The organism is Streptomyces sp. R818, from assembly GCF_056172735.1.
Genome location: NZ_JAOCNE010000009.1, coordinates 1 through 55,707, shown reverse-complemented (window position 1 = coordinate 55,707; position 55,707 = coordinate 1). Strand labels below are relative to the sequence as shown.

General features: G+C 71.2%; 52 protein-coding genes and 3 pseudogenes (1 of these 55 only partly in view). 27 read left to right on the top strand and 28 right to left on the bottom strand.

Annotated features, from left to right (window positions below):
* Together N5I75_RS23415 and N5I75_RS23410 are read left to right on the top strand one after the other, a co-directional pair.
* Positions 1 to 528, top strand: partial view of an alanine racemase gene (locus N5I75_RS23415; protein ID WP_476680473.1) — the 3' end only. 729 nt of this gene lie to the left of the window's left edge; the window shows 528 of its 1,257 coding nt (coding positions 730–1,257); its start codon lies off the left edge, out of view; it ends in the stop codon at positions 526 to 528.
* Positions 529 to 750: 222 nt separating this feature from the next.
* Positions 751 to 2,358, top strand: a complete 1,608-nt coding sequence (locus N5I75_RS23410; protein WP_476680226.1) for an N-acyl-D-amino-acid deacylase family protein — start codon at positions 751 to 753, stop codon at positions 2,356 to 2,358.
* 149 nt (positions 2,359 to 2,507) lie between these two features.
* Here N5I75_RS23410 and N5I75_RS23405 read toward each other — a convergent pair whose 3' ends face one another.
* Positions 2,508 to 3,128, bottom strand: a complete 621-nt coding sequence (locus N5I75_RS23405) for an alpha-ketoglutarate-dependent dioxygenase AlkB (RefSeq protein WP_476680224.1) — start codon at positions 3,126 to 3,128, stop codon at positions 2,508 to 2,510.
* Between the two features lie 124 nt (positions 3,129 to 3,252).
* On the opposite strand from N5I75_RS23405, the gene N5I75_RS23400 reads away from it, so the two are divergent.
* Positions 3,253 to 4,464, top strand: a complete 1,212-nt coding sequence (locus N5I75_RS23400; protein ID WP_476680223.1) for a pyridoxal phosphate-dependent aminotransferase — start codon at positions 3,253 to 3,255, stop codon at positions 4,462 to 4,464.
* A 109-nt stretch (positions 4,465 to 4,573) separates the two neighbouring features.
* Entirely contained in the window at positions 4,574 to 4,981 is a 408-nt protein-coding gene (locus N5I75_RS23395; protein ID WP_476680221.1) for an SCO4983 family protein, read from the top strand.
* Positions 4,982 to 5,154: 173 nt separating this feature from the next.
* Here N5I75_RS23395 and N5I75_RS23390 read toward each other — a convergent pair whose 3' ends face one another.
* Positions 5,155 to 7,017 carry a phosphoenolpyruvate carboxykinase (GTP) gene (locus N5I75_RS23390; RefSeq protein WP_476680219.1) on the bottom strand — a complete coding sequence of 621 codons (1,863 nt, stop codon included), beginning with the start codon at positions 7,015 to 7,017 and terminating at the stop codon, positions 5,155 to 5,157.
* A 310-nt stretch (positions 7,018 to 7,327) separates the two neighbouring features.
* On the opposite strand from N5I75_RS23390, the gene trhA reads away from it, so the two are divergent.
* From trhA to N5I75_RS23375, 3 genes are all read left to right on the top strand, one after another.
* Positions 7,328 to 8,011 (top strand): PAQR family membrane homeostasis protein TrhA, encoded by a 684-nt coding sequence (gene trhA / locus N5I75_RS23385; RefSeq protein ID WP_476680217.1) that lies wholly within the window; start codon positions 7,328 to 7,330, stop codon positions 8,009 to 8,011.
* Between the two features lie 126 nt (positions 8,012 to 8,137).
* Positions 8,138 to 9,703: an MFS transporter gene (locus tag N5I75_RS23380; protein WP_476680215.1), complete on the top strand. Its 1,566-nt coding sequence runs from the start codon at positions 8,138 to 8,140 to the stop codon at positions 9,701 to 9,703.
* A 5-nt stretch (positions 9,704 to 9,708) separates the two neighbouring features.
* Positions 9,709 to 10,320, top strand: coding sequence for a TetR/AcrR family transcriptional regulator (locus tag N5I75_RS23375; protein WP_476680213.1), 612 nt, complete (start codon positions 9,709 to 9,711; stop codon positions 10,318 to 10,320).
* Between the two features lie 37 nt (positions 10,321 to 10,357).
* On the opposite strand, the gene N5I75_RS23370 is transcribed toward N5I75_RS23375, so the two are convergent.
* Positions 10,358 to 12,403 (bottom strand): thioredoxin domain-containing protein, encoded by a 2,046-nt coding sequence (locus N5I75_RS23370; protein WP_476680211.1) that lies wholly within the window; start codon positions 12,401 to 12,403, stop codon positions 10,358 to 10,360.
* Between the two features lie 119 nt (positions 12,404 to 12,522).
* On the opposite strand from N5I75_RS23370, the gene N5I75_RS23365 reads away from it, so the two are divergent.
* Positions 12,523 to 15,732 (top strand): tetratricopeptide repeat protein, encoded by a 3,210-nt coding sequence (locus N5I75_RS23365; RefSeq protein ID WP_476680209.1) that lies wholly within the window; start codon positions 12,523 to 12,525, stop codon positions 15,730 to 15,732.
* Positions 15,733 to 15,988: 256 nt separating this feature from the next.
* Here N5I75_RS23365 and N5I75_RS23360 read toward each other — a convergent pair.
* The 3 genes and pseudogenes from N5I75_RS23360 to mca form a co-directional block, all read right to left on the bottom strand.
* Positions 15,989 to 16,587 (bottom strand): annotated as a pseudogene (locus tag N5I75_RS23360) (dihydrofolate reductase family protein).
* Positions 16,588 to 16,644: 57 nt separating this feature from the next.
* Positions 16,645 to 16,896 carry a hypothetical protein gene (locus N5I75_RS23355; RefSeq protein WP_476680207.1) on the bottom strand — a complete coding sequence of 84 codons (252 nt, stop codon included), beginning with the start codon at positions 16,894 to 16,896 and terminating at the stop codon, positions 16,645 to 16,647.
* Positions 16,889 to 17,770, bottom strand: a complete 882-nt coding sequence (gene mca / locus N5I75_RS23350) for a mycothiol conjugate amidase Mca (protein WP_476680205.1) — start codon at positions 17,768 to 17,770, stop codon at positions 16,889 to 16,891. The genes N5I75_RS23355 and mca overlap by 8 nt, the downstream gene beginning before the upstream one ends.
* Before the next feature lie 130 nt (positions 17,771 to 17,900).
* Here mca and N5I75_RS23345 point away from each other — a divergent pair, with 130 nt between their 5' ends.
* A complete protein-coding gene (locus N5I75_RS23345) occupies positions 17,901 to 18,305 on the top strand; it encodes a DUF4307 domain-containing protein (RefSeq protein WP_476680203.1) in 405 nt (134 codons plus the stop codon).
* Positions 18,306 to 18,474: 169 nt separating this feature from the next.
* Complete coding sequence (greA, locus tag N5I75_RS23340; protein ID WP_476680201.1) at positions 18,475 to 18,972, top strand: transcription elongation factor GreA; 498 nt, start codon at positions 18,475 to 18,477, stop codon at positions 18,970 to 18,972.
* 62 nt (positions 18,973 to 19,034) lie between these two features.
* Here the strand turns inward: greA and N5I75_RS23335 are convergent, their stop codons facing one another.
* The 3 genes from N5I75_RS23335 to ilvA all read right to left on the bottom strand — a co-directional run bounded on the left by N5I75_RS23335 (position 19,035) and on the right by ilvA (position 22,332).
* Positions 19,035 to 19,898 (bottom strand): ABC transporter permease, encoded by an 864-nt coding sequence (locus tag N5I75_RS23335; RefSeq protein ID WP_476680199.1) that lies wholly within the window; start codon positions 19,896 to 19,898, stop codon positions 19,035 to 19,037.
* A complete protein-coding gene (locus N5I75_RS23330) occupies positions 19,895 to 20,902 on the bottom strand; it encodes an ATP-binding cassette domain-containing protein (RefSeq protein WP_476680197.1) in 1,008 nt (335 codons plus the stop codon). The genes N5I75_RS23335 and N5I75_RS23330 overlap by 4 nt, the downstream gene beginning before the upstream one ends.
* Positions 20,903 to 21,090: 188 nt before the next feature.
* Positions 21,091 to 22,332, bottom strand: coding sequence for a threonine ammonia-lyase (gene ilvA / locus N5I75_RS23325; protein ID WP_476680195.1), 1,242 nt, complete (start codon positions 22,330 to 22,332; stop codon positions 21,091 to 21,093).
* A gap of 175 nt (positions 22,333 to 22,507) precedes the next feature.
* Between ilvA and N5I75_RS23320 the strand changes: the two genes are divergently transcribed.
* The 3 genes from N5I75_RS23320 (at position 22,508) to N5I75_RS23310 (ending at position 23,880) form a co-directional block, all read left to right on the top strand.
* Positions 22,508 to 22,996, top strand: coding sequence for a MarR family winged helix-turn-helix transcriptional regulator (locus N5I75_RS23320; protein WP_476680471.1), 489 nt, complete (start codon positions 22,508 to 22,510; stop codon positions 22,994 to 22,996).
* Between the two features lie 86 nt (positions 22,997 to 23,082).
* On the top strand, positions 23,083 to 23,565 hold the full coding sequence (locus N5I75_RS23315; RefSeq protein WP_476680193.1) for a sigma factor-like helix-turn-helix DNA-binding protein: 483 nt from the start codon (positions 23,083 to 23,085) through the stop codon (positions 23,563 to 23,565).
* 60 nt (positions 23,566 to 23,625) lie between these two features.
* A complete protein-coding gene (locus N5I75_RS23310; protein ID WP_476680192.1) occupies positions 23,626 to 23,880 on the top strand; it encodes a hypothetical protein in 255 nt (84 codons plus the stop codon).
* Positions 23,881 to 23,902: 22 nt separating this feature from the next.
* Here the strand turns inward: N5I75_RS23310 and N5I75_RS23305 are convergent, their stop codons facing one another.
* Positions 23,903 to 25,078 carry a cystathionine gamma-synthase gene (locus N5I75_RS23305; RefSeq protein WP_476680190.1) on the bottom strand — a complete coding sequence of 392 codons (1,176 nt, stop codon included), beginning with the start codon at positions 25,076 to 25,078 and terminating at the stop codon, positions 23,903 to 23,905.
* A 68-nt stretch (positions 25,079 to 25,146) separates the two neighbouring features.
* Between N5I75_RS23305 and N5I75_RS23300 the strand changes: the two genes are divergently transcribed.
* Together N5I75_RS23300 and N5I75_RS23295 are read left to right on the top strand one after the other, a co-directional pair.
* Positions 25,147 to 26,247, top strand: a complete 1,101-nt coding sequence (locus N5I75_RS23300; protein ID WP_476680188.1) for a hypothetical protein — start codon at positions 25,147 to 25,149, stop codon at positions 26,245 to 26,247.
* 48 nt (positions 26,248 to 26,295) lie between these two features.
* Positions 26,296 to 26,925, top strand: a complete 630-nt coding sequence (locus N5I75_RS23295; RefSeq protein WP_476680186.1) for a DUF4291 domain-containing protein — start codon at positions 26,296 to 26,298, stop codon at positions 26,923 to 26,925.
* Here N5I75_RS23295 and N5I75_RS23290 read toward each other — a convergent pair.
* From N5I75_RS23290 to N5I75_RS23280, 3 genes and pseudogenes are all read right to left on the bottom strand, one after another.
* Positions 26,900 to 27,184: a DUF397 domain-containing protein gene (locus tag N5I75_RS23290; RefSeq protein ID WP_476680469.1), complete on the bottom strand. Its 285-nt coding sequence runs from the start codon at positions 27,182 to 27,184 to the stop codon at positions 26,900 to 26,902. The two genes, N5I75_RS23295 and N5I75_RS23290, sit on opposite strands and share 26 nt — an antisense overlap.
* Positions 27,185 to 27,256: 72 nt before the next feature.
* A pseudogene (locus tag N5I75_RS23285) lies at positions 27,257 to 27,406 on the bottom strand (DUF397 domain-containing protein); the annotation flags it as partial.
* Positions 27,387 to 28,238: a helix-turn-helix domain-containing protein gene (locus tag N5I75_RS23280; RefSeq protein ID WP_476680185.1), complete on the bottom strand. Its 852-nt coding sequence runs from the start codon at positions 28,236 to 28,238 to the stop codon at positions 27,387 to 27,389. The pseudogene N5I75_RS23285 and the gene N5I75_RS23280, both read right to left, overlap by 20 nt.
* A gap of 130 nt (positions 28,239 to 28,368) precedes the next feature.
* Between N5I75_RS23280 and N5I75_RS23275 the strand changes: the two genes are divergently transcribed.
* A complete protein-coding gene (locus tag N5I75_RS23275; RefSeq protein ID WP_476680183.1) occupies positions 28,369 to 28,716 on the top strand; it encodes an ATP-binding protein in 348 nt (115 codons plus the stop codon).
* Between the two features lie 184 nt (positions 28,717 to 28,900).
* Here N5I75_RS23275 and N5I75_RS23270 read toward each other — a convergent pair whose 3' ends face one another.
* Positions 28,901 to 29,248 carry a DUF1330 domain-containing protein gene (locus tag N5I75_RS23270; RefSeq protein WP_476680181.1) on the bottom strand — a complete coding sequence of 116 codons (348 nt, stop codon included), beginning with the start codon at positions 29,246 to 29,248 and terminating at the stop codon, positions 28,901 to 28,903.
* Between the two features lie 96 nt (positions 29,249 to 29,344).
* Positions 29,345 to 30,388 carry an NAD(P)-dependent alcohol dehydrogenase gene (locus N5I75_RS23265; RefSeq protein WP_476680179.1) on the bottom strand — a complete coding sequence of 348 codons (1,044 nt, stop codon included), beginning with the start codon at positions 30,386 to 30,388 and terminating at the stop codon, positions 29,345 to 29,347.
* Positions 30,389 to 30,506: 118 nt separating this feature from the next.
* On the opposite strand from N5I75_RS23265, the gene N5I75_RS23260 reads away from it, so the two are divergent.
* Positions 30,507 to 31,436, top strand: a complete 930-nt coding sequence (locus N5I75_RS23260; protein WP_476680177.1) for an MmyB family transcriptional regulator — start codon at positions 30,507 to 30,509, stop codon at positions 31,434 to 31,436.
* Between the two features lie 137 nt (positions 31,437 to 31,573).
* Here the strand turns inward: N5I75_RS23260 and N5I75_RS23255 are convergent, their stop codons facing one another.
* The 5 genes from N5I75_RS23255 to N5I75_RS23235 all read right to left on the bottom strand — a co-directional run bounded on the left by N5I75_RS23255 (position 31,574) and on the right by N5I75_RS23235 (position 39,487).
* Positions 31,574 to 34,873: a S8 family peptidase gene (locus N5I75_RS23255; RefSeq protein ID WP_476680175.1), complete on the bottom strand. Its 3,300-nt coding sequence runs from the start codon at positions 34,871 to 34,873 to the stop codon at positions 31,574 to 31,576.
* Between the two features lie 158 nt (positions 34,874 to 35,031).
* Positions 35,032 to 35,718, bottom strand: coding sequence for an ABC transporter ATP-binding protein (locus N5I75_RS23250; RefSeq protein ID WP_476680173.1), 687 nt, complete (start codon positions 35,716 to 35,718; stop codon positions 35,032 to 35,034).
* A gap of 92 nt (positions 35,719 to 35,810) precedes the next feature.
* A complete protein-coding gene (locus N5I75_RS23245) occupies positions 35,811 to 37,304 on the bottom strand; it encodes an ABC transporter permease (RefSeq protein WP_476680171.1) in 1,494 nt (497 codons plus the stop codon).
* A gap of 163 nt (positions 37,305 to 37,467) precedes the next feature.
* Positions 37,468 to 38,721, bottom strand: coding sequence for a L,D-transpeptidase (locus N5I75_RS23240; protein WP_476680169.1), 1,254 nt, complete (start codon positions 38,719 to 38,721; stop codon positions 37,468 to 37,470).
* Between the two features lie 418 nt (positions 38,722 to 39,139).
* On the bottom strand, positions 39,140 to 39,487 hold the full coding sequence (locus tag N5I75_RS23235) for a hypothetical protein (protein WP_476680167.1): 348 nt from the start codon (positions 39,485 to 39,487) through the stop codon (positions 39,140 to 39,142).
* Between the two features lie 109 nt (positions 39,488 to 39,596).
* Between N5I75_RS23235 and N5I75_RS23230 the strand changes: the two genes are divergently transcribed.
* Complete coding sequence (locus N5I75_RS23230) at positions 39,597 to 39,917, top strand: hypothetical protein (RefSeq protein ID WP_476680165.1); 321 nt, start codon at positions 39,597 to 39,599, stop codon at positions 39,915 to 39,917.
* Positions 39,918 to 39,980: 63 nt separating this feature from the next.
* Here N5I75_RS23230 and hutH read toward each other — a convergent pair whose 3' ends face one another.
* The 5 genes from hutH to N5I75_RS23205 all read right to left on the bottom strand — a co-directional run bounded on the left by hutH (position 39,981) and on the right by N5I75_RS23205 (position 46,012).
* A complete protein-coding gene (hutH, locus tag N5I75_RS23225; protein WP_476680467.1) occupies positions 39,981 to 41,531 on the bottom strand; it encodes a histidine ammonia-lyase in 1,551 nt (516 codons plus the stop codon).
* Positions 41,532 to 41,595: 64 nt separating this feature from the next.
* Positions 41,596 to 42,750: a GGDEF domain-containing protein gene (locus N5I75_RS23220; RefSeq protein ID WP_476680164.1), complete on the bottom strand. Its 1,155-nt coding sequence runs from the start codon at positions 42,748 to 42,750 to the stop codon at positions 41,596 to 41,598.
* Between the two features lie 90 nt (positions 42,751 to 42,840).
* Entirely contained in the window at positions 42,841 to 43,647 is an 807-nt protein-coding gene (locus tag N5I75_RS23215; protein WP_476680162.1) for an enoyl-CoA hydratase/isomerase family protein, read from the bottom strand.
* Between the two features lie 45 nt (positions 43,648 to 43,692).
* Positions 43,693 to 44,814 (bottom strand): adenylate/guanylate cyclase domain-containing protein, encoded by a 1,122-nt coding sequence (locus N5I75_RS23210; protein WP_476680160.1) that lies wholly within the window; start codon positions 44,812 to 44,814, stop codon positions 43,693 to 43,695.
* 319 nt (positions 44,815 to 45,133) lie between these two features.
* Positions 45,134 to 46,012: a biotin--[acetyl-CoA-carboxylase] ligase gene (locus N5I75_RS23205; protein WP_476680158.1), complete on the bottom strand. Its 879-nt coding sequence runs from the start codon at positions 46,010 to 46,012 to the stop codon at positions 45,134 to 45,136.
* Positions 46,013 to 46,188: 176 nt separating this feature from the next.
* Here N5I75_RS23205 and N5I75_RS23200 point away from each other — a divergent pair, with 176 nt between their 5' ends.
* The 4 genes from N5I75_RS23200 (at position 46,189) to N5I75_RS23185 (ending at position 48,886) form a co-directional block, all read left to right on the top strand.
* Positions 46,189 to 47,781 (top strand): acyl-CoA carboxylase subunit beta, encoded by a 1,593-nt coding sequence (locus N5I75_RS23200; RefSeq protein WP_476680156.1) that lies wholly within the window; start codon positions 46,189 to 46,191, stop codon positions 47,779 to 47,781.
* 25 nt (positions 47,782 to 47,806) lie between these two features.
* On the top strand, positions 47,807 to 48,013 hold the full coding sequence (locus tag N5I75_RS23195) for an acyl-CoA carboxylase epsilon subunit (protein WP_476680154.1): 207 nt from the start codon (positions 47,807 to 47,809) through the stop codon (positions 48,011 to 48,013).
* A 74-nt stretch (positions 48,014 to 48,087) separates the two neighbouring features.
* Positions 48,088 to 48,222: a morphogenic membrane protein MmpB gene (gene mmpB / locus N5I75_RS23190; RefSeq protein ID WP_476680152.1), complete on the top strand. Its 135-nt coding sequence runs from the start codon at positions 48,088 to 48,090 to the stop codon at positions 48,220 to 48,222.
* 52 nt (positions 48,223 to 48,274) lie between these two features.
* Entirely contained in the window at positions 48,275 to 48,886 is a 612-nt protein-coding gene (locus tag N5I75_RS23185) for a nucleoside triphosphate pyrophosphatase (protein ID WP_476680150.1), read from the top strand.
* On the opposite strand, the gene N5I75_RS23180 is transcribed toward N5I75_RS23185, so the two are convergent.
* Entirely contained in the window at positions 48,858 to 49,334 is a 477-nt protein-coding gene (locus tag N5I75_RS23180; RefSeq protein ID WP_476680148.1) for a hypothetical protein, read from the bottom strand. The genes N5I75_RS23185 and N5I75_RS23180 overlap by 29 nt on opposite strands.
* Positions 49,335 to 49,694: 360 nt before the next feature.
* Between N5I75_RS23180 and N5I75_RS23175 the strand changes: the two genes are divergently transcribed.
* From N5I75_RS23175 to N5I75_RS23165, 3 genes are read left to right on the top strand one after another with little or no spacing between them, the layout of a single operon-like run.
* Positions 49,695 to 51,470: an acetyl/propionyl/methylcrotonyl-CoA carboxylase subunit alpha gene (locus N5I75_RS23175; protein WP_476680146.1), complete on the top strand. Its 1,776-nt coding sequence runs from the start codon at positions 49,695 to 49,697 to the stop codon at positions 51,468 to 51,470.
* Between the two features lie 36 nt (positions 51,471 to 51,506).
* Positions 51,507 to 51,671 carry a hypothetical protein gene (locus N5I75_RS23170; RefSeq protein ID WP_476680144.1) on the top strand — a complete coding sequence of 55 codons (165 nt, stop codon included), beginning with the start codon at positions 51,507 to 51,509 and terminating at the stop codon, positions 51,669 to 51,671.
* Between the two features lie 29 nt (positions 51,672 to 51,700).
* Positions 51,701 to 52,312 carry a TetR/AcrR family transcriptional regulator gene (locus tag N5I75_RS23165; RefSeq protein WP_476680142.1) on the top strand — a complete coding sequence of 204 codons (612 nt, stop codon included), beginning with the start codon at positions 51,701 to 51,703 and terminating at the stop codon, positions 52,310 to 52,312.
* 99 nt (positions 52,313 to 52,411) lie between these two features.
* Here N5I75_RS23165 and N5I75_RS23160 read toward each other — a convergent pair whose 3' ends face one another.
* Together N5I75_RS23160 and N5I75_RS23155 are read right to left on the bottom strand one after the other, a co-directional pair.
* Complete coding sequence (locus N5I75_RS23160; protein WP_476680141.1) at positions 52,412 to 53,365, bottom strand: DeoR/GlpR family DNA-binding transcription regulator; 954 nt, start codon at positions 53,363 to 53,365, stop codon at positions 52,412 to 52,414.
* 100 nt (positions 53,366 to 53,465) lie between these two features.
* Positions 53,466 to 54,914, bottom strand: a complete 1,449-nt coding sequence (locus N5I75_RS23155; protein WP_476680139.1) for an NAD(P)H-quinone dehydrogenase — start codon at positions 54,912 to 54,914, stop codon at positions 53,466 to 53,468.
* A gap of 102 nt (positions 54,915 to 55,016) precedes the next feature.
* Here N5I75_RS23155 and N5I75_RS23150 point away from each other — a divergent pair, with 102 nt between their 5' ends.
* A complete protein-coding gene (locus tag N5I75_RS23150) occupies positions 55,017 to 55,454 on the top strand; it encodes a gamma-glutamylcyclotransferase family protein (RefSeq protein ID WP_476680137.1) in 438 nt (145 codons plus the stop codon).
* A gap of 125 nt (positions 55,455 to 55,579) precedes the next feature.
* A pseudogene (locus N5I75_RS23145) lies at positions 55,580 to 55,707 on the top strand (purine-nucleoside phosphorylase); the annotation flags it as partial.

Below are 55,707 nucleotides of genomic sequence, written 5' to 3'. Positions count from 1 at the left end.
ATCGTGGTCAGTGCGGGGGGCTCCGCCTGGTTCGATGCGGTGGCCGATGTGTTCGCGGAGATTCCGGGGCTGGGCGCGCCTGTGCTGAAGCTGCTCCGCTCCGGTGCGTACGTCTCCCATGACGACGGTCACTACCGGCACATGACCCCGTTCAACCGGGTCCCCGAGGAGGGGGCGCTGCATCCCGCCTTCCGGCTGTGGGCGCAGGTCGTGTCGCGGCCCGCGCCCGAGCAGGCGTTCACCAACGCGGGCAAGCGGGACGCCGCCTACGACATCGACCTGCCCGAGGTGCAGGTCGTGCGGGACGCGCGTACGGGGGCTGTGCGCGAGGCCGCCGGGGTCGTGGTGACGGGGCTTTCGGATCAGCACGGGTGGGTTCGTACGGAGCCGGGCGCGACCGGGGTCGAGGTCGGGGACTGGCTCGGCATGGGCCTCTCGCACCCCTGCACCTCGTTCGACAAGTGGCAGTTGATCCCTGTGGTGGAGGGGGACGGGACGGTCGTGGACTACGTCCGCACGTTCTTCTAGGCAGCTTGCGCGAGCGACTCCCGTCGTCGGCCGCGGGCCGTGGGCGGTTGCTCGCGCAGTTCCCCGCGCCCCTGGCGGGGCGCGTCTCACCGGCGACAGAGCGGTGGCCGCCGACGGTGGGGCAGCACCGCGGGGCCACCCGCACTCGGCGACGAAATGTGCACGGGTGGTGCGGGTGGGTATCCGTAGTCAGCTCAGCCATGACGAAAGAGGCAGTCGAAGATGGACCTGGTCATCAAGGACGTGCGTGTGATCGACGGCACCGGAGGTGCCTCGTACCGCGCCGACGTCGCGATCGACAGCACCGGCAGGATCGCGGAGATCGTCAAGGAGGGCGAGGGCCCGCGCCCCACAGCGCCCCGCACACTCGACGGCGCCGGCCTCGCCCTCTCCCCCGGCTTCATCGACATGCACGCGCACAGCGACCTCGCCCTCCTCCGCGACCCGGACCACAGCGCGAAGGCCGCCCAGGGCGTCACCCTGGAGGTCCTCGGCCAGGACGGCCTCTCCTACGCCCCGGTCGACGACCGCACCCTCGCCGAGGTCCGCCGCGCGATCACCGGCTGGAACGGCGGTGCGCCCGGGGACACGTCCGTCGACTTCGACTGGCGCACGGTCGGCGAGTACCTGGACCGCCTGGACCGGGGCATCGCGGTGAACGCCGCCTACCTCATCCCCCAGGGCACGGTGCGGATGTACGCGGTCGGCTGGGAGGACCGCGATGCCACCCCCGCCGAGCTGGACCGCATGAAGCAGCTCGTCGCCGAGGGCATGGCGCAGGGCGCCGTCGGCATGTCGTCCGGGCTGACCTACACCCCCGGCATGTACGCCAAGGACGCCGAGCTGACCGAGCTGTGCCGGGTCGTCGCCGAGTACGACGGCTACTACTGCCCCCACCACCGCAGCTACGGGGCCGGCGCCCTGGACGCGTACCGGGAGATGGTCGAGCTGACGCGCACCGCGGACTGCTCGCTGCACCTGGCGCACGCCACCATGAACTTCGGCCTGAACAAGGGCAAGGGCGTCGACCTGCTCGCCCTCCTTGACGACGCGATCGCGGGCGGCGCCGACATCAGCCTGGACACCTACCCGTACACCCCGGGCGCGACGACGCTCGTCGCCATGCTGCCGAGCTGGGCCAACGAGGGCGGCCCCGACGCCACCCTCGCCCGCCTCCTGGACGACGCCACCGCCGAACGCATCCGCCACCACGTCGAGGAGATCGGCTCCGACGGCTGTCACGGCGTGCCGATGGAGTGGGAGACCATCGAGATCTCGGGCGTCTCCGACCCGGCGCTCACCGCGTACGTCGGCAAGACCGTCGCCGCCGCTGCCGCCGAGAGCGGCGAGGCCCCCTGGACCACCGCCCGCCGCCTCCTCGTCGAGGACAAGCTGGGTTCCACGATCCTTCAGCACGTCGGGCACGAGGACAACGTCCGGGCGATCATGCAGCACCCCGTCCACACGGGCGGCAGCGACGGCATCCTCCAGGGCGCGAAGCCGCACCCGCGCGCGTACGGCACGTTCCCGCACTACCTCGGCCACTACGCCCGCGACCTGGGCGTCATGTCACTGGAGGAGACGGTCGCGCACCTCACGTCCCGCCCTGCCGCGCGCCTGCGCCTGCCCGACCGGGGCCTGGTCCGCGAGGGCTACCGCGCCGACCTGGTCCTGTTCGACCCGGAGACGGTGGCGGCGGGCTCGACGTTCGAGGCGCCGCGCACGCTGCCGGTGGGCATCCCGCACGTCCTGATCGACGGCCAGTTCGTGATCGAGGACGGCCGCCGCACAAACGTCCTGGCGGGCCGCTCGATCCGCCGCAGCGCTTGATCACCGCGCCCCTGAAATGCCGCACGAAGTGCGCACTTCAGGGGCGCGGGGAACTGCGCGCCCAGCCACGACGAGACCCGCACCCGACGCCGCCACCCGTGCCCCCGCCCCGGCCTGCCCCCACCCGCCAATCCAATCAGCGGCCAGCGTCACCGCACGCCGTGCGGCCGGAACTGAATGCTGATCCGGGGCCCGGTCGCCCGCGCCGACTTGGGGATGGCGTGCTCCCAGGTCCGCTGGCAGGAGCCGCCCATCACGATGAGGTCGCCGTGCCCGAGAGGCCTGCGCACGGTCGGCGCGCCCCCGCCGAGCGGACGCAGCACCAGGTCACGCGGCGCCCCGACCGAGACGATGGCGACCATGGTGTCCTCGCGGTCGCCGCGCCCGATCCGGTCCCCGTGCCAGGCGACGCTGTCGCGTCCGTCGCGGTAGAAGCAGAGCCCGGCCGTGGTGAACGGCTCCCCCAGCTCCTCGGCGTAGTGCGCGGAGAGGGCGTCGCGGGCGGTGTCGAGCACCGGGTGCGGGAGCGGCTCGGCCGCCCCGTAGAACTTGAGGAGCCGGGGCACGTCGACGACCCGCTCGTACATCTGGCGGCGTTCGGCCTTCCAGGGGACGCCGGACGCGAGGTGTTCGAACAGGGCGTCGGCGCCGCTGAGCCAGCCCGGCAGGACGTCGATCCAGGCCCCGGCCCCGAGCACGGTGCGCCGCAGGCCGGTGAGGTCACCGAGCGCGGTCTCCTCGGCCTGGTCGAAGAGGGATCCCTGAAGCATGTCCTCCACCGTACCGAATGAATAGAACAAACGCTCGAACACGCCATCCGCCGCGGCCCCAGTGGCCGATCTCACCCGTCAGAACAGAGCGCGCCGCCCCGTTACCCGGCCGTAAAGTCGGAGCATGCAGCTCATCCAGTCGACCAAGCTCGCCAACGTCTGCTACGAGATCCGGGGCCCGGTGCTCGAGGAGGCGATGCGGCTGGAAGCGGCGGGCCACCGGATCCTGAAGCTGAACACGGGCAACCCGGCGGCGTTCGGGTTCGAGTGCCCGCCGGAGATCCTGGAGGACATGCTCCGCAACCTCGGCGACGCCCACGGCTACGGCGACGCGAAGGGGCTGCTCGCCGCCCGCCGCGCGGTGATGATGCACTACCAGACCCTCGGCGTGGAGACGGACGTCGAGCACGTCTACATCGGCAACGGCGTCTCCGAGCTGATCGTCATGGCGATGCAGGGCCTGCTCGACGACGGTGACGAGGTCCTCGTCCCCGCCCCCGACTACCCCCTGTGGACCGCCGCCGTCTCACTCTCCGGCGGCACCGCCGTGCACTACCGCTGCGACGAGCAGTCCGACTGGATGCCGGACCTCGCCGACGTCGAGCGCAAGGTGACCGACCGCACCAAGGCGATCGTCATCATCAACCCGAACAACCCGACGGGCGCCGTCTACAGCGACGAGATGCTGCGCGGCCTCACCGACATCGCCCGCCGCCACAACCTCCTCGTCTGCTCCGACGAGATCTACGACAAGATCCTCTACGACGGCGCCACCCACACCCCGACCGCCGCCATCGCCCCCGACCTGCTCACCCTCACCTTCAACGGCATGTCGAAGGCGTACCGGGTGGCCGGTTACCGGGTCGGCTGGATGGCGATCTCCGGTCCGCGCGCGCACGCGGCCTCGTACATCGAGGGCCTGACGATCCTGGCGAACATGCGGCTGTGCGCCAACATGCCGGGGCAGCACGGTGTCGTCGCGGCGCTCAGCGGACGCCAGACGATCAAGGACCTGGTCCTTCCGGGCGGTCGCCTGAAGGAACAGAGCGACGTCGCCTACGACCTGCTCACCCAGATCCCGGGCGTCACGTGCGTCAGGCCCAAGGGCGCGCTCTATCTCTTCCCGCGCCTCGACCCCAAGGTCTTCAAGATCAAGGACGACCGCCGGATGGTGCTCGACCTGCTGCGCGCCGAGAAGATCATGGTCGTGCAGGGCACGGGGTTCAACTGGCCGGAGCCGGATCACTTCCGCGTGGTGACGCTGCCCTCCACGCGGCAGCTGACGGAGGCGATGACCCGGATCGGGAACTTCCTGGACGGATACGCGCAGCCGTGACGCTCTCCGGGAGAGCCGCTTCTTTGGACCGGTTCTAAGTTAGACAGAATCTAAGGTACGATGGAGGCCAATAAACGACCTGTCCGTTGCCGTTGCCTGGAGGCCTTCCATGTACGAGCCGATCCGCACCAAGTCGGTCCACACGATGGCGGCCGACAGCGATTTCCCGCACCGCTCCCGCGAGGAGGAGCTGGACATCCAGCTCGCCGGGCACCTGTCGGCGCTCCTCGCCCTGACCGACGAGATCCGGCTGGCCGCCGGGGACCCGGAGCTGGATGCCGCCGCGACCGCGCTCGCCGCGCAGGTCGCTCGTCTGCGGGGCGGGCAGCCGCCCGTGCGGTCGTCCGTGGCCGCCGCCGTGCATGAGCCGCATGTCGCGGCTCTGCACCAGCGGGCGCATGCCCTTGCCGGGCGGGCGCTGGTCGTTGCGGCGTCCCGGGCGGACACCAGCGCGGCGATTCTGGCCGCGCAGCGCATGGAGTACCACGCCAACGCCGGCCGCTTGGTAGCCGCCTAAGGGGCGCGGGGAACTGCGCGCGCAACCGTCGAAAAGCCGCGGACGCGTCTGCTCATGTACCGAGCAGACGCGTCCGCGGCTTGTTCGTGGCTGAGCGCGCAGTTCCCCGCGCCCCTGGCGGGGTTGATCGGGCCCCCGCACGCCATTGTGCGGGGGCCCGATCCAGGTGCGGCCTAGCCGAGTCGCTCCACCAGCTTCCGGTATTCGTCCCACAGCTCGGCCGGCGTGTGATCGCCGAACGTGTTGAGGTGCTCCGGAATCAGCGAAGCTTCGTCGCGCCAGACCTCCTTGTCGACGGTGAGCAGGAACTCCAGGTCCTTGTCGGCCAGATCGAGGCCGTCCGTGTCCAGGGAGCCCTTGGCCGGAAGGATGCCGATCGGGGTCTCGACACCTTCCGCCCGGCCGTCGAGGCGGTCGACGATCCACTTCAGGACGCGGCTGTTCTCGCCGAAGCCGGGCCACACGAAGCGGCCCTCCGCGTCCTTGCGGAACCAGTTGACGTAGTAGATCTTCGGGAGTTTGGCGGCGTCCTTGTCCTTGGCCACCTTCACCCAGTGGGCCATGTAGTCGCCCATGTTGTAGCCGCAGAACGGCAGCATCGCGAACGGGTCGCGGCGCAGCTCGCCGACCTTGCCCTCGGCGGCGGCGGTCTTCTCGGAGGCCACGTTGGCGCCGAGGAAGACGCCGTGGTTCCAGTCGAAGGACTCGGTGACCAGCGGCACCGCGGACGCGCGCCGCCCGCCGAACAGGATCGCCGAGATCGGTACGCCCTTCGGGTCCTCCCATTCGGGCGCGATGATCGGGCACTGCGCGGCCGGGGTGGTGAAGCGGGCGTTGGGGTGGGCCGCGGGGACGCCGGACTCGGGCGTCCAGTCGTTGCCCTTCCAGTCCGTGAGGTGGGCCGGAGTCTCCTCCGTCATGCCCTCCCACCAGACGTCGCCCTCGTCGGTCAGCGCGACGTTGGTGAAGACCGAGTTGCCCCACAGCGTCTTCATCGCGTTGGCGTTGGTGTGCTCGCCCGTGCCGGGCGCGACGCCGAAGAAACCGGCCTCGGGGTTGATCGCGTAGAGCCGGCCGTCCTCGCCGAACCGCATCCAGGCGATGTCGTCGCCGATCGTCTCGACGGTCCAGCCGGAGATCGTGGGCTCCAGCATGGCGAGGTTGGTCTTGCCGCAGGCGGACGGGAACGCGGCGGCGACGTACTTCGCCTCCCCCTGCGGCGGGGTCAGCTTCAGGATGAGCATGTGCTCGGCGAGCCAGCCCTCGTCACGGGCCATGACGGAGGCGATGCGCAGGGCGTAGCACTTCTTGCCGAGCAGGGCGTTGCCGCCGTAGCCGGAGCCGTAGGACCAGATCTCGCGGTCCTCGGGGAAGTGCGAGATGTACTTGGTGGAGTTGCACGGCCAGGGCACGTCCTCCTGGCCCGGCTCCAGCGGGGCGCCGAGGGTGTGGACGGCCTTGACGAAGAAGCCGTCGCTGCCGAGCTCGTCCAGGACCGGACGGCCCATCCGGGTCATCGTGCGCATGGAGACGGCGACGTAGGCCGAATCGGTGATCTCGACGCCGATCGCGGACAGCGGCGAGCCGAGCGGGCCCATGCAGAACGGGACGACGTACATCGTGCGGCCGCGCATGGAGCCGCGGAAGATGCCGCCGTTCCCCTCGTTGCCCTGGAAGATCTCCCGCATCTCGGCGGGGGCCTTCCAGTGGTTGGTCGGGCCCGCGTCCTCCTCCTTCTCGGAGCAGATGAACGTCCGGTCCTCGACCCGCGCGACATCGGTCGGGTCGGAGGCGGCGTAGTAGGAGTTCGGGCGCAGCGTCGGGTCGAGCTTCTTGAACGTCCCCTTGGCGACCAGTTCTCCGGCCAGCCGCTCATACTCGGCCTCGGAGCCGTCGCACCAGACCACGCTGTCCGGCTGGGTCAGTTCGGCGATCTCGTTGACCCACGAGATCAGTCCCTGGTGGTCGGTCGGGAGGTGGTCAGGGGTCGGGACGGTCAGGACCTGGGAAACGGGAGCCGCGATGTCGCGCGCCACGATCGCTCCTAAATGAGGGTGTTGTGTTGGTTGCCCCGTGGGGGCCGCGACCCGGACGCCGCGCCTCCCGTTCCACTGGACTCCAGGAGCTGGATTTCAGTGAGCGCTCATCCGGTGCCGACCGCACTCATATGATCATCGGCCCGTTTCGCCCATCTGTCCAGGGGGCCTCACACTTGAGCGACGTGAGCATCACCACTCGGCCCCGTCGACACGGGACGCTTATGGATCAGGACTTCTGGTTAACCCCCGGTGAGATCTGAGGCTCTCCATATCCACTGCCTACGGTCGCGTAGGTACGATGCGGGCCATGAGCGTCACCGCCGAAGAGTCCGAAGTCCCCGTCGCGCAGCCTTCCTTGCTGAAGCCGAGACTGCGCGGGTGGCTGCACGCGGGCATGTTCCCCGCCGTGCTGGTCGCCGGCCTCTTCCTCACGGCCCTGGCGGACTCCACGCGGGGCCGTGTCGCCTGCGGGATCTACGTCCTGACGGCCTGCCTGCTGTTCGGGGTGAGCGCGCTCTACCACCGCGGCAACTGGGGTCCGCGCGCGGACGGCGTCCTGCGCCGCCTCGACCACGCCAACATCTTCCTGATCATCGCGGGCACGTACACGCCGCTGACCATGCTGCTGCTGCCCGACTCCAAGGGCGACGCCCTGCTGTGGGGCATCTGGGTGGCGGCCGCGGCGGGCATCGCCTTCCGCGTCTTCTGGATCGGCGCCCCGCGCTGGTTGTATACGCCGTGCTACATCGCGATGGGCTGGGCGGCGGTCTTCTTCCTGCCCGACTTCATGAAGGCGGGCGGCGTCGCGGTGCTCGTCCTGGTGATCGTGGGCGGGCTGCTCTACAGCGCGGGCGGCGTCATCTACGGCATCAAGAAGCCGAACCCCTCGCCCCGCTGGTTCGGCTTCCACGAGGTGTTCCACTCGCTGACCCTGGCGGCGTTCGTCGTGCACTACGTCGGCATCTCGCTGGTGGCGTACCAGCACGCGTAAACGCTCCCACCTGCTCCGACAGGGCCGCGGCTGCCGAGCCGCGGCCCTTTTTGGCGCGTTCCCGAGCCCTCGGCGAAAGTAACTATGGATTGACAGACACTACAAACTGCGAGCTACTCTCATTTCATGGCTACTGTCACTCAGCAAGTGGAGCCGCGCCTGGATCCCCGGCGCTGGTGGGCCCTCGGGGCCCTGGTCGCGAGCATGCTCGTGCTCGGCTTCGACATGACGATCCTCAACGTGGCGCTCCCGACGATCACCGAGCGGCTCGGCGCCACCACCGGTCAGCAGCAGTGGATGGCGGACGCGTACGTCGTCGTCTTCGCGGCGCTGATGCTCCCCGCGGGCCTGCTCGGCGACCGCTTCGGGCGGCGCCGCATGCTCGTCGCCGGGCTCGGTGTCTTTCTCGCGGCGTCCGTCGTCGGTGCCCTCGCCTCCGACGTCACCTGGGTGATCGTCGCCCGCGCCCTGATGGGTGTCGGCGGCGCATTCGTGATGCCGCTCGCCTTCTCCGTCCTGCCCTCGCTGTTCCCGCGCGACGAGCAGACCAAGGCCATCGGCATGATCTCGGCGGCGTCCGCGCTCGGCATGCCGCTCGGGCCGGTCGTCGGCGGCTGGCTGCTCGGCCACTTCTGGTGGGGCGCCGTCTTCGTGATCAACGTGCCGATGGTCGCGATCGGCATCGTCGCCTGCCTGTTCCTGCTGCCGGAGACCAAGGACCCGGCCGCGCCGAAGGTCGACCTCGTCCCGACCGCGCTCACCGCGCTCGGCCTCGGCACCCTCATCTACGCGATCATCGAGGGCCCCGCGAAGGGCTGGACCGACGCCCTCGTCCTCGGCGGCTTCGCCGCGGCCGCCGCCCTGCTCGGCGCGCTCGTCCTGCGCGAACGCCGCAGCCCGCGCCCCATGCTCGACCTCTCCCTCCTCGCCCACCGCGGCTTCCTCACCCACACGCTCGTCGCGACGCTCGGCATGTTCGTCCTCGCGGGCCTGATGTTCGTGCTGCCGCAGTACCTGCAGACCAGGCTCGGGACCGACGCCCTCGGCACCGGGCTCCGGGTCATTCCGCTGATGGCCGGGATGCTGCTCGCCGCGAAGCTGGCGCAGCCGCTCGTCGTCCGGTTCGGGGCCCGCGCGGTGATCTGCGTCGCGCTGGTCGTCCTCGCGTTCGCCGCCTTCCTCGGCGCGCGCACCACCGCCGGCTCCGGGTACGGGTTCACGGCCCTGTGGCTGACGATCGCCGGGCTCGGGTTCGCCTTCGCCATGATCCCCGCGATGGGCGGCGCGCTCGGCGCCCTTCCCAGGGACCAGGCGGGCCGCGGCTCGGGGCTGCTCAGCACGGTGCGGCAGACCGGCAGCGCGCTCGGCGTCGCCCTGCTCGGCGCGCTCATCGCGGGCGCGTACACGGGCCGGCTGAGCACGGCCGGGCTGTCCGGCGCGGCGGCGGACACGGCGCGGGACTCGGTGATCGGCGCGCACGTCGTCGCCGACCGGCTCGGCGAACGCGCCCTCGCGGCCTCGGCCGACGCCGCGTACCTGCACGGCATGAACCTCGCCCTCGCCGTCATCGGCATCGCCGCGCTGGTCGCGGCCGTCCTCACGGCGGTGTTCATGCCGGGGACGGAAGCTGCGGCGCCGCGCGCCACGTCCGGTACCGAGGTGGCCCCGATCAGCGCGGATACCCGACAATGACGGTCATGGCCGCCTCAGCACAGACCCCGGAAGCCAAACTCGGACTCAGGGAACGCAAGAAGCTCAAGACCCGTCTGGCGATCCGCGAGGCGACGTACCGCCTGATCGCGGAGCAGGGGTACGACGCGACGACGGTCGAGCAGATCGCCGAGGCCGCCGAGGTGTCGCCGTCCACCGTGTTCCGCTACTTCCCGACCAAGGAAGACATCGTCCTCACCGACGAGTTCGACCCGATCCTGGAGCGGGAGCTGCGGGCGCGGCCGGCCGACGAAACGCTCATCGACTCCCTCCGCCACGTCATCGACCACAGCCTCCAGCGCGCCATGGCGAGCGAGGACGCCGAGGTCACGCGGTTGCGCACCCGCCTCCAGGTCGAGGTGCCCGCGGTGCGCTCCCGGATGATGGAGTCGATGTCCGTCACCGGCCAGATGGTGTGCCGCGTCCTCGCCGACCGCACCGGCCGCGACGCGGGGGACCTGGAGGTCCGGGTCTACGCGATGTCGGTGGTCGGCGCCCTCATGGAGGCCACGATGTACTGGGCCGAACACGGCGACCAGGGCGCGGACCTGCGGGAGCTGTCGGTGCGGGCGCTGGACACGCTGCAGCACGGGCTGTAGCCGCCCGGCCCGCTCGGGGACCGGGCGGCGGCTGCGCCTACTGCTGCTGTACGGGGCCGCTCAGCATGGCGCTGAGCCGCTCGACGTCGTTCACGGGCGCGTCGCACACGAAGTGGCGGCACACGTACGCGGTCTCCCGGTCCTCGACGAGGGGCCGGTCGGCAAGGAGCGGAAGTTCGGCACCGCTCCCAGATCCCTCGGGGCCCGCGGCGACGACGGCGCCGGGCGCGGTCCCGGTGAGCGCGGCGTGGTGCATGCGCCCGCCGACCTCCCCGACGACGGCGATCTCGCGGGGCCCGTCGAGCAGCGCCTCGGCGACGGCCAGGCCGTTGCCGATGAAGCGCGGGGCTCGCGGGCCGAGCGCCTTGACGACGCCGAGCGCCTTCTCGGCGGCCGTGCGGTGCGGTTCGCTGCCGGTGTGGGCGGCGTACGAGAGCAGTGCTCCGGCGGCGGCGGTCCAGCCGGACGGCGTGGCATTGTCGGTGGGGTCCTGCGGCCGCCGGATGAGCCGCTCGGCGTCGACGGCGGTGTCGTAGAGAGCACCGCTCTCCGGGTCCACGAACCGGTCGAGGACGTGATCGAGCAGGAACCCGGCGAACTCCAGCCACACTCCTTCACCGGTCACGGAGGCCAGCGCGAGGAACCCCTCGGCCACATCGGCGTAGTCCTCAAGGACTCCGCTGTTGCCGCCGGCCTTCCCGTCCTTGCTGGTACGGGAGATGCGCGCGAGGGGATCCATGTGCAGCCGCACGAGCAGATCCCCCGCGCCGACGGCGGCGTCCACGAGGTCCTGCCGGCCGAAGTAGGCGCCGGTCTCGGCGAGAGCGGCGATCGCGAGCCCGTTCCAGGCGGCGACGATCTTGTCGTCACGCCCGGGAGCGGGCCGCTCGGCACGCGCGTCCCGCAGCCGCTGCCGAATGGACGCGATCCGCGCCGCGTCGAACACCTCGTCGGACTGCGGAAGTTGCAGCACCGAGGCGCCCTCCTCGAAGGTCCCCTCCTCGGTGACGCCGAAGTACCGGGCGGCGACATCCGCATCCTCGGCCCCCAGCACCTCCCGCAACTGCGCGGGAGTCCACACGTAGTAGGCACCTTCGACGTGCTCGCCGCTGCTCGGATCCTCGCTGTCGGCATCGAGCGCGGACGCGAACCCGCCCTCGTTCGTCCGCAGTTCCCGCACCATGAAGTCGGCGGTCTCCAGCGCCACGCGCTTGGCCGGCTCCGAACCCGTCGACCTCCACACGTGCGCGTAAGCACGGCACAACAGCGCGTTGTCGTACAGCATCTTCTCGAAGTGCGGCACGACGAACTCGCGGTCCACGGAGTACCGCGCGAACCCGCCCCCGAGCTGGTCGTAGATCCCGCCGCGCGCCATGTGCTCACACGTGTCGACGGCCATCTGCAGCGCGCCCTCGGCACCGGTCCTGGCATGGTGCCGCAGCAGGAACTCGATCACCATCGACGGCGGGAACTTGGGCGCCCCGCCGAACCCGCCGTGCGCGGCGTCGTACTCCCGCGTGAGCCCGAGCAACGCCTGCGCCAGCTCGCCCTCCCCCGGCACGTCCGTGTCCCCGAGCCCGAGCTGCCGCCCCGCGAGATCCTGCGTGATCTTCCCGGCGACCTCGGTGACCTCCCCGCGCCGGTCCGTCCACGCGTCCCGCACCCCTTGCAGCACCTGCGTGAACGACGGCATCCCGTGCCTCGGCTCCGGCGGGAAGTACGTACCGAAGTAGAACGGCTCGGCGTCCGGCGTCAGAAACACGGTCATGGGCCAGCCACCGTGCCCGGTGGCCGCCTGAACGGCCTCCATGTAGACGGCGTCGACGTCGGGCCGCTCCTCGCGGTCGACCTTCACATTGACGAAGCTGTCGTTCATCAGCGCCGCTGTCGCCTCGTCCTCGAAACTCTCGCTCGCGAGGACATGGCACCAGTGGCAGCTCGAATACCCGACGCTGAGCAGCACCGGCACCCCGCGCCGCCGCGCCTCTTCGAAGGCCTCGGCCGACCAGGGCCACCAGTCCACCGGGTTGTCGGCGTGCTGGAGGAGGTAGGGGGACGTCTCATGGGCCAGTCGGTTCGGCATGCCTCCCATCCTCACCCATGTCCGCCACGGACGTGTCTTTGATCGCCGGGCCCCTCGCGCCTAGACCCCATACGCAGGACACTTGACCCGGCACTGTCACCACCGGAGGGGGACCGACCATGCGAGACAGCCATCGGGCGGAGGCCGAGCGGCTGTTGGCCCGGGCCGTGGAGGAGGAGGTGCGGCGTTCGGGCGGGCGGACGGACGGGGGTGTGCTGCTCAGCCGGGCCAAGGGGGCGCTCGACGCCATGGGGCGGACCGCCGACGAGGAGTACGCCGCGTACACGCGGGCGCTGGACGAGGCGGCGGCCGGGCAGATGACGTTCGGGGAGCGGTTCGCCAAGGAGGGCGGGTCGACGCCGCTGATGGTGGCGGGGGTCGGGGCCGTCACCGCCGTCGTCGCCGATCTGGCGCTCGGGGCCGGGACCGGGGTCGCCGTGGGTGCGGGGGCGGCCGTGGCCGTGCTCGGGGCCGCCGCGACCGTCGCCAAGGTGACCGCCGCGCATCTGCCGGCGGCCAGCCGCAGCGCGGGCGCGTTGAACCAGCCGGGCGGGCCCGAGCAGTTGCGGCTGCAGTGGCTGACCGCCCTTGAGGTGCGGGGCATCCGGCCGTTCCTGGATCAGCAGCGGGTGCTCGCCGCCAGTACCGGGACGACGAAGAAGACCGCCGGGCCGGGCGCGCGGCGGACCGACAAGAGCGCGGCCGCGCGGCGGCGGAGCGTCCTTGAGCAGTCGTTCGGGCAACTCCCGGTGCCGGAAGGGCCGTTCGCGGGGCGGCGTGCCGCCATGGCGCGGATCGCGCAGTGGGTGCACGCGGCGCGGGCCAGTACGGAGACGCGGCCGACGGTCGTGGTGCTGCACGGGGCGCCGGGGTCGGGGCGTACGACGCTCGCGGTGCGGGCGGCGCACGACCTGCGGGACCAGTTCCGCGGGGCGTGCGTGGTGGACCTGCGCGGGGACCGGGCGGACGCGGCGCCGCTGACGACGCGGGACGCGCTGCTGCATCTGCTGAACCGGCTCGGGGCGCCGCGCGAGCAGCTGCTGTTCCGGGAGCGGTCGTCGCCGGACCAGCAGAGCAAACGGTTGAGCGAGCTGTACCACCAGCATTTGACCGGGCTTCCGGTGGCGATCGTGCTCGACGACGCCGCCGACGCCGAGCAGGTGCGGGCCCTGGTCCCGGAGCGGTCCGACAGCCTCGTCATCGTCACCGCGCGCAAGCCGCTGGAGCTGCCCGAGTCCCTCCCGGCGTGGGTGCATCACCTCCCGGTGGAGGCGCTGGACGCGGCGGGCGCCGAGGAGCTGCTGCGGGAGGCCGCCGAGGACGCGAGCGGGCCGTACGACGCGGAAGCGGACGACGAGGTACGGGAGTTGTGCGGCGGCCTTCCGCTGGCCCTGCGGATCGCGGGGTCCGCGATCGGGCCCCGTACGACTCGCAGGCTGGCCGCCGATCTGAGTGCGTACGGGCCCGTCGAACCCGTCGAGCGCGTCCTGTGGCTGCGCTACACCGACCAGTCCGACGCGGCCCGCCGCCTCCTGCGCAGGCTCGCGCTCGCCGGACGCGCCTCGCTCGGCGCGGGCGCCGCCGCCGCGCTCCTGGCGACGGGCGAGCAGGACGCCGCCCGCCATCTGACGGCGCTGTCGCGGGCCGGGCTGATCGACCACGTCCGGGGCGACCGGTACCGCCTGCACGACCTGGTGCGCGCCTTCGCGCAGGCCCGCCTCGCGGACGAGGAGGAGCCGGCCGAGCGCACGGCGGCGCAGGAACGCCTGATCCAGAACTACGCGGATCTCGCGGACTCGGTGATCCGCCTGGTCGACGGCAACATGTCCACCCGCGCCGGACAGCCGGGACCGCACGGCTTCACCTCCCTGGACGCGGCGCTGCGCTGGCTGGACGACGAGTCGAGCTTCATCACGGCGGCGCTGCGGAACGCGGAGGGTGTCAGCCAGGAGGCGGTCCTCGGCCTGCTCGGCGCGCTCTGCGACTACTGCCTGCTGCGCGGCGACCTCTACCGCCTCGGCGAGATCAGCGAGCTGACGCAGGCCATCGACCAGGGGCTCCTCGTGCGCTCGGTCCAGTGGCGTACGGGTATCGCGGCCCGCCAGCTCGGCGAGCTGGACAAGGCGCGGACGACGCTGACGTCGGTGGTCGACCTGTACCGGGAGGCCCACCACCAGGCGGGCGAGGCCCGTGCCCTGTGCTCGCTCGGCATCACCCTGCACCACCAGGGCCAGCTCACGGACGCCGCGGCCAAGCTGCGGGAGGCCCTCGACCTGCAGACGACGCCCGAGACGCGCGGCGACCGCGGCTGGACGCTGCACGCGCTGGCGGCCGTCGAGCGCGACCGCGCCCACGTCCACGAGGCCCTCGCGCTGCTCACCGACGCCCTCGCCCTGCACCGGGAGAACGAGTCGCTGCACGGCGAGGCCTGGGCCCACTTCCAGCTCGGCCAGCTCTGCCTGCGCATGGGCGATCTGCCGCGCGCGGACCGTGAGCTGCGCGCGGCCCTCGGCCTGTACGGGCGGACGCGCGACGGCCGCGGCGAGGCGTGGGCGCTGACCCAGCTGGCCCGGGTCCGCCTGGTCGACGGTGACGCGTCGGCTGCGGTGGAGGACCTGCGCCAGGCGGTCGCGCGCCACCAGGACAACGAGGACGCGCGGGGCGTGGCCTGGACCCACTACTACCTCGGCCAGGCCCTGGAGGAGACCGGCGATCTGAACCAGGCGGTGCGCGAGCTGGAGCGGGCCCGCACGATGTTCTCCCGGATGCGGGACGTCTACGGGCTGGCGTGCGCCCGGCACCACTCGGCGCGGGTCACCCGCGACCAGCGGGCGGCGCAGACGGGCTCCCTGCGCAACTCCGGCTTCGCCCGGCAGCTCCTGGTCGACGCGCGCGCCGACTTCCAGCGCATCGGCGTCGCGCACGGCGAGGCGTGGACGTGCCTGGAGCTGGCGGTCGTCGACGCGGGCAACGCCCGGCTGCAACAGGCGATGACCCTGTGCGAGGAGGCGGCGGCGCTCTTCGCCTCGTACGGCGACCGGCGCGGCGAGGACTGGGCCGCGTTCCTGCGCTGCACGCTCCTGCCCTACGCGTCGCCGGGCGGCTCGGAGATCGGCACGGCGGTCGCGCAGGAGGAGCTGGACCAGCTCGCCCGCACCCCCAACCCGGTCCGCGACGGCAAGCTCGACGACTATCTCGGCGCGTACGCCCTGCTCCTCGAACGCGGCGTCGACCTGGACGCGGGCTGGCAGGCCTGGCGCCTGGGCATGGTCCCGAACCGGCACGCGCGGGACGTGATGGGGGTGCCGGAGGAAGCGGCGCAGCAGTGAGCTAGGGCCTGTCTGACAATTCCCGTCGTCGCCCGGAGGGCGGCCCCGCGGCGTCTGGTGCGTGCTATGGGGGTCCCCCCGGCCGGAGGCTGGGGGAGTGCCGGGTGCAAGGCCTCGTACTGGACGTACTTGGCCTTGTGCCCGGTGCGGCGAGTGGGGGTCCCCCCCGGCCGAAGGCTGGGGGAGCGTGCCAGGCGTCGCGGGGCTGGGGGCACCTCCCGGCCGGAGGCTGGGGGAGGGAATTGTCAGGCAGGCCCTAGACCGTGCGCGTCCGGTACTGCAGGTGCAGCACCCGGTCCCCCTGGATCACCACGTGCGGGTCCTCCAGGAGGTGCTGCCCCGCACCGGGCCGAAGTAGCGCTTGCCGGTGCCGAAGACGACCGGGACGACGTCCATCGCCACGATGTCGACCAGGCCGAGCGCGAGGGCCTGGCCGCCGATGTCGCCCGCGGTGATCGCGACGGCGCGGTCGCCCGCCAGCTCCTTGGCGCGGGCGACGGCCCCGGCCACGTCGGTGGCGAAGTGGTAGTGCGCAGCCTCGGGGTGCCAGTCCGCGGGGCGGGGCCGGTGGGAGACCACGACGACGTGTTCGCCGGCCGGGGGCTTCGCGTCCCAGCCGTTGGTGAGGTCGAAGAGGTGGCGCCCCATGATCGTCACGCCGAGGCTGTCCCACATCGGCTGGGTGTAGTCGGCGGAGGCTTTGGAGATGCGGAAGCCGCCGCCGTCGCCGAGCGGTGTGTCGCCGTTGCCGTACCAGTCGAACAGCGGTCCGACCTGGTCCTCGGCGTCGGCGATGAAACCGTCCACGGAGACGACCGCGTGCATCAGTACCGGGCTTGTGCCTACAGGGCTCATACCCGGTACGACCGGGCGCGCCCGCGAAACTCATCGCGGGCCGCCCTGAAGGTTTGGCTACGCGCGGTCGGACGTCGCCTTGCCGGAGCCGGTCGCGCCGGCCGGCTCCGCGCCGGAGCCCGCCTTCTCCTTGAAGTCGACCTTGCCCATGTGCCGGTTCATCGACTTCATCAGGCCCCAGACGGCGAGCGCCATCACGGCGAAGACGATGAACCCGAGCACGCCCGGGGTCACCTTGTTCTCGTCGACCTCCTGCGCGGCAAGAGGGACGAGATGGGTCAATGCCAGATTCGATGTCACATCAGGCATTGTGACGGACGCCGGCGAAGAGGTCGTCCTCGGGGAGGGACGTATCGACAAGAGACCTGGCCAGCTCGTACTCCTCGGTCGGCCAGACCTCCTTCTGGATCTCCATGGGGACGCGGAACCAGCCGCCGTCCGGATCGATCTGCGTGGCGTGCGCGATCAGCGCCTTGTCGCGGATCTCGAAGAACTCGGCGCACGGCACGTGCGTGGTGAGCGTGCGCTCCTCGCGCTCGAACTCGTCCCACCGCTTCAGCCAGTCCGCGTACGGCGACTCCAGGCCGCGCTCCAGCATGGCGTTGTGCAGGGCTTCGGTGCGGGGCCGGTTGAAGCCCTGGTTGTAGTAGAGCTTGCTCGGCTGGAAGACCGGGCCGAACTCGGCCTCGGGGTACTTCTCGGCGTCGGCCGCGCCGTCGAACGCCACCATCGTGATCTTGTGGGTCATGATGTGGTCGGGGTGCGGGTAGCCGCCGTTCTCGTCGTACGTCGTGATGACCTGGGGGCGGAAGGACCGGATCTGGCGGACCAGGCGGCCGGCCGCCTCGTCCACGTCCTCCAGGGCGAAGCAGCCCTCGGGCAGCGGCGGCAGCGGGTCGCCCTCGGGCAGCCCCGAGTCGACGAAGCCGAGCCAGTCCTGCTTGACGCCGAGGATCTCGCGGGCCTCCTCCATCTCCTTCCTGCGTACCTCGTGGATGTGCTCCTCGATGTACTTGTCCCCCTGGAGCTTCGGGTTGAGGATCGAGCCGCGCTCGCCTCCCGTGCAGGTCACGACATGCACGTCCACCCCCTCGGACACGTACTTGGCCATGGTGGCCGCGCCCTTCGACGACTCGTCGTCGGGGTGGGCGTGAACGGCCATCAGTCGCAGCTGCTCAGTCAAGACAAGATCCTTGGTGAATTAAGGCGCCCTGGTGTGATTCGGCGCGTTGGGCGCTTCTATAGTGACCGAACCGGGGGGCGGAAAATTCCGGTGCCCGGACCCAGGCGGGCGTTGCGAGAGGAACTGGCTGATGAGCGCCGTGCAGCAGCTGCCCGAGGGCCGCTACGGATCGTCGCGCTCGGCCGACGCCCGCGCCGACCGGAAGCTGAGGATCGCCGCGATCGTCCTCGGCACCCTGTTCGCCGCGATGATGTGCTGGTTCGGCTGGTACTACGTGGGCGGCAACAAGTTCAGCGGCGAGATCATCGCCTTCAAGACGTACGACGACAGCGTCAAGGTCCACCTGGAGATCCGCAAGGACAGTGACGCGAGCGGCTACTGCACCGTCCGCTCGCAGGCCGCCGACGGCGCCGAGGTCGGCCGCGCCGACTTCCGGTTCTCCGGGGACGAGGACCGCATCGACAAGGTCGTCACGCTGCGCACGACGGGCGGCCGGGGCACGAGCGCCGAGCTGATCGGCTGCCACGCCGACTGACGTCACCCGGCCTCGTACGGCGTGACCTGCGCGGTCGCAAAAACGCGGCCATATGTCCTCCCCCTTCGACCGGGGAATTGTTAGGCTCGTGGTTTCGCCCACCCGTAAGGGAACATCCTTCTGGGTAGGGCGATGCTTTTTATTTCCCAGTACCTACGAGGAGCGACCTGTGACCCAGACCAGCGAAGACGTCACCTGGCTGACGCAGGAGGCGTACACCAAGCTCAAGGAAGAGCTGGAGTACTTGTCTGGTCCCGCGCGCGAGGAAGTCACGCAGAAGATCGCTGCTGCGCGCGAGGAGGGCGACCTGCGGGAGAACGGCGGGTACCACGCGGCCAAGGAGGAGCAGGGCAAGCAGGAGCTCCGCATCCGCCAGCTGACCCAGCTCCTGGAGAAGGCCAAGGTCGGTGAGGCGCCCGCGGCCAGCGGTGTCGTCGCTCCCGGCATGGTCGTCACGATCGCTTTCGACGGCGACGAGGACGACACGATGAGCTTCCTGCTCGCCTCCCGCGAGTACGCGAGCTCCGACATCGAGACGTATTCGCCGCAGTCGCCGCTCGGCACGGGCGTGAACGGCAAGAAGGTCGGCGAGGACGCCCAGTACGAGCTGCCGAACGGCAAGTTCGCCATGGTCAAGATCCTCAAGGCGGAGCCGTACAGCGGCTGACGCCGCAGCACGTACGAGGCCCCCGGAGCGCTCGCGCCCCGGGGGCCTCTTCGTACGCCGGGTCAGGCCGCCGCGTTGCGGTACTTGCGGACCGCGAGGGTGCGGAAGACCAGGATGATCAGGACGGACCAGATCAGGGACGCCCACACCGGGTGCTCCATCGGCCAGGCGCCGGTGACCGACTTCGGCACACCGTCGATCGTGTTGCCGAACAGCTCGCGGGCCGCGGCGACCGTGGCGCTGAACGGGTTCCACTCGGCGATGTACTGCAGGAACTTCGGCATGCCGTCGACCGGGACGAACGCGTTCGAGATGAAGGTCAGCGGGAACAGCCAGATCAGGCCGCCCGAGGTCGCCGCCTCCGGGGTGCGCACGGACAGGCCGATCAGCGCGCCGATCCAGGTGAAGGCGTAGCCGAGCAGCAGGAGCAGGCCGAACCCGGCGAGGACCTCGCCGATGCTCTCGTGCGTGCGCCAGCCGACGAGCACGGCCACGACGGCGAGGACGGCGAGCGTCACGGCCGTCTGCACCAGGTCGGCGAGGGTGCGGCCGGTCAGGACGGCGCCGCGCGCCATGGGCAGCGAGCGGAAGCGGTCGATGAGGCCCTTGTGCATGTCGTCGGCGATCCCGGCGCCCGCGCCCGCCGTGGCGAAGGTGACGGTCTGCGCGAAGATGCCCGCCATCAGGAATTCCTTGTAGGCGCTCGCGCTGCCGGCGGGTGCCCCCGGAATGTTGATGGAGCCGCCGAAGACGTACGTGAAGAGGACCACGAACATCACGGGCTGGATGACCCCGAAGAGGATCATCTCGGGGATGCGGGTCATCCGGATCAGGTTGCGCTTGGCGACGACCAGGGAGTCCCGGACGGACTGCCCGATGCCGCCCGCCGCGCGCGGGACGCGCACGCTCTCGGTGACGGCGCTCATGAGCGGGCCTCCTCGGTCGTGCGCGGACCGGCTTCCCCGGTGTCCCGCGCGTCGTCCGCCTTCTCCTCCGCCACGTGTCCGGTGAGGGAGATGAACACGTCGTCCAGGGTCGGGCGGCGCAGGGCGATGTCGTCGATCTCGATGCCGCGCGCGTCCAGCTCGCGGATGACCTCGGCGAGCAGCTTGGCGCCGCCGGTGACGGGGACGGTCAGTTTGCGGGTGTGCTGTTCGACGGTGGCCTCGCCCTTGCCGAATCCGGCGAGGATCTGGTGGGCGGTGTCGATGTGCTCGCGCTCGTGCACGACGACCTCGACGCGCTCGCCGCCGGTCTGCGCCTTGAGCTGGTCGGAGGTGCCGCGCGCGATGACGCGGCCGTGGTCGACGACGCAGATGTCGTGCGCCAGGTGGTCGGCCTCCTCCAGGTACTGGGTCGTGAGCAGGAGCGTGGTACCGCCCGCCACCAGCTCCTGGATGACCTCCCAGAGCTGCTGCCGGTTGCGCGGGTCGAGCCCGGTGGTCGGCTCGTCCATGAACATGACCGGCGGCGAGACGACGAGCGCGGCCGCGAGGTCGAGGCGGCGGCGCATGCCGCCCGAGTACGTCTTGGAGGGGCGGTCGGCGGCGTCCGCGAGGTGGAACCGCTCCAGTAGCTCGCCCGCTCGCGCCTTCGCCTGCTTGGCCTTCATCTGGTAGAGCCGGCCGACCATCTGGAGGTTCTCCCGGCCGGTCAGATACTCGTCGACCGCGGCGAACTGGCCGGACAGGCCGATCGAGCGCCGCACCTCGTTCGGGTTCCTCAGGACGTCGATCCCGGCGACGACCGCCTTGCCGCTGTCCGGGGTGAGCAGCGTGGTCAGGCAGCGGACCGCCGTGGTCTTGCCCGCTCCGTTCGGTCCGAGCAGGCCCAGGACGGTGCCTTCTGGTACGTCCAGATCGACGCCGTCCAGAGCCCTTACGTCACCGAAGGTCTTCACCAGACCTTCGGCGTAGATGGCGCCTGGCATTGGTTCCCCCATGGGTTGGTGGGTGGTGCCTATGCTTTTTTGTGCCGACATTTCAGTCTCGCCGGAGTGTCCGTGCCCGGCAATCGGGTGACGCGGCGCACACCGTATCGCGATGTATCGCGTCTCAACAACCGGTTTTCCCGGCCGGTTTCCCTGTTTGTTCGTGGGAGGCGGCGCGGTCGTCCCGGTCAGCCGAGGACCGTGTAACCGGCGGAGCGCAACGCCGCCTCGACCTCGGCGCAGTGCGCGGGGCCCTTCGTCTCCAGGTGCAGCTCCACCTCCGCCTCGGTCAGCCCCAGCCGGGGATCCGTCCGTACGTGGCCCACGTTCAGGACGTTAGCGTCCGCCACTGACAACACCTCCGCGATGGAGGCCAGGGCGCCGGGCCGGTCGGTGAGCCGCACGCGCAGCGACAGGTAGCGGCCCGCGGCGGCCATGCCGTGGGTGAGGACGCGCTGCATCAGAAGCGGGTCGACATTGCCCCCGGACAGGAGCGCGACGACCGGGCCCTCGAAGGTGTCCGGCTCGCTCAGGAGCGCCGCCACGGGGCTGGCGCCCGCCGGTTCGACGACCATTTTGGCCCGCTCCAGGCAGAGCAGCAGCGCGCTCGCGAGGTGGTCCTCCGACACCGTACGGACCTCGTCGACCAGGCCGCGGACGAGCGCGAAGGGGACGTCGCCGGGGCGGCCCACCTTGATGCCGTCGGCCATGGTCGCCGGGTTCGGCACGGAGACGGGGCGGCCCGCCTCCAGGCTGGGCGGGTAGGCGGCGGCGCCGGCCGCCTGGACGCCGACGACCTTCACGTCCGGACGCAGCGCCTTGACCGCGACGGCGACGCCCGCCGCGAGCCCGCCGCCGCCGATCCCGACCACGACGGTGCGCACCTCGGGGCACTGCTCCAGGATCTCCAGGCCGAGCGTGCCCTGACCCGCGACGATGTCCGGGTGGTCGAAGGGGTGGATGAAGACGGCGCCGGTCTCGCGCGCGTACTCCTGCGCGGCGGCGAGCGTCTCGTCGACCACCTGCCCGTGCAGCCGCACCTCGGCGCCGTAGTCACGGGTCGCGGCGACCTTCGGCAGGGGCGCGCCGACGGGCATGAACACCGTGGCGCGCACGCCCAGGAGTGAGGAGGCGAGGGCCACGCCCTGCGCGTGGTTGCCCGCGCTCGCGGCGACGACACCGGCCGCGCGCTCTTCGGGGGACAGACCGGCGATGCGCACGTAGGCGCCGCGCAGCTTGAAGGAGCCGGTCCGCTGGAGGTTCTCGCACTTGAGGTGGACGGGCGCGCCGACCAGCTGGGACAGGTGGTGGCTGTGGGACATCGAGGTCGTCCGCGCCACTCCGGCAAGCATCTTCTGGGCGCCGAGTACGTCGTCGAGGGTCACGGCGGGCAGAGGGTGCGGCAAGGAGTCAGACGCGTTGTAGCTCATGACCAAAGTCTTGCAGCTCACGGCGCAGGTCTCCCTGGATGTTCACGCTGCGAGACCGGATTGCGCAGCGCAGGTACGGCCAGCGCTTTCGCCGCGTACCCTGTGCCCCAATCCAGTGCAATCCACCACCCACGCATGAAGTGAGCCCCCGGCCATGCCCACACCACAGGAAACGATGGACATGACGACCGCCGGCGACACCGGCCTCCTCGAAACGCTGCAGCACGAGGTGGCGGTCTTCGCCCGTCGCGCCGAACAGACCCGGCTCGGCGGGGTCGGGCAGGTGCGCAACTCGATGGACCGTGCCGCGTATCTGCTGCTCAACCGCCTCGACAAGGAAGGCCCGATGGGCGTCAAGGCGCTCGCGTCGAGCATGGGGATCGACTCCTCGACGGTGACGCGTCAGGTCGCCCCGCTCGTCGACACCGGCCTCGTCAAGCGCACCTCGCACCCGGAGGACGGCCGCGCCGTCGTGCTCCAGCTGTCCCCGCGCGGTCTCTCCCGGCTCGACGAGGTCCGCTCGTCGCGGCGGGAGCTGATGGCGCAGTTGACGGAGGAGTGGGAGCCACAGGAGCGCGAGCAGTTCTGTGCGCTCCTCACGCGCTTCAATTCCGCCCTCAGCGCACGCCAGTCGAGTCAGGCGGCACCCCCGGCCGCCTCCTGAGGCACGCGCACCCCGTACGTACCGCGTACGTACCGCCGCGGTTCCCGCCTCTTGACCGGGGGGCCGCGGCGGGCCTCATATGAAGCGTGCGCGAACGGCAGGCGTCGAGGAACGCCCGCCGGGCCCGGGAGTTCGAGGCGTTCGTCGCGGGCGCGGCAGGGCGGCTGCTGCATGCCGCGACGCTGCTCACCGCGGAGCCGCACGACGACAACCCGCGCGCGCGGAAGCTGCTCACGGCCGCCCTCGCCCGTACGTACGCCTCCTGGGACCGTCTGCGGGGGGAGGACCCCTACGACTGCGCCCGCAAGGAACTAGGCGTCCGTTTCGCGCGCGGGGCGTGGCACCAGCACCGCGGGCACGGCGGCGTCCTCGGCCATCTGGCCCCGCAGGAGCGCCTCATCCTCGTCCTGCGGCTCTTCGAGGGCATCGGCGAGGAGCAGGTGGCCGCGCTGCTCGGACTGCCCGTGGAGCGCGTACGGGCGGTGCACGCGCGCGCGATGGCACTCGTCCTGCACCCGCCGCGCGGCCCCGCGCCCGCGGCGGAGCTGCCCGGGGCGGCCCCGGCATGACCGTCACAGGGTGCGCGGAGGCACGGGCATGAGCCTTCAGGAGCGTACGGAGGCGCACGCATGAGCCTTCAGGACCGTACGGAGGCCACGGTGCGCGCGGTGCTCGACGCGGCGCCGCCGCCCGTCGTGCCGGCCGACCTCGGTGCGGAGGCGATGCGCAGGGGCGGCCGTACGCTGCGGCGGCGCCAGGTGGCGCGGCGGGTGCTGTGGCTGCTGCTGTGCGCGGCGGTGGTGGCGTTTCTGGTGTGGGCGACGATGGCGCGGCCGTGGGTGGAGCCGCCGGACACGACGACTCCACCGTTGACGGGTTGGTGACCCGCAGTACTTACTGCCGCTTTTACTTGGCGCCGTCCAGGGCCTGCTGAAGGTCGGCAAGGAGATCGTCGATCGACTCGATGCCGACGGAGAGCCGCACGAGGTCGGCGGGGACTTCGAGCAGCGAGCCCGCGACCGACGCGTGCGTCATGCGGCCCGGATGCTCGATGAGGGACTCCACACCGCCCAGGGACTCACCGAGGGTGAACACCTTCGCGCGGTTGCAGACCTCGACGGCGGCCTCCTCGCCGCCCTCGACCCGGAAGGACACCATGCCGCCGAACGCCTTCATCTGCTTGGCGGCGACCTCGTGCCCCGGGTGCTCGGGCAGCCCCGGGTAGAGGACGTGAGTGACGCGCGGGTGGCGGCCGAGCATCTCGACCACGCGGGCGGCGTTCTCGCTGTGCCGGTCCATGCGGACGGACAGCGTCTTGATGCCGCGCAGGACGAGCCAGGCGTCGAAGGGCCCGCACACGGCGCCCATGGCGTTCTGGTGGTAGGCGAGGTCGTCACCGAGCGCCTGGTCATTGACGACGAGGGCGCCGCCGACGACGTCCGAGTGCCCGCCCATGTACTTGGTCATCGAGTGCACGACGACGTCCGCGCCGAGCGCGAGCGGCTGCTGGAGGTAGGGGCTGGCGAAGGTGTTGTCCACGACGAGACGGACGCCGGCCTCGCGGGTCACCTGGGCGACGGCGGCGATGTCGGTGATGCCGAGGAGGGGGTTCGAGGGCGTCTCGACCCACACGGCCTTCGTCTTCGGGGTGATGGCGGCGCGCACGGCGTCGACGTCACTGGTGTCGGCGACCGACCACTCGACACCCCACCTCGACACGACCTTGTCGAAGAGCCGGAAGGTACCGCCGTAGGCGTCGTTCGGGATCACGACATGGTCGCCGGGGCTCAGCAGCGTGCGCAGCAGGCAGTCCTCGGCGGCGAGCCCCGAGGCGAAGGCGAGACCGCGGCGGCCGCCCTCGATCGCGGCCAGGTTCTCCTCCAGGGCGCTGCGGGTCGGGTTGGCGCTGCGGCTGTACTCGTAGCCGCCGCGCAGGCCGCCGACGCCGTCCTGCTTGTACGTGGAGACCTGGTAGATCGGCGGGACGACGGCGCCGGTCACGGGATCGGCCGTGTTGCCGGCGTGGATGGCGGTCGTCTCGAACCCGCGGTGGGCGTCGTTCTGGCTGTGGGTGTCGCTCATGGAGCCCGAGCCTAGTGCGCCGGGCTCGTGGACAGGCCTCTTACGCCGCCTCGGTTAGCTTTGGAGGCATGGGAATTCTCTGGGTCCTGATGGCCGTGCTGATGATCGCCTGGGTGGTGATGCTGCGCCGGCGCGGCGGTGGGGGCGGGATCCGTCAGGTCGCCCCGGGCTCGCCGGACGCGGCTGACCCGGCGGACTACGGTTTCGTGCGCCAGGAGGAGCTCGACGTGCGCCTGCCGGGCCCGGACCAGGATCTCCTGAACGTGATGGCGGTGGTCCAGCGCAATCAGGATTTCACGGCGGCTTCGCAATTGCTGGCCGGTACCGGCAAGGAGACCGAGACCCGCTGGGAGCGCGTCCAGGCGATCGCCGGAGCCGCCGCCATCGAGCTGGCGCAGACGCCGCGCCTCGGCGCCGGGTGGCTCCACGCCTGGCGTTCGCAGCAGCCCAAGGACGCGGGCGGGGCGCAGGTCTTCGCCGAGTTCCTGGTGCAGCAGGCGTGGCGCAACGGCGGGACGCAGGACGAGCAGCGGATCATCCTGGAGGAGGCGCGGGCGGCGTGCGAGCAGGCGGCGCTCCTGGCCCCCGGTGATCCGGTCCCCCACATCACGCACCTGGCCGTGGCGCGCGGCCTCGGCTACTCGCAGTCCGAGTTCGAGCAGTTGTGGCTGAAGATCCTCGACACGGCTCCAGGGCACATGGGCGCGCACTTGGCCGGACTCCGCTACTGGACGGAGAAGTGGCACGGCTCGCGCGACGAGGCGTTCGCGTTCGCGGAAGCGGCGGCGACACGCGCCCCGCGCGGCTCGCTCCTGGCCGCGCTCCCCTTGTTCGCCCTGTACGAGCACATGCCCGACCTGAACCTCGTCCGCGGCTTCTACGAGAGCGAGGTCGTGTCCAAGGCGCTGCACGGCGCCCTGTTCGCGGTGCACGCCGCCCGCCCCGACGACCCCATGCTCGCCCACGTCCGCCACCTGCTCGTCTTCTTCCTCGTCCGCAGCGAGCGCTGGTCGGAGGCGATGCAGCAGATCCTGCACGTCGACGGCCACGTCGGCGCGATCCCGTGGACGGCGGAGGAGGACCCGGCGGCGGCGTACGCGGTGTACCGGGCGCTGGCCGTCGCCGGGTACGAGGCCAATGGGGGGAGCCCGGCGAGCCTGCGGCACTGAGCTTTATTCGCTGGCGGGCGTCCGCGCGGGGCGCCCATTCTGTCGGGCATGAGCGAGTCGATACCCCGGCAGCAGATCCGGGCGCAGTACACGGACAGCACGATCACGGTGTACCAGGCGTACGCGCCGGGGATCGGTCTGCCCGCCGCGCGCGACGGCCGCTTCCCGGCCGGTTGGAAGCGGGAGCGGATGACGTGGATCAAGCCGTCGTTCCTCTGGATGATGTACCGGTGCGGCTGGGCCACGAAGCCGGGGCAGGAAGTCGTGCTGGCTGTCGAGATCCAGCGAGCCGGTTTCGAGTGGGCGCTGCGTCATGCGTGCCTGTCGAGCTACGAGTCCGGGGTACATGCCGATCACTCGGCCTGGAAGCGGGAGTTGCGGTCTGCGCCCGCGCGGGTGCAGTGGGATCCCGAGCGGGATGTGTGGCTGCGGCCGCTTGAGCACCGGTCGTTGCAGCTCGGGCTCTCCGGGGAGGCGGTTCGGCTCTACGCGGATGAGTGGCTGGTGTCGGTTTCCGATGTGACTCCGCGCGTGCGTGAGATACGGGAGTTGGTCGCCGGGGGCGATGTGGAGGCGGCGACCAAGTTGCTCCCGGCCGAGCGGCCGTACCCCGGGCAGGAGCAATTGGTCGGGCATCTGGTGGCGTCGCCCGTCAGTACCGGCGCACCCCTGCGATGAACGCGGACCAGGTCGTGTCGGCCACGACGATCACGGGCCCGCCGGGGTTCTTGCTGTCGCGGACCGGGACGATGCCCTTCGGGGCGCCGGGGGTCAGGGCGACCTCCACGCATTCGCCGCCGTCGCCGTTGCTGTGCGCGGATGTGCGCCAGTGGGCGGCGCCGGGGAAGTCATGACCGACTTCGACGCAGTCGCCGCCGCTGCCGTTGCTGTGGACTGACTTTCGCCAGCGGGCGGCGCCGGGAAAATCGTGCCCCACCTCGACACGATCTCCACCGTCGCCGTTGCTGTGGCTGGCTTTACGCCACTTGGCGGCGCCCGGGAAGCCGCGGGCGACCTCGACGCAGTGTCCCCCATCACCGTTGCTGTAAGTCGATTTGTACCAGTAGGCCTTATGCAGGGAAGCCTGGACGCCCCCCGCCTTGTCGCTGTCGCGGCCGCGCCACGAAGCAGCGCTCACTTCACTCTGGGACCTTGCCATTGCGGTAGTCCTCTGCGGCTCTCTCGATAAGTTCCAGGGACGCTTCGGTTGGTAGCGCTGCGGCCCTGAGTCGACCGTACGCCCTCGCATACTGCTTCACGAGGCCCGGATCGTCGACCAACTGCCCGCTGTACATCCCCTCCGTGTACATCAGCGGCGGCTCATCAGCGAATGCCATGAACCTAGCCCGGCCCATCATGAAGGGGTGCGCCCCCGAGTTCCGCAACAAGATCTGCGGAAACGACCGGCGCCGACGCGCCACCTCCGCGATGTGTGCGAGCTGTTCCGCCATGTCCCCGGCAGGGATGATCGACTCCCGCAGGACCGACTCGTGCAGTACCAACCAGGTTTCAGGGGCCTGGCGCCCCTCGAAGAGCCACGCCCGTGCACGCCGATCGGCGACCTTCCCGGCCAGCTCCTCCTCCGACGCCGTCGGGTGAGCCGCAATCACAACCGACCGGATGTAGGGCTCCAGTTGGAGCGGACCCGGGATCAGCGACGGATCCCACTCCTCGATCTCCACTGCCCGTTTCTCCAACTCCAGCGTGTCGGCGAAGTACTCGGCGTGAGTTCCCCGCCGGGCCTTCCCCACGTCGTCACACCCGCGCGCGAAGTACCCATCCGTACCCAGCACCCGGTCCACATGCCGGGCCAACTCCATCGGCATCCGGCGTTCGCCGCGCTCAATATCGCTGAGCAGCGACTTTCCGTAGAAGCTGCCCTCTACCAGCTCCTCCAGAGACAGGCCGGAGGCCTCCCGCTTCCACCTCAGCTCCTTGCCGTAGAAAGTGGGGACGCTCATCGAGCCGTCGATGTCCTTGCGCCGTGCCATCGCTCACCGCCGCGTGTGGGGGGGCTTCCGCAGGTGACCCTGCGTACTCGAAACCCTCGTCACGGTACGCAGCGTGGCGCCACTGTGTGAGCGAACCGTCACAGTGCGCCCAGGAAGGTGACGCCCGCTCATGCCCGACCTCGCCCTCGATCTCCTCGCCACCCCCAAATCCGTACCGGAGATCCGCCATCACCTCCGCGCTCACGACTACGAAGTCCGGCTCTGCGCTTCGGAGTTGATGACCAACGTCATCGACCATCTGGGCGAGGGCACCCCTGTCTCCGTACGGGTCTACACGACCGACGGCGACCGCACCCGCGTAGAGGTGACCGACCCCGACCCGCGCGCCCTCCCCACACTCCTTCACGCCACCCTGACCGACGAATGCGGCCGGGGCCTGACCCTCGTAGGAGCGCTGGCCCTGCGCTGGGGCGTCGAGCAAGGGGCGCGCGGCAAAACGGTGTGGTGCGAGCTGTGAGGCGGCTCGCCCGAGCCCTGCTCACCGCGTTCCTGCCGGGCACGGGTCGCCGCCGCCGCGCCCACGCACCGCCGCCTGAATCCGTTGAACCGGCACCACCCATGCGCCCGCGCAGCCCCTACGCCCGCGAAGCCGCGGAAGCCGCCCGCGTCGACGTGAGCCACGTCCCCCTCGTCCGGCCCTACTACCGCGCGGAGCCCGTTCGCATCGCCGCCGCCGTGCTCGACGCGTCGTAGTCCTCCGCCACACCCTCCACGAACACCATCTCCCCCGGGATGTGATCCGCCCGCAGCCGCTTGATCTCCTGGTACGCCGCCGAGGCGTACCACTCGTGCGCCCGCGCCAGGTCCGGGAAGCCGACGATGACCATGTCGCCGTGCCACTCCCCCTCCACGTACTCGCTCTTCTTGCCGTGGGAGAGGAAACGGCCGCCGAACGGGGCGAACGTGCCCTGGACGCGTTCGATGTACTCCAGGACATCAGGGTGGACCGGTGCCGTGGGGCGCAGTACGGCGATGGCGTAGGCGGTCATGACAAAGCCCTCCTCGGGTCCGGCGGACTGGACGAGAACATCCTGGCCGGAGCCCGAAGAGGGCGTCGATTACCTACCGGGTAAGGGTGGTCGGACTCAGATCGTCGCCGCGTCGATCACGAAGCGGTACCGCACGTCCGAGTTGAGGACCCGCTCGTACGCCTCGTTGACCTGGCTCGCCTCGATCAGTTCGATCTCCGCGCCGAGGCCGTGCTCCGCGCAGAAGTCCAGCATCTCCTGGGTCTCGGCGATGCCGCCGATCATCGAACCGGCGAGGGTCTTGTTGCCGCCGATGAGGGAGAAGAGGTTGAGGGAGATCGGCTCCTCGGGGGCGCCGACGTTCACCAGGGCGCCGCCCGTCTTGAGCAGGCTCAGGTACGCGCCGAAGTCCAGCGGGGCGGACACCGTCGAGAGGATCACATCGAAAGACCCCGCCAGTTCCTCGAAGGTCGCCGGGTCGCTCGTCGCGAAATACCGGTCCGCGCCGAGCTTCAGGCCGTCGTCCTTCTTGCGCAGGGACTGCGAGAGGACCGTCACCTCCGCGCCCATGGCGTGGGCGATCTTGACGCCCATGTGGCCGAGGCCGCCGAGGCCGACCACGGCGACCTTCTTGCCGGGGCCCGCGCCCCAGTGCTTCAGCGGGGAGTAGGTCGTGATGCCGGCGCAGAGGAGGGGGGCCGCCACATCGAGGGAGATGCCCTCGGGAATGCGGAGAGTGAACGCCTCGTCCACGACGACCTTCTGGGAGTAGCCGCCGTAGGTGGGCTCGCCGTCCTTGCCGACGGAGTTGTACGTGCCGACGTTCCCGCGGACGCAGTGCTGCTCCTGGCCGTTCAGGCAGGGCTCGCACTCACGGCAGGAGTCGACCATGCAGCCGACGCCCACGCGGTCGCCGACCTTGAACTTCGTCACACCGGAGCCGACCTCGGAGACGACACCGGCGATCTCGTGGCCCGGGACCATCGGGAAGATGGCCTCGCCCCAGCCCTCACGGGCCTGGTGGATGTCGGAGTGGCAGATTCCGGCGAACTGGATGTCGATCAGTACGTCGTGCTCGCCGACCGTGCGGCGCTCGATGGTGGTGCGCTCCAGCGGAGCCTTGGCGCTGGGCGCGGCGTATGCGGCAACAGTCGTGGTCATGGCTCCCAGCGTGCCTCGCACGGAGACATTCGCCCAGGTCACCGCTTTGCGTACGTCCAGCGGTCCTACTACTGGCGGGGTCAGGCTCATGGGCGTACGACCGGGAATACTGGACACCATGGATGCCAAACCGGACAACCCCGACGCCCACGGGACCCAGGACGGCCCCGACGGCCTCGACCAGCGCGCCGAGCTGAGCGAGTTCCTGCGCACCCGGCGGGCCCGGCTCAAGCCCGAGGACGTGGGGATGCCGACGATCGGGCGGCACCGGCGTGTGCCGGGGCTTCGGCGCGAGGAGCTGGCGCAGCTCGCCGGGGTCTCCGTGGCGTACTACACCCGCCTGGAGCAGGGCAACGGGCGCAATGTGTCGGCCGAGGTGCTCGACGCCATCGCGCGCGCCCTCCGCCTCAGTGAGACGGAACACGCGCACCTGACCCATCTTGCCAAGCCCCGGCAGCAGCGTCGCAAGCACCGGCCCGCCGCCAGGCGCCAGCACGCGCGGCCCGCGCTCCAGCATCTCGTCGACTCGATGGAGGGCGTGCCCGCGTACATCGGCGGGGCGCGGTCCGAGATCCTCGCCTGGAACCGGATGGCCGCCGCCCTCTTCGGGGACTGGGGCGCGATGGCCGCGCACGAGCGCAACTGGGCCCGGCTCACCTTCCTCAACCCCGACTATCGCGAGCTGTTCCGCGACTGGGAGCAGAAGGCGTCCGACATGGTCAGCTATCTGCGGCTGTACGCCGGTCAGCATCCGGACGACCCGGAACTCTCCGCTCTCGTCGGTGAACTGTCCGTCAAGAGCGAGGAGTTCAGGACGTTGTGGGCCACGCACGACGTGAAGGAGAAGGGGCACGGCGTCAAGCGGATGCGGCACCCGCTCGTCGGTGAGCTGACCCTCGCCTACGAGACGCTGCACCTGCCGGACGACGACGGGCAGTTCCTGTCCGTGTACCACGCGGAGCCGGGGTCGCCGTCCGCCGAGGCGCTGCGCCTGCTGGCGAGCTGGGGCGCCGACGCCACCCGCGCCGGAAGCGAGGCGCCCCGCTAGGGGCGCGGGGAACTGCGCGACCAGCCACGACGCATCCGCACCCGGCGATGCCGCCCAGCCCAGGGGCTCCGCCCCGGCCCCCGCTCCTCAATCGCCGGAGGGGCTGAAGAGGGGGGCCGGGGCGGGCCTCCCCGTAATCAGCTACCGGCGTACGCGTCGTAAATTGAGATCGTCGACGTGTTGCCCGTCTTATCGACGACCTTCGCGCGGAACGACACCGTCCGCCCCTTCGCGGGGTTCTTCACAGTGATCTTGCCGTGGCCGACCGCGGTCCTCCTCCAGGTGTGGCCGCCGTCGTAGGAGACGTGGACGGTGAGGGACCTGAGGTTGCCAGGAGCGGCCGCCGCGCCCTGGACCTGGACCGGGAAGGTCTGCGTCCGGCCCGCGGCGACCGTGCTGTCGAGGCCGGTCGTCGCCGCGAACCGGGCCCCGGACACCGGCAGTCGCGTTACGTCGGCCGTCTTCTTGGAGCGGAACGTCCAGCTCGCGTCGATCCTGGTCGAGGCCGCCGCCACCTTCGCGTCCCGTGTGACCGAGGTCGTCAGGCGGTACGCGGCGTCGCCCGGCGGGACCGGGTAGAACCGGTCGCCGAAGAGCGGGTCGGCGGCCGAGGCGATCCGGGTGCCGTCGCGGTACAGCGTCGTCCTGACCGAGGTGAAGTCCGACTGGCCCGCGTGCGTCCTGCCGTCGGCGAAGAGCGGCAGGTAGCCGTACAGCTCGCCGCCGTCGCGGAACACGCCGTAGTCGCCGCCGACGCGCGGCCCGAACACGGCCGTGTTGAACGTCTTCCCGTACGTCCGGCCCGCCTTGAGGGCCTGCGCGTTCCCGAGCGTGTACGAGGCGTCCGCGACCGGCCGCCCGTTCGCGTCCTTGCCCGCGAACTGGGCGAAGTCCAGGCCCCACTTGACCTTGTCGATGGTCGAGAGGTGCAGGGTGCGGGTGGCGGGCAGCTCCTGCTCGACCAGCATGCCGAACGCGGTGTCGTCCGGCAGTTCGGCCGACGCGTCGAGCACACCGGTCTTGCCGGGGGCCGAAGCGCCGAGACCGGCCTTGACCGTCGCCAGTTCGGCCGCCTTGAAGTGCTTGGTCTTCGCTCCCTGGACCCGCTTGACCTGGGCGCTGGTCACTACGTCGTACTCGGCGTGGGCGCCCTTGGTCCACTGGCCGAACCAGGTCTGCCTCAGCCCGTTCGCCACGGCGGGGCCGAGCGGCGCGATGCGGATGTTCGCGAACGAGTCGTGCATGATGCCGGCATAGAGTCCGGCCTCGCCCCTCGTGTAGGCGTAGTTGACCATCGCGCTCAGCTGCTTCGCCTTGGGGTCCGGCACCGTGATCGACGCCGCCTTCGTCCTGCGGGCGTCCAGCGTCAGGGTCATGTCCTTGGTGACGACGAGCTCGGGCTGTACGAACCAGTCGACACCGCCCCTGCCCTCCTCCAGGTCCTTGGCCAGCAGGCCGTCCAGGAGGTAGCTGCCCTTGGGCAGGCGCACGGTCGCCGTGCCGGAGGCGGTCTGCGGCGCGGAGAACATCTGGTCCCGGGCCGCGCCCGTGAATCCGTACAGGTCGGTGTAGTACGTCGACAGGGGCCGCCCGTCACGGCCGATGTGCCTGAGCGTCACGTCGTACGACTCGACCTCGCGCTGCACCGCCGCCGCCGTCCGTACCGTCCGGCCGCCGCCGCTCGCCGTGATGTACGCCGAGTACGCACCGTCGACGGTGCCGCCGAGCCGGGTGTCGGCCGTCATGGCGACGTCGGCGGTACCGCCCGCGGGGACGGTCACCTTGGTTGCGGCCAGCTTGAAGAAGCCCGCCGGGGCTGCCTGCCCCTTCGGGTCGGTGGCGGACACCTTGAGGCTGAGGGTGACGGCCTCGGTTCCGAGGTTGCGGTACGTCACCTTCCTGGTGAGCACCTTGTCGTCGGCGTGCGGCCACCGCGCGACCCCGAAACCGACCGAGATGTTCTCGGCGATCACCGTCTGCTTGATGGCCCGGTCGACCTGGATGCGGCCGCTGCCCTGCTGGAACGCCGTGTACGCGCCGCCCTTCGCCGAGCCGACGAGCGCGCCCTTCAGCTCCCCGTACGTCCACCGCGGGTGCCGCTGCTTGAGGAGGGCGGCGGCGCCCGCGACGTGCGGCGCCGCCATCGACGTACCCGAGATGGTCACGTATCCGGCGGGCTTCTGGCCGACCTCCTCGGCGACGGCGCTCCCCGCCGCGGCGGCTGCCGTGATGTCGACGCCCGGGGCGGTCACATCCGGTTTGATCGCGCCGTCGCCGCCGCGCGGCCCGGTCGAGGAGAAGCCGGCAAGCTTGTCCTTGTCGTCGACGGCGCCGACGGTGAGCGCCGCGTCCGCGCTGCCGGGCGAACCGATGGACTGCGGGCCGGAGTTGCCCGCGGCGACGGCGAAGAGGATGCCCTTCTGCTCGGAGAGCTTGTCGACCTCGGCTTCCAGCGGGTCGGTCCCCGGGGTGTCGGTGGCGCCGAGGCTGAGGTTGACGATGTCGGCGCCCTGTTCGGCCGCCCACTCCATCCCGGCGACGATGCCGGAGTCGTCGCCGAAGCCGTTGTCGTCGAGGACCTTTCCCGCGAGGATCTTGGCCCCCGGCGCGACGCCCTTGTACGTGCCGCCGGACCTGGCCCCCGTACCGGCCGCGATGGAGGCGACGTGGGTGCCGTGCCCGAGGCGGTCGACGGCGTCGGCGGCCGTCGAGAAGTTCTTCACCTCGACGACCTGGTCCTTCAGGTCGGGGTGGGTGGTGTCGACGCCGGAGTCCAGGACGGCGATCTTGACGCCCTTGCCGTCGTACCCGGCGGCCCACGCCTTCGGGGCGCCGATCTGCGGCACCGACTTGTCGAGGCTCGCGCGGCGCAGACCGTCGAGCCAGACGCGGCCGACACCGGCGGCGGTGGCGCCCTTCCCGTTCGTCACCGCGTCCCACAGCTCGCCCGCGTCGTCCTTCGGCGTGCTGACGGCGTCCGCGTTGAGCGTCCTGAGGCTGCGGCGCACCGTCGTGTCCCCGGCGCCGCGCACCTCGGCCCGCGCCGTCGCGGCGGCGCCCTCGTAACCGACGATGACCTTGAGCCCGCCGCGCTGCGCCTCGACGTACGCCGCCTTGGACAGCTCGGTGACGTCGAAGAGGCGCCGGTCGAGGCGGCCGTCGGCGATGAGGCGCCGCGCGTCGGCCGGTACGACGTAGGTGTGGCCCGCGATCTGGCGCGTCTGCACGGGTACGCGGGCCCGCCCCGGGGCCCGCTCGAACCCGGCCGGCCGGCCCTTCGCGTCGACCGCGACCCGGTCGCCGGTGATGAGGGTGACGTACGTGTGCGGCCTCAGGTCCTGGCCCGGCCGCGCGGCGGCGGCCGACTCGGGCGCGGCGGTGGCCGAGGGGACGGTCAGCCCGGCGGCCAGCGCGACGACGGCGGCCGTGGAGACCACGACCGCCGGGCGACGCCTACGCGTATGTCGTGCGGATCCCTGTCTGTGCGCGTGTGGGTGCAATGTCTCCCCCTGATGACGGTGGTGCACCGGTCGGAGGACCGCGCTCGGCCCCCCTGCTGGGAGAGGGAGCAGGGGGGCCGGGGGTTGCGCGCGGGTCAGGCGGCGGGGCTGTTCTCGGTCACCTTGATGCGGCCCTTCCGGATCGTCGCGAGGCGCGGTGCCTTGCGGGCGATCGCGGAGTCGTGGGTGACCATGATGAACGTCAGCCCGTGCTCCTTCCACTGCGCTTCGAGCACGTCCATGATCTCGTCCCGCATGGACTCGTCGAGGTTGCCGGTCGGCTCGTCGGCGAGCAGCACCTTCGGGTTCTTGACCAGCGCGCGGGCGATGGCGACGCGCTGCTGCTGGCCGCCGGACATCTCCGAGGGCAGGTGCGAGAGCCGTTCGCCGAGGCCGACCGACTTCAGCGCCTCCGCCGCCCGCTCGCGCCGGTCGCCACCCTTCAGGCCGAGCGGCACGAGGGCCGTCTCGACGTTCTCCTGCGCGGTCAGCGTCGGGATGAGGTTGAAGGACTGGAAGACGAAGCCGATGGACTCGGCGCGGACCTTGGTGAGGCGCGCCTCGGGGAGCTTGGCCAGGTCGACGCCGTCGAGCTCGACGCTGCCCGAGGTCGGCCGGTCCAGGCCGCCGAGCATCTGGAGGAGCGTCGACTTGCCGCCGCCGGTCGGGCCCTGGATGACGAGCCGGTCGCCGTCGCCGATGGTCAGATCGATGCCCGCGAGCGCGTCGACGGTGTCCTTCCCGCGCCGGTACTGCTTGGTGACGTCTCTGAGCTGATACATGCCGCAACTCCTGCTGTACGTATGGCTGCACGTAGGGGGCCATGTATGGCTGTACGTGACTGGGGTCGATGCCCGTGGCAGGGCTGCCGCTGCTACTCGACGCGGCGCAGGGCGTCCGCCGGGCGCAGCCGTGAGGCCCGCCAGCCGCCGAACGCGCCCGCGATCAGACCGCCCGCGACGGCGAGGCCGACCGCGAGGGCGATGGTGGTGGCGGAGACCGGGGCGCTGAGCGCGATGTCGAGGGTCTTGCCGCCCCCGCTCGCGGCCTGGCGCATGCCGCCGCCGAAGCCGCCGCCACCGGGGCCGCCACCCATGCCGCCGCCACCGCCGCCGCTGCCGCCGAGCTCCGCGGAGAGCGTCGGGCTGATGGCGGTGACCGCGTAGGCGCCCGCGAGGCCGACGGCGATGCCGAGGACACCGCCGATCAGGCCGTTGACCACGGCCTCACCGATGACCTGGCGGGTGACCCGGCCGGACTTCCAGCCGAGCGCCTTGAGCGTGCCGAACTCCCGCACGCGGCGCGAGACGGCCGACGACGTGAGCAGGCCCGCCACCAGGAACGCGGCGACGAGCACCGCGATCGACAGCCACTTGCCGACGTTGGAGGCGAGGTCGGAGGCGGTGGAGAGGGAACCGGAGACGGTGTCCGCGAGATCGGCGGAGGTGGTGACCGTGGTGCCGCTGATGTTCTTCTGGATCGTCGACTTGACCGCGTCGATCTGCTGCGAGTCGGTCGCCTTGACGTAGACCGTCGTCACCTTGTCCTTGGTGCCGGCGAGCGTCTGCGCCTGCTTCAGCGGCAGGTACAGATTGGCGGCGGCGTCCCCGCTGTCGGGCGTCGCGATGCCGATGACCTTGTACTTCGTGCTCTTGACGGTGACGGTGTCACCGAGCGCGAGCTTCTTCTCCTTGGCGTACGAGGCGTCGGCGACGACGACCTTGGCGTTCGTCTCGGAGGTGGTGAAGGTCCGCCCCTTGGTGATCTTCGAGGAGGTCAGCGGGCCGAGATCCTGCTTGGTGACGTCGGTGCCGTAGACGGAGTACGAGTTCACGTCGAAGCTGGCGCCGCCGCCCTCGACGCGGCCCTGCGGCTCGCCGGAGCCACCGCCCTGACCGCCCCCGCCGGGACCGCCCTGCTGCTGCCCCTGCTGCTGGTCCTGCTTGAACTGGCCGCGCGTGAACTGTCCGCTGACCTTCATCACTTGCAGGCTCAGGCCGCCGACGGTGTCCTCGACGCCCTTCTGCTCGGCGACCTTCGTGACGGTGGACGAGGCGAGCGTCTGGAAGCCCTGCACCATGACGCGGTCGGTGGACTGCTCCTCGTCGGAGTCGCTGTCCTTGGCGTCGAAGTCGAAGCGCGGGCGGCCGGTGTCGCTGCTCTTCGGGGCGGTCGCCGCCTTGGTGACGGTCATGTCGGTGCCCAGGCCGTACAGCGACTGCAACACCTTGTCCTGGGCCTTGCTCATGCCCGAGGAGACGGAGTTGACGACGATGACGAGCGCGATACCGAGCGCCAGCCCGGAGGCGACCACGAGGGCCGCCTTTCTGCGCCGGCGCAGCTCGCGCCTGAGATAGGTGAAGAACATCGAAGCCTCGCCGGTGACGGCCCCGGCCCGGGGCGCTGAGTGGGAACCAGCGAAACGTATGCAGGCGCTGTAAGGGTTGCGTGAGGTACGGATGAGAACAGCATGAAACCCCTGGCACGCGCCGCGTACCAGGGGTTTCTCAGGCTTCTTGCGAGGGGGTGGGTCAGGCGGCGGAGCCGGCCTTCCACTCCGCCCAGCTCAGGTTCCAGCCGTTGAGGCCGTTGTCCGGCTGGACGGTCTTGTCGCCGGTGTTCTTCACGATGACGACGTCACCGACCATCGAGTGGTCGTAGAACCAGGCGCCGGGCGTGCTGGAGTCGTTGGCACCCTTGGCGTCGGCGAGGCCGACACAGCCGTGGCTGGTGTTGGCCGAGCCGAAGATCGACTTGGCGCCCCAGTAGTTGCCGTGGATGAAGGTGCCGGAGGTCGACAGGCGCATGGCGTGCGGCACGTCCTTGATGTCGTACTCGCCCTTGCCGTCGTCGTCGGTGAAGCCGACCGACGCGCCGTTCATCCGGGTCTCCTTGAACTTCTCGGAGATCACCATCTGGCCTTCGTACGTCTTGTTCTCGGGCGAACCGGCGGAGATCGGGATGGTCTTGATCGTCTTCCCGTTCTGGGTGACGGTCATCGTCTTGGTCTTGGCGTCGACCGTGGAGACCTGGTTGCGCCCGACCTTGAAGGTGACGGTCTTCTGCTGCACACCCGTCACGCCGTCGGCGCCCTCGACGCCGTCGAGCGCGAGCTTGAGGGTGACGGTGGAGCCGCCCTGCCAGTAGTCCTCGGGGCGGAAGTCCAGCCGGTTGGGGCTGAACCAGTGGCCGACGACCTCCTGGCCGCTGCTGGAGGAGACGGTGATGTGCGACTGCACGTCGGCCTTGTTGGTGATCGCCTTGTCGAAGTTGATCGACACCGGCATTCCCACGCCGACGGTCGAGCCGTCCTCCGGCGTGAAGTTGCCTATGAAGCTGTTGGCCGGGGAGACCGTGGTGAACGAGGCGTTCTCGTGCGCGACCCGGTTGTCCTTGTCGCTCGCGGTGGCGGCGATCTTGTAGGTCGTGGCGCGCTCGAGCTGGCTGGTCGGCTTCCAGCTCTTCTTGTCCGCGGCCAACTCACCCGCGACCGCCGTGCCGTCCGCCGTGGTCATCTTGACGTCGGTGAGCGTGCCCTTGCTGACGGTGACCTTGGCCGCGTTGTTGATGCTCGCGTTGTTGGAGCCGTCCTTCGGCGCGATCTTGATCTCGGCCTCGGACGCCTTCTTCGCCGCTGCCTCGTCCGCCTGCGCCTGCGATTCCGTCTTGCCGCTCGACGAGGCGCCCGGCTCGTCGTCGCCCCCGCCGCACGCAGAGAGCACCAGCACACCGCCGAGCACAGCGGACGCGGCCATCAGACCCTTGCGCCGCTTACCGTCCGTCATCACACGCTTCTCCAAAGTCGCCGAATTTCCGGTTTCCCCGACTGCCCGGCCGCCCCGGCCGGACCGCGGAGAACTCGGGAGTTCCCCTTAACACCTGACAACGCAGCCACTGGTTCCCCCCGTTCCCGAAAACACCCTGATGTGGGCGATGCCACGTCCCCGGTCGTGAGGGACGCCACATGCGGGACCCCGGGCGGCCACGGCCTCCCGGGGCTCTCTGTTCCGCGTACCGCCCGCCGGGAGCTAGGGCCTGTCTGACAATTCCCGTCGTCGCCCGGAGGGCGGCCCCGCGGCGTCTGGTGCGTGCTCTCGGCGTGCCGGGTGCAAGGCCTCGTACTGGACGTACTTGGCCTTGTGCCCGGTGCGGCGAGAGTGCGTGCCAGGCGTCGCGGGGCAGACGGGAATTGTCAGACAGGCCCTAGGGCCTGTCTGAGGCGCGCGCCTCGTCCGCGTCGCCATCATCCTCGTCGAGGTCCCAATCCGGCGAATCGGGGTCGTAGTCGACCTGCTCGCTGGACCAGGACGCCTGGACGAGTTCGGCGCCCGGCACGTCCCCGACCAGGTCGAACGGGTCCACGAGGTACGCGATCGCCTCCGCCTCGTCCTCCTGGACCGCGTCCTCGGCGTGGGCCCGCTCCCCGTCGGGCATCGACTCGTCCTCGGCGACGCGCTGCAGCGCGGCCCCGGTCAGCGCCTCCTCGTCGGAGATCTCCAGGACCAATTCCACCTTCAGGCGAACAAAACGTGACGTCTCATCAGTGCTCATACGCCGGAGCGTACGGCCCGATCCCCCCGCCGCTTTCCCGTGACCCGCCCCTTTCACTAACATCGGCCCACACGGCCAATTCGCCAGCGCCACAAGGGGGATCGCTTCCGTGTCCGCCGCACGTCGATCGTTGTTCACCGCCACCGCCGCCGGGACCCTCCTGGCCGCCCTGTGGTTCGTCCCCAACGCCTCGGCCACCGCCGAGCACTCCACCGGTTCCACCAGCGCCGAGCAGGCCTCCGACCAGGGCAGTCAGGCCGCCTCGGCCGTGGAGACCCACTCCGAGCAGCAGCTCAGACTCGCCGACACGGGCACGTTCGACACGACGCCGTACGTGATCGGCGGCTCGGCGTTCCTGGGTCTCGGGGTCGGTTTCGTCGCGTACTCGGTCCGCCGGGGCCGCTCCCTGGAGATGGAGGCGTCCGCCTGACGCACAGCGGGGTGCGACGCAGTGTGAGCCGCCGCACCCTTCCAGCACTTCCTACGTGACTTCCTACGCGAGCGGGCCCGTCACCGACTCGACGGCCGCCACCAGCGCGCCGCCGCGCACGAAGGCGTCCGCCGCCGCGAGGTCGGGCGCCAGATACCGGTCCGGGCCAGGACCCTGCACCCCGGCCTTGCGCACGGCCTCGATCACCGCCCGCGACGCCGGGGCCGGCTCCAGACCCTCCCGCAGCTCGATCGCGCGCGTGGCCGCGTACAGCTCCACGGCGATGATCCGGGTGAGGTTGTCGACGGCCGTCCGCAGCTTGCGCGCCGCCGACCAGCCCATGGAGACGTGGTCCTCCTGCATCGCGGAGGACGGGATCGAGTCCGCGGACGCGGGCACCGCGAGCCGCTTCATCTCGCTGACCAGGGCCGCCTGCGTGTACTGGGCGATCATCAGGCCCGAGTCGACCCCCGCGTCCTCGGCGAGGAACGGCGGCAGGCCGTGCGAGCGGTTCTTGTCGAGCAGGCGGTCCGTGCGCCGCTCGGCGATCGAGCCCAGGTCGGCGGCGGAGATGGCCAGGAAGTCGAGCACGTAGGCGACCGGGGCGCCGTGGAAGTTGCCGTTGGACTCGACGCGCCCGCCACCGTTGCCATCGGGCAGCACCACGGGGTTGTCGACGGCCGCCGCCAGCTCCCGCTCGGCCACGAGCCGGGCGTGCGCCATGGTGTCCCGGCCCGCCCCGGCGACCTGCGGGGCGCAGCGCACGGAGTAGGCGTCCTGCACGCGCGGGGCATCGTCCTGATGGTGCCCGGTGAGGCCGGAACCGGCGAGGACAGCGGCCATGTTGGCGGCGCTCGCGGCCTGCCCCGGGTGCGGGCGGATGGCGTGCAGTTCGGGCGCGAGGACCTTGTCCGTGCCGAGCAGCGCCTCCAGGGTGAGGGCGGCGGTCACGTCGGCGGCCTTGTAGAGGTTGTCCAGGTCGTCGAGGGCCATGAAGAGCATGCCGAGCATGCCGTCCGTGCCGTTGAGGAGGGCGAGCCCCTCCTTCTCCCGCAGCTCCACGGGGCTGATGCCGTGCTCGGCGAGCAGCTCACCGGCGGGTCGCACGACGCCGTCGGGGCCCTCGGCGTCGCCCTCGCCGAGCAGGGTCAGCGCGCAGTGGCTGAGCGGCGCGAGGTCACCGGAGCAGCCGAGGGAGCCGTACTCGTGCACGACCGGGGTGATCCCGGCGTTCAGGACGTCCGCCATGGTCCGCGCGACCTCGGGCCGCACGCCCGTATGGCCCGAACAGAGGGTCTTCAGGCGCAGGAACATCAGCGCGCGCACGACCTCGCGCTCGACGCGCGGCCCCATCCCGGCCGCGTGCGAGCGCACGATGTTGCGCTGGAGCTGGGCGCGCAGCTCGGGCCCGATGTGCCGGGTGGCGAGCGCGCCGAACCCGGTGGAGACGCCGTAGACGGGGTCCGGCTTCGCGGCCAGCGCGTCGACGACCTCGCGGGCCGCGGCCAGCGCGTCCAGGGCCTCCTGGGACAGTTCGATACGGGCGCCTCGGCGCGCCACGGCGATCACATCGGCAGCGGTGACCCCGGCTGCCCCCACCACCACAGTGTGCATATCCATATTCAGGAACGTACACAGTGAATCCGAAGATGTCACGACCAGGCCCGCACCTTGCCCCTTACCTGGGCGGACGCGGGTCCCGGCCGCGAATGCGGCGCCGCTCCCCCGGCACCGGCGGCGGCGCATCCGCGAGCCGGACGACCGGGTCGTCGAGCCCGCCGTGGCGCCCGGCCACGACCGGCTTGGCGGAGCGCAGGGCCTTCGCGCGGTACTGGGCCGCGTCCGCGAGCCGGAACAGCCGCCGCGCGCTGGTGACCTCGCCGATGGGGTCGCCGGTGGAGGCGATGCCGCACGCGACCCCGTTGCCCAGTTCGAGGTCGGCGGCGCGCGCGCAGATCTCCTCCCCGACGCGGACGACCTCGTCGGCGTCCGGGCCGACCGCGAGCAGGCAGAACTCGTCGCCGCCGAGCCGCGCGGCCAGCGCCCCCGGCAGCATCGCGCCGCAGAGCGAGAGCACCGAGCCGAACCGCTCCAGGAGGCGGTCGCCGCTGGCGTGCCCGTGGGTGTCGTTGACCCGCTTGAGCCCGTTCAGATCGCACACGACCAGGCTGACGACCGTGCCCTGCCCGGCGTGCCGCTCCACCGCCTCGTCGAGCCGTAGGTCGACCAGGCGCCGGTTGGCGAGGCCGGTCAGCGCGTCGGTGAAGGCGAGCCGCCGCGCCTCCTCAAGGCGCTCGGTCTGCGCGATCCCGGCCGAGACCACGGAGGCCAGGACGGTCGCGAAGTCGGCGTCCTCGGCCCCGAACACCGGCGCCGCGGTCTTCCGTGCCACGTACAGCTCGCCCCAGGCGCGGCCGTGCAGCACGATCGGCGCGACGACACAGGAGCCGCGCCCGCGCCGCCGCAGGGCCGCGACCCGCTGGTGGCAGTACCCGGCCCGCTCGACGGGCCCCTCCGCCGTCTCGACCCAGGCGTCCGGCTCCCCGCCGCCGGCCCACCGCTCGTGCAGGAACTCGGTGATCTCGGGGAAGCGGTGCACCGGATACGCCTCGTTCTCCGGGAACTCCTCCTCCCCCTCGGCCCGCTCCCCGACGTTGGCCAGGACCCGCAGCCGCCCGCGCTCGCGCTCCCACACGGACAGGGCGGCGAAACTCCCCGACAGCGCGTGGCACGCGCCGAGGGCGGCGGCCCGCCAGGACTCGCGCGGGCTCTGCGCAGCGGCCATGCCCTGCGCGAGTTCCACGACGGCGCGCAGCCGGACATCGTCACCCATCTGTCTAGATTAGGGACCTTTCCGGCATTACGGTGAGTCGGGTACGGCCGTACCGGGCGTGACGCGGGTGTCAGGCCGGTACGGGATTGCTCACTCGCCGGGCCACTGCGGCCTGCGCTTCTCGTTGAACGCCGCGACGCCCTCGGCCCGGTCCCCGGAGAACGCCACCGAGCGCCACGCCGCGTCCTCCACCTCAAGGCCCGCCCGCAGGTCGAGCCCGTGCCCGAGGCGCAGGGCGCGCTTGGCCGCCCGCAGTCCGACGGGCGAGTTGGCGGCGATCCGCACGGCGAGCGCGAGCGCCTCCGTGCGGTCCTGCCCGGCCGCCACGACCTGGTCGACGAGGCCGAGCGCGCCCGCCTCCGCGGCCTCGACGCGGCGCGCGGAGAAGATCAGCTCGGCGGCGCGCGCGGCCCCGACCCGGCGCGGCAGCAACTGCGTACCGCCGCCGCCGGGGATCACCCCGACCGACACCTCCGGCAGGCCCACGACCGCGCTCGCGTCGGCCACGATCAGATCGCAGGCGAGCGCCAGCTCGAAGCCGCCGCCGAGGGCGAACCCGTGCACGGCGGCGATGGTCGGCATCGGCAGTTCGAGGACGCCCGTGTACGCGCCGCGGGCCACGGGCCGCTGGCGTACGAGCTCGGCGTCGGAGAAGGAGTTGCGCTCCTTCAGGTCGGCCCCGACGCAGAAGGCCCGCTCGTGGCTGGAGGTGAGCACGGTGACCCGTACGTCCCTGTCCCCGGCCAGCGCCTCGCACGCGCCGCCGATGGAGCGCGCCATGTCGCTGCTGACGGCGTTCATGGCCTTGGGCCGGTCGAGCACCACCTCGGCGACGGTCCCGTTCTCGTGGCGCCGTACGGCCACGAACTCCCCGAACCGCTGCTGCTCATCACCCATGACTCGACTCGCCCTTCCGGTTAACGCCAGTTAACCGTCAAGATGTCAGGTGCGCCGGGTCAGCGTCCAGGGTTCGACGATGCCGAGACCGCGCACGGGCCGCTGCCACATGGGCTGCAGCGCGAACCGGTACGAGGGCGGCTCCTCGCCCTGCTCCGCCGCCTTCTCCGCGGCGGCCGCCGCCTCGGCCTCGGAGGCGGGGGCCTCGGCGGTGCGGATCAGCTCCTCGGCGAAGGCGCCGTCCACGAGGACGTTGTCCCGGGGAGCTATCGAGGTGAGCCGGCTCGCGAGATTGACGGTGGTCCCGAAGACGTCGCCCATGCGCGTGGTCACGGTCCCGAAGGCCATCCCGACCCGCAGCTCCGGCATCGTCTCGTCGTTGCTCATCGTCTCGATGAGGCGCAGGGCGATCTCCCCGGCGATGCCCGCGTCGTCGGCGGCGAAGAGGACTTCGTCGCCGAGCGTCTTGATGAGGCGGCCGCCGTGCGCCGCGACGAGGTCCGCCGCGGTCGTCTCGAAGGCCTCGACGAGTTCGCCGAGCTCCTCCTCCTCCATGCGCCGGGTCAGCCGGGTGAACCCGACGAGGTCGGCGAACCCGACGGCGAGGCGCCGGTCCACCATCTCCTCGTCGTCACCGGCCTGCACGACGCGCCCGGTCGCCGCGGCGAGCTGCCGCCGCCACACGTAGACGAGGAACTCCTCCAGCTCGGGCAGGAGCAGCTCTATCAGCGGATACGTGACCTCGGTGCGGGTCATGCCGGGCTCGGGCGGCTCGGTCAGACCCTCCAGGAAGGAATCGATCTGCCACTCGGCGAGCCGGGCGGTGGTCTGCCCGGTGGAACGGGCGACCTGCACGGCCATCGCCTCGCTGAGCAGCCCCGCCTCGACGAGACCCGCGAGCCGCCGCAGGGCGAGTACGTCCGCCTCGGTCAGCGCCTTGGCCTGGCCGATGTCGGCGAAGCCCATCGCCCGCCAGAACCTGGACGCCAGCTCCATGGAGACGCCCGCGCTGCGGGCCGCCTGGAACGGGGTGTAGCGGCGCTCCGCGCCGAGGATCAGCCCTTCGAGCCGCAGAGCCAGCGGATCGCCGGGGTCAGTCTCCTCCGCGTCCTGCGTTCCGGGGTCGGATGGGGTGCCCGTGCCGGAGCCCGAGTCGTCGACGGTCACGCCTGCTGCCCTTCCGATCTGCCGCGGTCAGGTATCGACCGGGCTCAACTCTACGGCAGCGCCTTGTGCGCCACGTCACTCCGTTCGGGACCGGGTGTGGCGTGGGGGCGGCGATCGATCGCGGAGCATCTGCCGGGTAGGTGTCTCGTGTCCGGCCGCGGCCCGGCGGTGGCTGGTCGCGCAGTTCCCCGCGCCCCTGGAACATGCGGCTTCGCCGCAGCCCCAGGGGCGCTGAGATGGCGCACGCAGTGCGCATCTCGGGGGCGCGGGGAACTGTGCGACCAGCCACGACGGCGGTGCGGACGGAGGACGGCCGCGTTCAGGCCCCCGGGCCCGGGCGCAGGTGGACGATGTCGCCCGCTCCGACCGCCTCCCGGGCTCCCTCCCCCGTCACGATGACGAGGCGCCCGTCCCCGTCGACCGCGACCGCCTCCCCCACCACATCCCGCCCCCCGGGCAGCATCGCCCGAACCGACCGCCCGAGCGTCGCACACCCCGCCGCGTACGCCTCCTGCACCCGGGACGACCCCGCATCCCCCTCGGCGGCACACCAGTCCCCGTACCACCGCTCGAAGGACCGGAGCACGGCCCGCAACAAGGGCTCCCGGTCCACCACCTTCGCCCCGGCCAGCGCCAGCGACCCCGCTCCGGGCACCGGCAACTCCTCGGCCCGCAGCGACACGTTCAGCCCGACCCCGACGACGACCCCACCGCCGGCGGCCTCCGCCAGAATGCCCCCCGCCTTGCGCTCCTCCCCGCCGACGGTGACGAGCACGTCGTTGGGCCACTTCAGAGCCGTGTCGACCCCGGCCGTGGCGGACAGCGCGGAGGCCACCGCGACCCCGGTGAGCAGCGGCAGCCACCCCCACCGCTCGACCGGCACCTCGTGCTCCCCGGGCTTGACGAGGACGGAGAGGAACAGACCCGAGCGCGGCGGAGCCGACCACTGCCGGTCGAGGCGCCCGCGCCCCGCGCTCTGCTCCTCGGCGACGAGCACCGCACCCTCCTGCGCGGTGCCGGCGGCGGCCCGCGCCACCAGGTCCGTGTTGGTGGAGCCCGTACGGGGCACCACGTCCAGGGACGACCAGAGCCCTTCGCCCCGCAGGAGGGAGCGGCGCAGCCCGGCCGCTCCGAGGGGCGGGCGGTCCAGGTCGGACCAGCGGTTGTCGTGCGCGTCTGAACCATCTCGCGGCGTCATGCAACCCAGCCTAGGTGTGGCAAAGACCGCACTGCCGAACGGTATTCGCGCCACTACCCTACGAGTCAGTAGCCCGCCTCGTTTCCCCGTACACCGTCCCCACCCGTTCGCCCCGTCCCACCCGTTCGCCCCGTCCCCACCCGTCCCCGTGAAGCCAGTCAGGGAGCCGCGCCCCGATGTCCGAGTTGGAAGAGCCCCAGAGTGCCGACATCCACACGACCGCAGGCAAGATCGAGGATCTGCGTCGCCGGATCGACGAGGCGACGCACGCGGGCTCCGCGCGCGCCGTGGAGAAGCAGCACGCCAAGGGCAAGCTGACGGCGCGTGAGCGGATCGACCTGCTCCTCGACGAGGACTCGTTCGTCGAGCTGGACGAGTTCGCGCGGCACCGCTCCACCGACTTCGGCCTGGAGGCCAACAAGCCGTACGGCGACGGCGTCGTCACCGGTTACGGCACCGTGGACGGCCGCCCCGTCGCCGTGTTCTCGCAGGACTTCACGGTCTTCGGCGGCGCGCTCGGCGAGGTCTTCGGCCAGAAGATCATGAAGGTGATGGACTTCGCCCTGAAGACGGGCTGTCCGGTCATCGGCATCAACGACTCCGGCGGCGCCCGCATCCAGGAGGGCGTCATGGCCCTCGGCATGTACGGCGAGATCTTCCGCCGCAACACGCACGCCTCCGGCGTCATCCCGCAGATCAGTCTGGTGGTCGGGCCCTGCGCGGGCGGTGCCGTCTACTCCCCCGCGATCACCGACTTCACCGTGATGGTCGACCAGACGAGCCACATGTTCATCACCGGACCCGACGTCATCAAGACGGTCACCGGCGAGGACGTCGGCTTCGAGGAGCTGGGCGGCGCGCGCACGCACAACGCGCAGTCCGGCGTGGCGCACCACATGGCGGGCGACGAGAAGGACGCCATCGAGTACGTGAAGTCGCTCCTGTCCTACCTGCCGTCGAACAACCTGAGCGAGCCGCCCGCCTTCCCGGAGGAGGCGGACCTGACGCAGACCGACGAGGACCGCGCGCTCGACACGATCGTCCCGGACAGCGCGAACCAGCCGTACGACATGCACACGGTGATCGAGCACGTCCTGGACGACGCCGAGTTCTTCGAGACCCAGTCGCTGTTCGCGCCGAACATCCTGACCGGCTTCGGCCGCGTCGAGGGCCATCCGGTCGGCATCGTCGCCAACCAGCCGATGCAGTTCGCGGGCTGCCTGGACATCGACGCCTCCGAGAAGGCCGCCCGCTTCGTGCGGACCTGCGACGCCTTCAACGTGCCCGTCCTCACCTTCGTCGACGTCCCCGGCTTCCTGCCGGGCGTCGAGCAGGAGCACACCGGCATCATCCGGCGCGGCGCCAAGCTGATCTACGCGTACGCCGAGGCGACCGTCCCGCTGATCACGATCATCACGCGCAAGGCGTTCGGCGGCGCGTACGACGTCATGGGCTCCAAGCACCTGGGCGCGGACCTGAACCTGGCGTGGCCGACCGCGCAGATCGCCGTCATGGGCGCGCAGGGCGCGGTGAACATCCTGCACCGCAAGACACTGGCCGCCGCCGACGACGTGGAGGGGACGCGGGCGCGGCTCATCCAGGAGTACGAGGACACGCTGCTCAACCCGTACACGGCGGCCGAGCGCGGGTACGTCGACGCCGTGATCCTGCCGTCCGACACCCGCGCGCACGTCGTGAAGGGCCTGCGCCAGCTCCGGACGAAGCGGGAGTCGCTGCCTCCGAAGAAGCACGGCAACATCCCCCTCTAGGCCGCAGGGAACAGGGAGCCGCACCATGATGATCAAGGTCGTACGGGGAAATCCGACCCCCGAGGAGCTGGCCGCCGCACTGGCGGTGGTCCAGGCGCGCGCCGCGGCCGTCTCCGACGCCCCGGCCGCCGCGGCGCGCCGGGACGCCTGGGCCGACCCGTCCCGCGTCGCCCGGCGCCGCCTGCCCGCGCCGGGCCCGTCGAGCTGGTCGCGCACGTACTGGCCGGCGTGACGCCGGCAACACTCCGGAGCGCCTGAGTACGCGTACTCAGGCGCTCCGCTCCGGTGCGGCGCACCATCGGTGGTGTGCTGTGGTCAGATCCCGAGAATGAGCCGCCGAAGGAGTACCGCGAGACGCAGGAGATGCTGCGCCGCGCGGGTCTCGTGCTTGCGCTCGCGGTGTTCCTGGCGATGGTGATGGTGGGCGTCGGCGCGCTGTAGGCGCACGGGCGGGGCGGAATCGTCAGGAGATCCGCTCCTCTACGCTTGCCGCATGACAGCCGCGCGCCGCCTCATCCTCGCCTCCCAGTCCCCCGCCCGCCTCGGCCTCCTCCGCCAGGCCGGTTTCGCCCCCGAGGTGATCGTCAGCGGTGTCGACGAGGACGCCGTGTCCGCCCCGACGCCCGCCGAACTCGCGCTCGCCCTCGCCGAGGCCAAGGCGTCCGTGGTCGCCGCGCTGCCCGAGGCGGGCGGCGCCCTGGTCATCGGCTGCGACTCGGTCCTGGACCTGGACGGCGAACCGCTCGGCAAGCCCGCCGACGCCGAGGAGGCGACGGCCCGCTGGAAGGCGATGCGCGGCCGCGCGGGCACCCTGCAGACCGGCCACTGCGTCTACGACACCGCCGCCAAGCGGTACGTCTCGGCGACCGCCTCCACGGTCGTCCGGTTCGGCGAGCCGAGCGACGTGGAGATCGCCGCGTACGTGGCGACCGGCGAACCCCTCTACGTGGCGGGCGCGTTCACGCTGGACGGCCGCTCTGCGCCGTTCATCGACGGCATCGAGGGCGACCACGGCAACGTGATCGGCCTGTCGCTGCCGCTGCTCCGCCGCCTCCTCGCCGAACTGGGCGTCTCCGTCACGGAGTTGTGGGCTCCGGCGAGCTAGCGGGCGGCACCGGCGGGCCGGCGGCGCCCTCGTCGCCGCCCGCCGCGCGGCTCTGGTCCCTGCGGTCGAACGAGACCAGCGAGAACACGATCAGCGCGAGCACGACCATCATGAACACGAACGCGGGCCAGCCGACCAGGCCGACGGTGAACGCGCCGAGCAGACCGTGCACGACGGCCGCGCTGATGAGCACGATCCGGCCGACGACGCCCGGCGAACGGTCGGTGACGGCCGCGCGGGCGAGCAGGAACGCGCACACCGCGAGGTAGAGCCCGAACACGACGCCCGCCGCCCAGGCGCCCACGGACATGGCGTCCGGGTCGAGCCCGGCGAGCGACATGTCCTGCCGGTCCACCACGAGCCCCAGGATCCAGTTGAGCAGCACGACCCCGACCGCCTCCGCGAGCAACACGATCGCGGCCACCCACGCCACCGGTCTGCGTGCCACCGGTCCACCCACCTTCACGTACGACGGTCGGTTACCCCGAGTATGTTCAAGACATCGCGAACGCTACTAACGGGTAAACCAGCGGACAAGGGGTCTGCGGAAGGCAAAGAATCATTGGGCCATTCGTAGGGACTCCACAAAGAATGCCCACGGGGCGGGGCGCGGTCGCACAGAGACCTTGACCACATCGTCCGGCTAGGGTTGGACCGAGGGATCCCGCACTGCCAGGCGCGACAAGGGATTTCGCGGACTGAGCGGGCCTCGGGTCACACTCCGTGTGGGCAAGCTCACCATCGGGGACGGGTCGTAACCCCGTGTCGGCAGTCCCTAAACTCGGCTTGTTTCAAGGAGGGAGCCATCGTGCGCAAGGTGCTCATCGCCAACCGTGGCGAAATCGCTGTCCGCGTGGCCCGGGCGTGCCGGGACGCAGGGATCGCGAGCGTTGCCGTATACGCCGACCCGGACCGGGACGCATCGCATGTCCGCGCGGCCGACGAGGCCTTCGCTCTTGGTGGTGACACCCCGGCCACCAGCTATCTGGACATCGCCAAGGTGTTGCAGGCCGCCAAGGACTCGGGTGCGGACGCCATCCACCCCGGCTACGGATTCCTGTCGGAGAACGCCGAGTTCGCCCAGGCCGTGCTGGACGCCGGGCTGATCTGGATCGGCCCGCCGCCGCACGCCATCCGGGACCTCGGTGACAAGGTCGCCGCCCGGCACATCGCGCAGCGCGCCGGTGCCCCGCTGGTCGCCGGCACCCCGGACCCGGTGAGCGGCGCGGACGAGGTCGTCGCCTTCGCCGAGGAGCACGGCCTGCCCATCGCGATCAAGGCCGCCTTCGGTGGCGGCGGCCGCGGCCTGAAGGTCGCCCGCACCCTCGAAGAGGTCCCGGAGCTGTACGACTCCGCGGTCCGCGAGGCCGTCGCCGCCTTCGGCCGCGGCGAGTGCTTCGTCGAGCGCTACCTCGACAAGCCCCGCCACGTGGAGACCCAGTGCCTGGCCGACACCCACGGCAACGTGGTCGTGGTCTCCACCCGTGACTGCTCGCTGCAGCGCCGCCACCAGAAGCTGGTGGAGGAGGCTCCGGCGCCGTTCCTGTCCGACGCCCAGGTCGAGCAGCTGTACTCCGCCTCCAAGGCGATCCTGAAGGAGGCCGGCTACGTCGGCGCCGGCACGGTCGAGTTCCTGGTCGGCGCGGACGGCACGATCTCCTTCCTGGAGGTCAACACCCGCCTCCAGGTCGAGCACCCGGTGACCGAGGAGGTCGCGGGCATCGACCTCGTACGCGAGATGTTCCGCATCGCCGACGGCGAGGAGCTCGGCTACGGCGACCCGGTCCTTCGCGGCCACTCCTTCGAGTTCCGCATCAACGGCGAGGACCCGGGCCGCAACTTCCTGCCCGCGCCCGGCACCGTCACCACCTTCAACCCGCCGACCGGCCCAGGCGTCCGCCTGGACGCGGGTGTCGAGGCCGGTTCGGTCATCGGCCCGGCCTGGGACTCCCTGCTTGCCAAGCTGATCGTCACCGGCCGCACCCGCAAGGAAGCCCTTGAGCGCTCGGCCCGTGCGCTCGCCGAGTTCGAGGTCGACGGCATGGCCACCGCCATCCCGTTCCACCGCAAGGTCGTCACCGACCCCGCGTTCGCCCCCGAACTGACCGGCAGCGACGCGCCGTTCACCATCTTCACCCGGTGGATCGAGACCGAGTTCGTCAACGACATCCCGCCGTTCGCGCCGGGTGGCGCGGACGCGGCCGAGGACGAGGACGGCGACCGCGAGACGATCGTCGTCGAGGTCGGCGGCAAGCGCCTGGAGGTCTCCCTCCCCTCCTCGCTCGGCATGTCGCTCGCCCGCACCGGGCTCGCGGCGGGCGCCAAGCCCAAGCGGCGCGCGGCCAAGAAGTCCGGCCCGGCCGCCTCCGGCGACTCCCTCGCCTCGCCGATGCAGGGCACCATCGTCAAGGTCGCCGTCGAGGAGGGCCAGGAGGTCCAGGAGGGCGACCTCGTCGTCGTCCTGGAGGCCATGAAGATGGAGCAGCCGCTCAACGCGCACAAGTCCGGCACCATCAAGGGCCTGTCCGCCGAGATCGGCGCGTCCCTCACCTCGGGCGCCGTGATCTGCGAGATCAAGGACTGACGCCCACGCGCACGACACCGAAGCGCCCGGCAGGCCGTGTCTGCCGGGCGCTTCGTCGTCCTCCCGTACGAGACGCCCCACGTCCCGTACGTCCCCGTCGCCGAGGTCCATGACGTGCTCCAGGACGTGTCAGCCGGTTCCACGCTGCTGCGGGGCGCCCGCCCTCCGCACCGGCCCGCGAAGGTGATCAGGCATCCTTGAAGGCCCCGCGCACGCTTAAGGGAGGCCCGATGACGTCCGGCACCGAGTACGAGCGCCCCCGCCCCATGCGTGCGGACGCCCGCCGCAACTACGAGCGGCTGCTCGTGCAGGCCCGCGCCGCCTTCGCCGAGCACGGCACCGGGGCGTCCCTGGAGGACGTGGCGCGCGGCGCCGGGGTCGGCATCGGCACCCTGTACCGGCACTTTCCGAACCGGTACGCGCTGGTCAGCGCCGTCTTCGAGGAGGCGGTGCGCGATCTGCTCGCCCGCTCGCGGGCCCTGCTCGACGCTCCGCAGCCCTGCGCGGCGCTCGTGACCTGGCTGCGCGAGATCATCACGCACGCGAGCGAGTACCGGGGCCTGTCCCGCGCCCTCATGTCGGCCTCTCAGGACGAGAGTTCGGCGTTGTCCCGGTGCAGTACGCCGATGCGGGAGGCGGGGCAGGCGCTGTTGCTGCGGGCGCAGCGGGCCGGAGCGGTGCGGCAGGACGTGTCGATCTCGGACCTGCTGCAACTGACCAATGCGATTGCGCTGGCCGCTGAGGAGACGCCGTCGGATCCGGACCTGGCTGATCGCCTGCTGCGACTGACCCTGCGGGGGATCACGACAAGCCCCTCCGAATCAAGCCCCTCCGGCGATTGAGGAGCGGGGTCCGGGGCGGAGCCCCGTGGCCCGTCGCCGGGTGACGGTTTCGTCGTGGCTGGTCGCGCAGTTCCCCGCGCCCCTGGCGGCACTCTCCGCTCAGCGGCGACGCAGATCCGCCACCCTGGCACTGCGCTCCGGGCTCTGGTCCATCGGGGCCGCGCTCCTCAACGGGTGCTGCCCGCCAGGGAGTCGGCGCTGGCCCGGCAGGGGCACGTCCCGGCGCTGCTGGCGTGCCGGGGCCGGATCACCGCCCCCGGCCGACGCCTGGCCCGCCCCCGCGACAGCGATCTGCACACCCTGATCGGCCAGCGCCTGCAACTCCGTCGCGGCGCGGTCGTCATGGGCGGGCGGTTCGTCGGTGACGAGCCGCGTGATCACGTCCGTAGGGACCGTCTGGAACATCGTGTCGGTGCCGAGCTTGGAGTGGTCGGCGAGGACGACGACCTCCGCGGCGGCCTGCACGAGGGCCCGGTCGACCGACGCCGAGAGCATGTTGGACGTGGAGAGTCCGCGCTCGGCCGTCAGACCGCTGCCGCTCAGGAAGGCCCGGGAGACTCTGAGCCCCTGGAGGGACTGCTCCGCCCCGCTGCCCACAAGGGCGTAGTTGGATCCCCGCAGCGTGCCACCGGTCATGACGACCTCGACGCGATTGGCATGGGCCAGCGCCTGGGCCACCAGGAGGGAGTTGGTGACGACGGTCAGGCCCGGCACACGCGCGAGCCGGCGGGCCAGCTCCTGCGTGGTCGTCCCCGCGCCCACCACGATGGCCTCGCCCTCTTCGACGAGGCCCGCGGCGAGATCGGCGATGGCCGTCTTCTCTGCGGTCGCGAGATGTGATTTCTGCGGAAAGCCGGACTCCCGCGTGAATCCGCCCGGCAATACCGCACCGCCGTGCCGGCGGTCGAGGAGTCCTTCTGCCTCCAGTGCGCGCACGTCCCGCCGTACGGTCACTTCAGAGGTCTGGACGACGCGGGCGAGCTCCCGGAGCGATACCGCTCCATTGGCCCGCACCATTTCGAGGATCAATTGACGACGTTCTGCAGCGAACACGAAACCGACAGTAACCCCGACGACCGTCTGCTTTCAGCAGTTTGCGCCGAATTGCAGATTCTGTTCGCACACTGCCATCGGGAGTGGTATAAACCCGCGCTCAGCCCTCTTCGGCGGTCTTCCGGGTGTGCAGCTGGCGCGCCACTTCGGCGATCGAGCCGGAAAGGGAGGGGTACACGGTGAACGCGTTCGCGATCTGTTCGACGGTCAGATTGTTGTCGACAGCGATCGAGATCGGATGGATCAGTTCCGATGCGCGCGGCGCGACGACCACGCCGCCGACCACGATGCCCGTGCCCGGACGGCAGAAGATCTTGACGAAGCCGTCGCGGATGCCCTGCATCTTCGCGCGCGGGTTGCGCAGGAGCGGCAGCTTCACGACACGGGCGTCGATCTTCCCGGCGTCGACGTCGGCCTGGGAGTAACCGACAGTGGCGATCTCCGGGTCCGTGAAGACGTTCGAGGAGACCGTCTTGAGGTTCAGCGGCGTCACCGCGTCGCCCAGGAAGTGGTACATGGCGATGCGGCCCTGCATGGCCGCGACCGACGCCAGGGCGAAGATCCCGGTCACGTCACCGGCCGCGTACACGCCGGGGGCGCTCGTGCGCGAGACCTTGTCGGTCCAGATGTGGCCCGACTCCTTGAGCTTGACCCCGGCCTCCTCCAGGCCCATCCCGCTGCTGTTCGGGATGGCGCCGACCGCCATGAGGCAGTGGGTGCCGGAGATGGTGCGGCCGTCGGCGAGGGTGACCTCGACGCGGTCGCCGACGCGCTTGGCGGAGGCGGCACGCGAGCGCGCCATGACGTTCATGCCGCGGCGCCGGAACACGTCCTCCAGGACGGCGGCGGCGTCCGGGTCCTCGCCCGGCAGCACGCGGTCGCGGGAGGAGACGAGGGTGACGCGGGAGCCGAGCGCCTGGTAGGCACCGGCGAACTCGGCGCCGGTGACGCCGGAGCCGACCACGATCAGCTCTTCGGGCAGCTCGTCGAGGTCGTAGACCTGCGTCCAGTTGAGGATGCGCTCACCGTCGGGCTGCGCGTCGGGCACCTCGCGCGGGTGGCCGCCGGTCGCGATGAGAACGGCGTCGGCGGTGAGGGTCTCCTCGGAGCCGTCGGCGGTGGAGACGATGACCTTGCGGGAGCCGTCCAGGTCCTGCTGCCCGTCGAGACGGCCGCGACCGCGCATCACGCGCGCACCCGCGCGCGTGACGGAAGCGGTGATGTCGTGGGACTGGGCGAGCGCGAGGCGCTTCACACGGCGGTTGACCTTGCCGAGGTCGACGCCGACGACGCGGGCCGGGCTGTCCGGGTCCGGGGTGTCGTCCTCGACGATGATGCCCAGCTCCTCGTAGGAGGAGTCGAAGGTCGTCATCACCTCGGCCGTGGCGATCAGGGTCTTCGACGGCACGCAGTCGGTCAGCACCGACGCGCCGCCGAGACCGTCGCAGTCGACGACGGTCACCTCCGCGCCGAGCGACGCGGCCACCAGGGCCGCTTCGTATCCGCCAGGTCCGCCACCGATGATCACGATCCGAGTCACGTACCCCATTGTCCCGCACCCGCCGGGATGCCGCCGTGGCGGGGGTGGCAAGCCCTCCGCGCGGGGCACTTCGCTCCGAGCACACGCGGCAACTGCCGTACCCTCGGACCCATGTCGCTCTACGCCGCGTACGCCGGCAATCTCGACCCGCGGCTCATGACGCGCCGCGCCCCTCACTCGCCGCTCCGCGCGACCGGGTGGCTGCAAGGCTGGCGGCTGACGTTCGGGGGCGAGCACATGGGCTGGGAAGGAGCGCTGGCCACCATCGTGGAGGCGCCCCGCTCGCAGGTCTTCGTCGCGCTCTACGACATCGCGCCCATGGACGAGGACTCCATGGACCGCTGGGAGGGCGTCGGGCTCGACATCTACCGCCGGATGCGCGTGCGCATCGACACCCTGGAGGGCGAGGAGCCCGCGTGGGTGTACGTCCTGAACGGGTACGAGGGCGGGCTGCCCTCCGCGCGCTACCTGGGCGAGATCGCCGACGCCGCCGAGTCCGCGGGCGCCCCGCACGACTATGTGATGGAGCTGCGCAAGCGGCCCTGTTAGCCGCCTGCCGCGTACCCGCCGAAAAGGCCCTGGCCGGTTTTCGTCGGAAACGACAAGACAACGATCGCGATACCGTGGGGCTCGTCATCTACGCGCGTAGGACTTCACCGGCTACTCTCAAACGCGTGAACGCATCTGTTACTCCGGAAGACCTGCCGGGCGACGCCTACGCCGCCGCCGACATCGCCGCCGCGCGCCTGCGCGAGCTCACCGGTGCCGAGACCCACGACGTCGCCCTCGTGATGGGCTCCGG

Bases quoted from the DNA above. Each gene is read 5' to 3' on its own strand.
- N5I75_RS23410 (WP_476680226.1), top strand. From the start codon at position 751: ATGGACCTGGTCATCAAGGACGTGCGTGTGATCGACGGCACCGGAGGT.
- N5I75_RS23405 (WP_476680224.1), bottom strand. From the start codon at position 3,128: ATGCTTCAGGGATCCCTCTTCGACCAGGCCGAGGAGACCGCGCTCGGT.
- N5I75_RS23400 (WP_476680223.1), top strand. From the start codon at position 3,253: ATGCAGCTCATCCAGTCGACCAAGCTCGCCAACGTCTGCTACGAGATC.
- N5I75_RS23395 (WP_476680221.1), top strand. From the start codon at position 4,574: ATGTACGAGCCGATCCGCACCAAGTCGGTCCACACGATGGCGGCCGAC.
- trhA (WP_476680217.1), top strand. From the start codon at position 7,328: ATGAGCGTCACCGCCGAAGAGTCCGAAGTCCCCGTCGCGCAGCCTTCC.
- N5I75_RS23380 (WP_476680215.1), top strand. From the start codon at position 8,138: ATGGCTACTGTCACTCAGCAAGTGGAGCCGCGCCTGGATCCCCGGCGC.
- N5I75_RS23375 (WP_476680213.1), top strand. From the start codon at position 9,709: ATGGCCGCCTCAGCACAGACCCCGGAAGCCAAACTCGGACTCAGGGAA.
- N5I75_RS23370 (WP_476680211.1), bottom strand. From the start codon at position 12,403: ATGCCGAACCGACTGGCCCATGAGACGTCCCCCTACCTCCTCCAGCAC.
- N5I75_RS23365 (WP_476680209.1), top strand. From the start codon at position 12,523: ATGCGAGACAGCCATCGGGCGGAGGCCGAGCGGCTGTTGGCCCGGGCC.
- N5I75_RS23355 (WP_476680207.1), bottom strand. From the start codon at position 16,896: ATGCCTGATGTGACATCGAATCTGGCATTGACCCATCTCGTCCCTCTT.
- N5I75_RS23345 (WP_476680203.1), top strand. From the start codon at position 17,901: ATGAGCGCCGTGCAGCAGCTGCCCGAGGGCCGCTACGGATCGTCGCGC.
- N5I75_RS23335 (WP_476680199.1), bottom strand. From the start codon at position 19,898: ATGAGCGCCGTCACCGAGAGCGTGCGCGTCCCGCGCGCGGCGGGCGGC.
- N5I75_RS23330 (WP_476680197.1), bottom strand. From the start codon at position 20,902: ATGCCAGGCGCCATCTACGCCGAAGGTCTGGTGAAGACCTTCGGTGAC.
- ilvA (WP_476680195.1), bottom strand. From the start codon at position 22,332: ATGAGCTACAACGCGTCTGACTCCTTGCCGCACCCTCTGCCCGCCGTG.
- N5I75_RS23320 (WP_476680471.1), top strand. From the start codon at position 22,508: ATGGACATGACGACCGCCGGCGACACCGGCCTCCTCGAAACGCTGCAG.
- N5I75_RS23310 (WP_476680192.1), top strand. From the start codon at position 23,626: ATGAGCCTTCAGGACCGTACGGAGGCCACGGTGCGCGCGGTGCTCGAC.
- N5I75_RS23305 (WP_476680190.1), bottom strand. From the start codon at position 25,078: ATGAGCGACACCCACAGCCAGAACGACGCCCACCGCGGGTTCGAGACG.
- N5I75_RS23300 (WP_476680188.1), top strand. From the start codon at position 25,147: ATGGGAATTCTCTGGGTCCTGATGGCCGTGCTGATGATCGCCTGGGTG.
- N5I75_RS23295 (WP_476680186.1), top strand. From the start codon at position 26,296: ATGAGCGAGTCGATACCCCGGCAGCAGATCCGGGCGCAGTACACGGAC.
- N5I75_RS23280 (WP_476680185.1), bottom strand. From the start codon at position 28,238: ATGGCACGGCGCAAGGACATCGACGGCTCGATGAGCGTCCCCACTTTC.
- N5I75_RS23275 (WP_476680183.1), top strand. From the start codon at position 28,369: ATGCCCGACCTCGCCCTCGATCTCCTCGCCACCCCCAAATCCGTACCG.
- N5I75_RS23270 (WP_476680181.1), bottom strand. From the start codon at position 29,248: ATGACCGCCTACGCCATCGCCGTACTGCGCCCCACGGCACCGGTCCAC.
- N5I75_RS23265 (WP_476680179.1), bottom strand. From the start codon at position 30,388: ATGACCACGACTGTTGCCGCATACGCCGCGCCCAGCGCCAAGGCTCCG.
- N5I75_RS23260 (WP_476680177.1), top strand. From the start codon at position 30,507: ATGGATGCCAAACCGGACAACCCCGACGCCCACGGGACCCAGGACGGC.
- N5I75_RS23250 (WP_476680173.1), bottom strand. From the start codon at position 35,718: ATGTATCAGCTCAGAGACGTCACCAAGCAGTACCGGCGCGGGAAGGAC.
- N5I75_RS23245 (WP_476680171.1), bottom strand. From the start codon at position 37,304: ATGTTCTTCACCTATCTCAGGCGCGAGCTGCGCCGGCGCAGAAAGGCG.
- N5I75_RS23240 (WP_476680169.1), bottom strand. From the start codon at position 38,721: ATGACGGACGGTAAGCGGCGCAAGGGTCTGATGGCCGCGTCCGCTGTG.
- N5I75_RS23235 (WP_476680167.1), bottom strand. From the start codon at position 39,487: ATGAGCACTGATGAGACGTCACGTTTTGTTCGCCTGAAGGTGGAATTG.
- hutH (WP_476680467.1), bottom strand. From the start codon at position 41,531: ATGCACACTGTGGTGGTGGGGGCAGCCGGGGTCACCGCTGCCGATGTG.
- N5I75_RS23220 (WP_476680164.1), bottom strand. From the start codon at position 42,750: ATGGGTGACGATGTCCGGCTGCGCGCCGTCGTGGAACTCGCGCAGGGC.
- N5I75_RS23215 (WP_476680162.1), bottom strand. From the start codon at position 43,647: ATGGGTGATGAGCAGCAGCGGTTCGGGGAGTTCGTGGCCGTACGGCGC.
- N5I75_RS23205 (WP_476680158.1), bottom strand. From the start codon at position 46,012: ATGACGCCGCGAGATGGTTCAGACGCGCACGACAACCGCTGGTCCGAC.
- N5I75_RS23200 (WP_476680156.1), top strand. From the start codon at position 46,189: ATGTCCGAGTTGGAAGAGCCCCAGAGTGCCGACATCCACACGACCGCA.
- N5I75_RS23195 (WP_476680154.1), top strand. From the start codon at position 47,807: ATGATGATCAAGGTCGTACGGGGAAATCCGACCCCCGAGGAGCTGGCC.
- N5I75_RS23185 (WP_476680150.1), top strand. From the start codon at position 48,275: ATGACAGCCGCGCGCCGCCTCATCCTCGCCTCCCAGTCCCCCGCCCGC.
- N5I75_RS23165 (WP_476680142.1), top strand. From the start codon at position 51,701: ATGACGTCCGGCACCGAGTACGAGCGCCCCCGCCCCATGCGTGCGGAC.
- N5I75_RS23155 (WP_476680139.1), bottom strand. From the start codon at position 54,914: ATGGGGTACGTGACTCGGATCGTGATCATCGGTGGCGGACCTGGCGGA.
- N5I75_RS23150 (WP_476680137.1), top strand. From the start codon at position 55,017: ATGTCGCTCTACGCCGCGTACGCCGGCAATCTCGACCCGCGGCTCATG.